General features: G+C 60.2%; 56 protein-coding genes and 2 tRNA genes (2 of these 58 only partly in view). 33 read left to right on the top strand and 25 right to left on the bottom strand.

Translation table 11 applies throughout. From position 1 onward, the window contains the following. Window positions 1–220, top strand: partial view of a COG3650 family protein gene (locus KGB29_RS02830; RefSeq protein ID WP_102669884.1) — the final stretch only. 449 nt of this gene lie to the left of the window's left edge; the window shows 220 of its 669 coding nt (coding positions 450–669); its start codon lies beyond the left edge, outside the window; its stop codon occupies window positions 218–220. A 95-nt stretch (window positions 221–315) separates the two neighbouring features. Further along, a complete protein-coding gene (locus tag KGB29_RS02825) occupies window positions 316–1,929 on the top strand; it encodes an NAD(P)/FAD-dependent oxidoreductase (protein ID WP_150812946.1) in 1,614 nt (537 codons plus the stop codon). A 117-nt stretch (window positions 1,930–2,046) separates the two neighbouring features. Here KGB29_RS02825 and KGB29_RS02820 read toward each other — a convergent pair whose 3' ends face one another. Further along, window positions 2,047–3,144 (bottom strand): PLP-dependent cysteine synthase family protein, encoded by a 1,098-nt coding sequence (locus tag KGB29_RS02820; protein WP_173677912.1) that lies wholly within the window; start codon window positions 3,142–3,144, stop codon window positions 2,047–2,049. Window positions 3,145–3,391: 247 nt separating this feature from the next. Between KGB29_RS02820 and nhaA the strand changes: the two genes are divergently transcribed. Continuing rightward, on the top strand, window positions 3,392–4,579 hold the full coding sequence (nhaA, locus tag KGB29_RS02815; RefSeq protein WP_150812945.1) for a Na+/H+ antiporter NhaA: 1,188 nt from the start codon (window positions 3,392–3,394) through the stop codon (window positions 4,577–4,579). A gap of 103 nt (window positions 4,580–4,682) precedes the next feature. Here the strand turns inward: nhaA and KGB29_RS02810 are convergent, their stop codons facing one another. After that, complete coding sequence (locus KGB29_RS02810; RefSeq protein ID WP_057716111.1) at window positions 4,683–5,147, bottom strand: glycine zipper 2TM domain-containing protein; 465 nt, start codon at window positions 5,145–5,147, stop codon at window positions 4,683–4,685. Window positions 5,148–5,312: 165 nt separating this feature from the next. Between KGB29_RS02810 and KGB29_RS02805 the strand changes: the two genes are divergently transcribed. Continuing rightward, the gene (locus tag KGB29_RS02805; protein ID WP_046041257.1) at window positions 5,313–5,549 is read left to right on the top strand and encodes a hypothetical protein; all 237 of its coding nucleotides are present in this window, start codon (window positions 5,313–5,315) and stop codon (window positions 5,547–5,549) included. Window positions 5,550–5,554: 5 nt separating this feature from the next. On the opposite strand, the gene pdxH is transcribed toward KGB29_RS02805, so the two are convergent. The 5 genes from pdxH to dinG all read right to left on the bottom strand — a co-directional run bounded on the left by pdxH (window position 5,555) and on the right by dinG (window position 13,446). Then, window positions 5,555–6,202 (bottom strand): pyridoxamine 5'-phosphate oxidase, encoded by a 648-nt coding sequence (gene pdxH / locus KGB29_RS02800; protein WP_150812944.1) that lies wholly within the window; start codon window positions 6,200–6,202, stop codon window positions 5,555–5,557. A gap of 24 nt (window positions 6,203–6,226) precedes the next feature. Further along, window positions 6,227–7,234 (bottom strand): OmpA family protein, encoded by a 1,008-nt coding sequence (locus KGB29_RS02795; RefSeq protein ID WP_150812943.1) that lies wholly within the window; start codon window positions 7,232–7,234, stop codon window positions 6,227–6,229. Between the two features lie 113 nt (window positions 7,235–7,347). After that, on the bottom strand, window positions 7,348–8,493 hold the full coding sequence (locus tag KGB29_RS02790; RefSeq protein WP_150812942.1) for a serine hydrolase domain-containing protein: 1,146 nt from the start codon (window positions 8,491–8,493) through the stop codon (window positions 7,348–7,350). 219 nt (window positions 8,494–8,712) lie between these two features. After that, window positions 8,713–11,205, bottom strand: a complete 2,493-nt coding sequence (locus tag KGB29_RS02785; RefSeq protein ID WP_154946613.1) for a beta-galactosidase — start codon at window positions 11,203–11,205, stop codon at window positions 8,713–8,715. Between the two features lie 96 nt (window positions 11,206–11,301). Beyond that, window positions 11,302–13,446, bottom strand: a complete 2,145-nt coding sequence (gene dinG, locus KGB29_RS02780) for an ATP-dependent DNA helicase DinG (RefSeq protein WP_007992389.1) — start codon at window positions 13,444–13,446, stop codon at window positions 11,302–11,304. Window positions 13,447–13,545: 99 nt separating this feature from the next. Here dinG and KGB29_RS02775 point away from each other — a divergent pair, with 99 nt between their 5' ends. Next, complete coding sequence (locus KGB29_RS02775; RefSeq protein ID WP_154946614.1) at window positions 13,546–14,010, top strand: CopD family protein; 465 nt, start codon at window positions 13,546–13,548, stop codon at window positions 14,008–14,010. A 191-nt stretch (window positions 14,011–14,201) separates the two neighbouring features. On the opposite strand, the gene KGB29_RS02770 is transcribed toward KGB29_RS02775, so the two are convergent. The 4 genes from KGB29_RS02770 to KGB29_RS02755 all read right to left on the bottom strand — a co-directional run bounded on the left by KGB29_RS02770 (window position 14,202) and on the right by KGB29_RS02755 (window position 16,868). Then, complete coding sequence (locus KGB29_RS02770; RefSeq protein ID WP_090453531.1) at window positions 14,202–14,960, bottom strand: hypothetical protein; 759 nt, start codon at window positions 14,958–14,960, stop codon at window positions 14,202–14,204. Further along, entirely contained in the window at window positions 14,953–15,231 is a 279-nt protein-coding gene (locus KGB29_RS02765; protein WP_150812938.1) for a DUF1145 domain-containing protein, read from the bottom strand. Before KGB29_RS02765 ends, KGB29_RS02770 begins: the two co-directional genes overlap by 8 nt. Window positions 15,232–15,379: 148 nt before the next feature. After that, a complete protein-coding gene (locus KGB29_RS02760; protein ID WP_150812937.1) occupies window positions 15,380–16,087 on the bottom strand; it encodes an OmpA family protein in 708 nt (235 codons plus the stop codon). Window positions 16,088–16,178: 91 nt separating this feature from the next. Next, a complete protein-coding gene (locus tag KGB29_RS02755; protein WP_090453529.1) occupies window positions 16,179–16,868 on the bottom strand; it encodes an OmpA family protein in 690 nt (229 codons plus the stop codon). Window positions 16,869–17,057: 189 nt separating this feature from the next. Here KGB29_RS02755 and KGB29_RS02750 point away from each other — a divergent pair, with 189 nt between their 5' ends. The 4 genes from KGB29_RS02750 (at window position 17,058) to KGB29_RS02735 (ending at window position 18,827) form a co-directional block, all read left to right on the top strand. Then, window positions 17,058–17,555: a DUF6231 family protein gene (locus KGB29_RS02750; protein WP_090453527.1), complete on the top strand. Its 498-nt coding sequence runs from the start codon at window positions 17,058–17,060 to the stop codon at window positions 17,553–17,555. A gap of 4 nt (window positions 17,556–17,559) precedes the next feature. Further along, a complete protein-coding gene (locus tag KGB29_RS02745; protein ID WP_057716123.1) occupies window positions 17,560–18,036 on the top strand; it encodes a YchJ family protein in 477 nt (158 codons plus the stop codon). An 87-nt stretch (window positions 18,037–18,123) separates the two neighbouring features. After that, a complete protein-coding gene (locus tag KGB29_RS02740; RefSeq protein ID WP_150812935.1) occupies window positions 18,124–18,618 on the top strand; it encodes an LEA type 2 family protein in 495 nt (164 codons plus the stop codon). Further along, entirely contained in the window at window positions 18,615–18,827 is a 213-nt protein-coding gene (locus tag KGB29_RS02735) for an SEC-C metal-binding domain-containing protein (RefSeq protein ID WP_015093814.1), read from the top strand. The genes KGB29_RS02740 and KGB29_RS02735 overlap by 4 nt, the downstream gene beginning before the upstream one ends. Before the next feature lie 156 nt (window positions 18,828–18,983). Here the strand turns inward: KGB29_RS02735 and KGB29_RS02730 are convergent, their stop codons facing one another. Beyond that, complete coding sequence (locus KGB29_RS02730) at window positions 18,984–19,541, bottom strand: cysteine hydrolase family protein (protein WP_154946641.1); 558 nt, start codon at window positions 19,539–19,541, stop codon at window positions 18,984–18,986. Window positions 19,542–19,735: 194 nt separating this feature from the next. On the opposite strand from KGB29_RS02730, the gene KGB29_RS02725 reads away from it, so the two are divergent. From KGB29_RS02725 to KGB29_RS02700, 6 genes are all read left to right on the top strand, one after another. Next, window positions 19,736–22,186, top strand: coding sequence for a penicillin acylase family protein (locus tag KGB29_RS02725; protein ID WP_154946642.1), 2,451 nt, complete (start codon window positions 19,736–19,738; stop codon window positions 22,184–22,186). 352 nt (window positions 22,187–22,538) lie between these two features. Beyond that, complete coding sequence (locus KGB29_RS02720) at window positions 22,539–23,321, top strand: transporter substrate-binding domain-containing protein (RefSeq protein ID WP_150812932.1); 783 nt, start codon at window positions 22,539–22,541, stop codon at window positions 23,319–23,321. A 56-nt stretch (window positions 23,322–23,377) separates the two neighbouring features. Then, window positions 23,378–24,106, top strand: a complete 729-nt coding sequence (locus KGB29_RS02715; protein WP_057716128.1) for an ABC transporter permease — start codon at window positions 23,378–23,380, stop codon at window positions 24,104–24,106. Further along, on the top strand, window positions 24,103–24,813 hold the full coding sequence (locus tag KGB29_RS02710; protein ID WP_057716129.1) for an ABC transporter permease: 711 nt from the start codon (window positions 24,103–24,105) through the stop codon (window positions 24,811–24,813). Before KGB29_RS02715 ends, KGB29_RS02710 begins: the two co-directional genes overlap by 4 nt. A gap of 26 nt (window positions 24,814–24,839) precedes the next feature. Next, a complete protein-coding gene (locus KGB29_RS02705; RefSeq protein WP_150812930.1) occupies window positions 24,840–25,958 on the top strand; it encodes a succinylglutamate desuccinylase/aspartoacylase family protein in 1,119 nt (372 codons plus the stop codon). Window positions 25,959–25,971: 13 nt separating this feature from the next. Continuing rightward, a complete protein-coding gene (locus KGB29_RS02700) occupies window positions 25,972–26,736 on the top strand; it encodes an ABC transporter ATP-binding protein (protein ID WP_102669862.1) in 765 nt (254 codons plus the stop codon). A gap of 55 nt (window positions 26,737–26,791) precedes the next feature. Here KGB29_RS02700 and KGB29_RS02695 read toward each other — a convergent pair whose 3' ends face one another. From KGB29_RS02695 to dcd, 3 genes are all read right to left on the bottom strand, one after another. Continuing rightward, entirely contained in the window at window positions 26,792–27,172 is a 381-nt protein-coding gene (locus KGB29_RS02695) for a hypothetical protein (RefSeq protein ID WP_223473831.1), read from the bottom strand. Between the two features lie 246 nt (window positions 27,173–27,418). After that, a complete protein-coding gene (locus KGB29_RS02690) occupies window positions 27,419–27,628 on the bottom strand; it encodes a hypothetical protein (RefSeq protein WP_008052149.1) in 210 nt (69 codons plus the stop codon). A gap of 107 nt (window positions 27,629–27,735) precedes the next feature. After that, on the bottom strand, window positions 27,736–28,302 hold the full coding sequence (gene dcd / locus KGB29_RS02685) for a dCTP deaminase (protein WP_007940589.1): 567 nt from the start codon (window positions 28,300–28,302) through the stop codon (window positions 27,736–27,738). Between the two features lie 353 nt (window positions 28,303–28,655). On the opposite strand from dcd, the gene KGB29_RS02680 reads away from it, so the two are divergent. After that, the gene (locus KGB29_RS02680) at window positions 28,656–28,865 is read left to right on the top strand and encodes a cold-shock protein (RefSeq protein ID WP_002554837.1); all 210 of its coding nucleotides are present in this window, start codon (window positions 28,656–28,658) and stop codon (window positions 28,863–28,865) included. A 149-nt stretch (window positions 28,866–29,014) separates the two neighbouring features. Here KGB29_RS02680 and KGB29_RS02675 read toward each other — a convergent pair whose 3' ends face one another. Then, window positions 29,015–30,022, bottom strand: a complete 1,008-nt coding sequence (locus KGB29_RS02675; RefSeq protein ID WP_090453513.1) for a DUF481 domain-containing protein — start codon at window positions 30,020–30,022, stop codon at window positions 29,015–29,017. Between the two features lie 130 nt (window positions 30,023–30,152). Between KGB29_RS02675 and KGB29_RS02670 the strand changes: the two genes are divergently transcribed. The 4 genes from KGB29_RS02670 to KGB29_RS02655 all read left to right on the top strand — a co-directional run bounded on the left by KGB29_RS02670 (window position 30,153) and on the right by KGB29_RS02655 (window position 34,975). Beyond that, window positions 30,153–30,539 (top strand): MGMT family protein, encoded by a 387-nt coding sequence (locus tag KGB29_RS02670; protein WP_223473832.1) that lies wholly within the window; start codon window positions 30,153–30,155, stop codon window positions 30,537–30,539. 44 nt (window positions 30,540–30,583) lie between these two features. Next, window positions 30,584–32,143 carry an AmpG family muropeptide MFS transporter gene (locus tag KGB29_RS02665; protein WP_057716135.1) on the top strand — a complete coding sequence of 520 codons (1,560 nt, stop codon included), beginning with the start codon at window positions 30,584–30,586 and terminating at the stop codon, window positions 32,141–32,143. A gap of 143 nt (window positions 32,144–32,286) precedes the next feature. Next, window positions 32,287–34,002, top strand: coding sequence for a proline--tRNA ligase (locus KGB29_RS02660; protein ID WP_057716136.1), 1,716 nt, complete (start codon window positions 32,287–32,289; stop codon window positions 34,000–34,002). Window positions 34,003–34,021: 19 nt separating this feature from the next. Next, window positions 34,022–34,975: a hypothetical protein gene (locus KGB29_RS02655; RefSeq protein ID WP_057716137.1), complete on the top strand. Its 954-nt coding sequence runs from the start codon at window positions 34,022–34,024 to the stop codon at window positions 34,973–34,975. A 98-nt stretch (window positions 34,976–35,073) separates the two neighbouring features. Here the strand turns inward: KGB29_RS02655 and dinB are convergent, their stop codons facing one another. Then, a complete protein-coding gene (dinB, locus tag KGB29_RS02650; protein ID WP_150812927.1) occupies window positions 35,074–36,135 on the bottom strand; it encodes a DNA polymerase IV in 1,062 nt (353 codons plus the stop codon). 300 nt (window positions 36,136–36,435) lie between these two features. On the opposite strand from dinB, the gene KGB29_RS02645 reads away from it, so the two are divergent. The 4 genes from KGB29_RS02645 to KGB29_RS02630 all read left to right on the top strand — a co-directional run bounded on the left by KGB29_RS02645 (window position 36,436) and on the right by KGB29_RS02630 (window position 41,038). Next, a tRNA-Met gene (locus KGB29_RS02645) sits at window positions 36,436–36,512 on the top strand. Between the two features lie 232 nt (window positions 36,513–36,744). Continuing rightward, a tRNA-Met gene (locus KGB29_RS02640) sits at window positions 36,745–36,821 on the top strand. A gap of 279 nt (window positions 36,822–37,100) precedes the next feature. Then, on the top strand, window positions 37,101–39,743 hold the full coding sequence (gene mprF, locus KGB29_RS02635) for a bifunctional lysylphosphatidylglycerol flippase/synthetase MprF (protein WP_150812926.1): 2,643 nt from the start codon (window positions 37,101–37,103) through the stop codon (window positions 39,741–39,743). Continuing rightward, on the top strand, window positions 39,743–41,038 hold the full coding sequence (locus KGB29_RS02630; RefSeq protein ID WP_150812925.1) for a virulence factor family protein: 1,296 nt from the start codon (window positions 39,743–39,745) through the stop codon (window positions 41,036–41,038). Before mprF ends, KGB29_RS02630 begins: the two co-directional genes overlap by 1 nt. A 183-nt stretch (window positions 41,039–41,221) precedes the next feature. Here the strand turns inward: KGB29_RS02630 and KGB29_RS02625 are convergent, their stop codons facing one another. After that, window positions 41,222–43,123 carry a potassium transporter Kup gene (locus tag KGB29_RS02625; RefSeq protein WP_057716141.1) on the bottom strand — a complete coding sequence of 634 codons (1,902 nt, stop codon included), beginning with the start codon at window positions 43,121–43,123 and terminating at the stop codon, window positions 41,222–41,224. 292 nt (window positions 43,124–43,415) lie between these two features. Between KGB29_RS02625 and rimO the strand changes: the two genes are divergently transcribed. The 6 genes from rimO to tsaA all read left to right on the top strand — a co-directional run bounded on the left by rimO (window position 43,416) and on the right by tsaA (window position 48,660). After that, window positions 43,416–44,753 carry a 30S ribosomal protein S12 methylthiotransferase RimO gene (rimO, locus tag KGB29_RS02620; protein ID WP_057716142.1) on the top strand — a complete coding sequence of 446 codons (1,338 nt, stop codon included), beginning with the start codon at window positions 43,416–43,418 and terminating at the stop codon, window positions 44,751–44,753. 112 nt (window positions 44,754–44,865) lie between these two features. Next, a complete protein-coding gene (locus tag KGB29_RS02615; RefSeq protein ID WP_150812923.1) occupies window positions 44,866–45,339 on the top strand; it encodes a GNAT family N-acetyltransferase in 474 nt (157 codons plus the stop codon). A gap of 190 nt (window positions 45,340–45,529) precedes the next feature. Beyond that, the gene (locus KGB29_RS02610) at window positions 45,530–46,240 is read left to right on the top strand and encodes an rRNA pseudouridine synthase (protein ID WP_154861802.1); all 711 of its coding nucleotides are present in this window, start codon (window positions 45,530–45,532) and stop codon (window positions 46,238–46,240) included. A gap of 75 nt (window positions 46,241–46,315) precedes the next feature. Further along, on the top strand, window positions 46,316–46,786 hold the full coding sequence (locus KGB29_RS02605; RefSeq protein WP_046041186.1) for a DUF1456 family protein: 471 nt from the start codon (window positions 46,316–46,318) through the stop codon (window positions 46,784–46,786). A gap of 219 nt (window positions 46,787–47,005) precedes the next feature. After that, window positions 47,006–47,776 carry an SDR family oxidoreductase gene (locus KGB29_RS02600; RefSeq protein ID WP_154861803.1) on the top strand — a complete coding sequence of 257 codons (771 nt, stop codon included), beginning with the start codon at window positions 47,006–47,008 and terminating at the stop codon, window positions 47,774–47,776. Window positions 47,777–47,961: 185 nt separating this feature from the next. Further along, on the top strand, window positions 47,962–48,660 hold the full coding sequence (tsaA, locus tag KGB29_RS02595; RefSeq protein ID WP_090453501.1) for a tRNA (N6-threonylcarbamoyladenosine(37)-N6)-methyltransferase TrmO: 699 nt from the start codon (window positions 47,962–47,964) through the stop codon (window positions 48,658–48,660). A gap of 183 nt (window positions 48,661–48,843) precedes the next feature. Here the strand turns inward: tsaA and fpr are convergent, their stop codons facing one another. Next, entirely contained in the window at window positions 48,844–49,623 is a 780-nt protein-coding gene (fpr, locus tag KGB29_RS02590) for a ferredoxin-NADP reductase (RefSeq protein ID WP_008054100.1), read from the bottom strand. Between the two features lie 147 nt (window positions 49,624–49,770). Between fpr and KGB29_RS02585 the strand changes: the two genes are divergently transcribed. Next, the gene (locus KGB29_RS02585; protein WP_043302480.1) at window positions 49,771–50,697 is read left to right on the top strand and encodes a LysR family transcriptional regulator; all 927 of its coding nucleotides are present in this window, start codon (window positions 49,771–49,773) and stop codon (window positions 50,695–50,697) included. Here the strand turns inward: KGB29_RS02585 and KGB29_RS02580 are convergent. From KGB29_RS02580 to KGB29_RS02570, 3 genes are all read right to left on the bottom strand, one after another. Further along, complete coding sequence (locus KGB29_RS02580) at window positions 50,694–51,056, bottom strand: diacylglycerol kinase (RefSeq protein ID WP_057716147.1); 363 nt, start codon at window positions 51,054–51,056, stop codon at window positions 50,694–50,696. The genes KGB29_RS02585 and KGB29_RS02580 overlap by 4 nt on opposite strands. A 75-nt stretch (window positions 51,057–51,131) precedes the next feature. Then, window positions 51,132–51,782, bottom strand: a complete 651-nt coding sequence (gene erdR / locus KGB29_RS02575; RefSeq protein WP_150812921.1) for a response regulator transcription factor ErdR — start codon at window positions 51,780–51,782, stop codon at window positions 51,132–51,134. 218 nt (window positions 51,783–52,000) lie between these two features. Continuing rightward, on the bottom strand, window positions 52,001–52,759 hold the full coding sequence (locus KGB29_RS02570; protein ID WP_154861805.1) for a tRNA-uridine aminocarboxypropyltransferase: 759 nt from the start codon (window positions 52,757–52,759) through the stop codon (window positions 52,001–52,003). Window positions 52,760–52,948: 189 nt separating this feature from the next. Here KGB29_RS02570 and KGB29_RS02565 point away from each other — a divergent pair, with 189 nt between their 5' ends. Continuing rightward, complete coding sequence (locus KGB29_RS02565; RefSeq protein WP_057716150.1) at window positions 52,949–53,371, top strand: PA3611 family quorum-sensing-regulated virulence factor; 423 nt, start codon at window positions 52,949–52,951, stop codon at window positions 53,369–53,371. Here the strand turns inward: KGB29_RS02565 and KGB29_RS02560 are convergent, their stop codons facing one another. Next, entirely contained in the window at window positions 53,372–53,566 is a 195-nt protein-coding gene (locus tag KGB29_RS02560) for a hypothetical protein (protein WP_057716151.1), read from the bottom strand. 482 nt (window positions 53,567–54,048) lie between these two features. Here KGB29_RS02560 and KGB29_RS02555 point away from each other — a divergent pair, with 482 nt between their 5' ends. Then, complete coding sequence (locus tag KGB29_RS02555; protein WP_057716152.1) at window positions 54,049–55,167, top strand: TIGR00730 family Rossman fold protein; 1,119 nt, start codon at window positions 54,049–54,051, stop codon at window positions 55,165–55,167. 45 nt (window positions 55,168–55,212) lie between these two features. Here KGB29_RS02555 and recX read toward each other — a convergent pair whose 3' ends face one another. Both recX and recA read right to left on the bottom strand, forming a co-directional pair. After that, window positions 55,213–55,680 carry a recombination regulator RecX gene (gene recX / locus KGB29_RS02550; RefSeq protein WP_056720921.1) on the bottom strand — a complete coding sequence of 156 codons (468 nt, stop codon included), beginning with the start codon at window positions 55,678–55,680 and terminating at the stop codon, window positions 55,213–55,215. A gap of 8 nt (window positions 55,681–55,688) precedes the next feature. Continuing rightward, window positions 55,689–56,116 carry the end of a recombinase RecA gene (recA, locus tag KGB29_RS02545; protein ID WP_007996915.1) on the bottom strand. It continues 631 nt past the right edge of the window, so the window shows 428 of its 1,059 coding nt (coding positions 632–1,059); the start codon falls outside the window, past its right edge — the gene reads right to left on this strand; it ends in the stop codon at window positions 55,689–55,691.

Below are 56,116 nucleotides of genomic sequence, written 5' to 3'. Positions count from 1 at the left end.
CCAGCCGCCGTTGGCCGTGCCTTACGTCGAGGAGCAATTGGGCGATGGCCGTTTCAACCTCAGCACCGAAGCCAACAACCAGCACATCGAACTGTGGGTTGCACCGCAACGTTGCGTCGACAGCAGCACCGGCAGCATCCAGCACATGAGTGCCGAGCTGCGCATCGACGGTCAGGTACAGCGCGGCTGCGGGTATTTCGGCGGATCGCGCGACGACTGATCGTTTAAGCCTCACGGGCCTGCGCCTTTGAGGCTTATAATCGCGGGTTTCAAACGCCCTGGCGCAGTTGTGCGCCCCGCGAACCGGATCCCGCCATGTTACGAATCACCGAACTCAAGTTGCCGATCGACCATCCCGAAGAAGACCTGCGCCCTGCCATCGTGCAGCGCTTAGGGCTTGCCAGCGATGACCTGCTCGATTTCACCTTGTTCAAGCGCAGCTACGATGCGCGCAAAAAGTCCTCCGAACTGTGCTTCATCTACACCATCGACCTTGAAGTTCGCGATGAGGCGGCGGTACTGCACAAGTTTGCCGATGACCGTAACGTCAACGTGGCACCGGATGTCAGCTACAAAGAAGTCGGCCAGGCGCCAGCCGATCTGAGCGTGCGGCCGATCGTCGTCGGCTTCGGCCCGTGCGGGATTTTCGCCGGGCTGCTGCTGGCGCAAATGGGCTTCAAGCCGATCATCCTCGAGCGCGGCACCGAAGTACGCCAGCGCACCAAGGACACCTGGGGCCTGTGGCGCAAAAGCGTGCTCAACCCGGAATCCAACGTGCAGTTCGGTGAAGGCGGCGCGGGGACGTTCTCCGATGGCAAGCTCTACAGCCAGATCAAGGACCCGAAATTCCTCGGCCGTAAAGTCCTGCACGAATTCGTCAAGGCCGGTGCTCCGGAAGAAATCCTCTACGTCAGCAAACCGCACATCGGTACGTTCCGTCTGACCGGCGTGGTGGAAAACATGCGTGAGCAGATTCGCGCCCTGGGCGGTGAAGTGCGCTTCCAGCAGCGCGTCACCGACGTGTTGATCGAAGGCGACCAACTGGTCGGCGTCGAACTCAATGGCGGCGAACAGATCCACTCCAAACACGTGATCCTGGCCCTCGGCCACAGCGCCCGCGACACCTTCCGCATGCTTCACGGCCGTGGCGTGTTCATGGAAGCCAAGCCGTTCTCGGTGGGTTTCCGCATCGAGCACCCGCAGTCGCTGATCGACCGTGCGCGGCTGGGCAAATACGCTGGCCACCCGAAACTGGGCGCCGCCGACTACAAGCTGGTGCACCACGCCAAGAACGGCCGTTCGGTCTACAGCTTCTGCATGTGCCCGGGCGGCACCGTGGTGGCGGCGACTTCCGAGCCAAACCGCGTGGTCACCAATGGCATGAGCCAGTACTCGCGTAACGAACGCAATGCCAACTCCGGCATCGTCGTCGGCATCACGCCGGAAGTCGATTATCCGGGCGGCCCGCTGGCCGGTATCGAGCTGCAGGAACGCCTGGAGTCCCACGCATTCGTGCTGGGCGGCAGCAACTACGAAGCCCCGGCGCAACTGGTCGGCGATTTTATCGCGGGCAAACCGTCTACCGAACTGGGCAGCGTCGAGCCATCCTACAAGCCGGGCGTTGCCCTGGGTGATCTGGCGCTGGCACTACCGGCATTCGCCATCGAAGCAATTCGCGAAGCCTTGCCGGCATTCGAGAAGCAGATTCGTGGTTACTCGCTGCACGACGCAGTGCTGACCGGGATCGAGACCCGCACCTCGTCGCCGCTGCGCATTACCCGTAACGAGTCGTTGCAGAGCCTGAACGTGAAGGGCTTGTTCCCGGCCGGTGAAGGGGCCGGTTATGCGGGCGGGATCCTGTCGGCGGGTGTTGACGGGATTCGCATTGCTGAAGCGGTGGCCCGGGACATCCTCGGTCTCGAGGCCTGATACCACTCTAATGTGGGAGCGGGCTTGCTCGCGAAAGCGGTGGATCAGCCAATGCATATGTTGGATGTGAAACCGTCTTCGCGAGCAAGCCCGCTCCCACATTTGATCTTCGGTGTGTCAGATATTGGCGCGCAAAACCGAGTCCGGCAACGGCTCACCCCGCTCCACCGTCGCTGCCACCGCAGCCATCAAACCGCTCAGTTCATACCCCTGAGCCTTGAGCCAGCCCTGATCGTAATAGGTCGTGGCATAGCGCTCGCCGCCGTCACACAGAATCGCCACCATCGACCCCGTCTCCCCTGCCGCCTTCATGTGCTGGGCGGCCATCAATGCGCCGATCAGGTTGGTCCCGCTCGACCCGCCCACATGCCGTCCCAGACGCTCCGCCAAGTAGTGCATGGCCGCCAGCGACAAGGCATCCGGCACCTTGACCATCGCGTCGATCACCTTGGGCAGAAACGACGCTTCCACGCGCGGCCGGCCGATGCCCTCGATACGCGAGCCGTGGTCCAGTCGCAGACTGGCATCGCCGGTCTGGTAGTAATCGAAGAACACCGAACGCTCGGCATCGGCACACAGCACGCGGGTGCCATGCTGGCGATAACGCACATATCGGCCCAGAGTGGCCGTGGTACCGCCGGTACCGGGGCTGGAAATCAGCCAGCTCGGTTCGGGGTGCTGCTCGAAACGCATCTGCTGAAAGATCGACTCGGCAATGTTGTTGTTCGCCCGCCAGTCGGTGGCGCGCTCGGCGTAGGTGAACTGGTCGATGAAGTGCCCGTCGTGCTCACGGGCCAGGCGCTCGGACTCGGCGTAGATCTGGGTCGGATCGTCCACCAGGTGGCTTTGACCACCGTAGAAGGCGATCTGCGCAATCTTCTCCTTGGACGTAGTCGCCGGCATCACCGCAATGAACGGCAAGCCCAGCATGCGCGCGAAGTACGCTTCGGAAATCGCCGTCGAACCGCTGGATGCCTCAATCACCGGCGCACCGGGCTTGAGCCAGCCGTTACACAGCGCATACAGGAACAGCGAACGGGCCAGACGGTGCTTGAGGCTGCCCGTGGGGTGGCTGGACTCATCCTTGAAATACAACTCGATGCCTGGAAAACCCGGCAGCGGCAAGGGGATCAAGTGGGTGTCGGCGCTGCGCTGGAAATCGGCTTCGATGATCCGGATCGCTTCGCGGGACCACTGTCGATTGTCGCTCATGATGGTTTTCTCGTTGTATCGGGCAGGAGTCGGCCTTTTGACAAGGCTCAGCCAACAAGCTTAGGAAAAATCCTGCATCCAGCACAGGTACAGATGAAATCCAATACGCCGGGCAACTGCTAGGCTCAGGTCGGTGCCGAGGGATCACTCTGTAACGGCATATAACAAAAAAGAATATAACTTTTGTTTTAACAACTAACGGTACTTGTTAGGGTGTAACACCTTTTGAATTCATGGATGGAGAGCGACCTTGCCTCTGCGTAGCACTTTCACGCGTTTCTTTCAGTTGGAAGCTGCCAGCGGTCTGTTACTGATCGCCGCTGCCGTTCTGGCTCTGATCATCAACAACTCGCCGCTGTCGTGGCTGTACAACGGCCTGTTGGACACCCCCGTGGTGGCCCAGATCGGCGCACTGAAAATCGCCAAGCCCTTGCTGCTGTGGATCAACGACGGCCTGATGGCGCTGTTCTTCCTGCTCATCGGCCTGGAAGTGAAGCGCGAAGTACTCGACGGCCAGTTGTCCAAACCGTCGCAAATCGTGCTGCCCGGTGCAGCCGCCATTGGTGGCATGGTGGTGCCGGCGCTGATCTACTGGTACCTCAATCGCGACACGCCAGCCGCCCTGAACGGCTGGGCAATCCCGACCGCCACCGATATCGCCTTCGCCCTTGGCGTACTGGCACTGCTGGGCAAACGGGTTCCGGTATCGCTGAAACTGTTCCTGATGACCCTGGCGATCATCGACGACCTTGGCGCGATCATCATCATTGCGATCTTCTATTCCGGCGCGCTGTCGACCCTGTCTCTGGCGCTGGCCGCGACCTGTATTGCGGCGCTGATCGGGATGAACCGGCTTGGCGTGGTCAAGCTCGGGCCCTACATGATCATTGGACTGATCCTCTGGGTCTGCGTGCTCAAGAGCGGTGTCCACGCCACCCTGGCCGGCGTGACCCTGGCATTCTGCATTCCGTTGCGCACGAAAAATGCCGAACCTTCGCCACTGCTTGCCCTGGAGCATGCCCTGCACCCGTGGGTTGCCTACGGCATCCTGCCATTGTTCGCCTTTGCCAACGCCGGCCTGTCCCTGAGCGGTGTCACCGTCGAGAGCTTCACTCACCACGTCCCCATGGGCATCGCCATCGGGCTGCTGCTGGGCAAGACCGTCGGTGTCTTCGGCCTGACCTGGCTGGCCGTGAAAACCGGTATCGCCGCCCTGCCCCAAGGTGCCAATTGGGGCCAGATACTGGGCGTGGCGATTCTCTGCGGCATCGGTTTCACGATGAGCCTGTTTGTCGGCTCGCTGGCCTTCGAGCCAGGCGTGAGTGATTTCGCCGGGATGGACCGCATGGGGATCTTGACCGGTTCGATTCTGGCTGCACTGATCGGTTATGTGGTGACGGCGATGGCGAGCCGCAAGAACAACGCGCTGGCTTCCTGATAAACCGCCATAACGGCCAGCATCAATCAGGACTCACCTGAGCTGAAAAACAAAAAACCCGATCAGTCACCTGATCGGGTTTTTGTTTAGCCGGTGTTTGCGCTTAGTGCGAAACGCGGCTGGTGCCATTCACACTGGCGATGCGCACACGTTCGCCGACACGGAACACTTCGTTCGGCTGAACTTCCTGAACGTAGGCGCGCATGCTGCCATCGTCTTCGCGCACGGTGATTTCCACGCCCTGGGTGCGGGTCAGGCCTTCTTCAGCGGCTGAACCGAGCAGGCCACCGGCCACGGCACCGATAACCGCTGCAACGACGCTGCCTTTACCGCCACCGATAGCACTGCCGCCAACGCCGCCGACCACTGCACCTGCAGCGCCGCCGATCGGGGTTTTGGTGCCTTCGATTTTCACCGGGCGCAATGCTTCGATGGTGCCCATGCGAACGGTCTGCACACGACGCGCCTCGTCACGGGAGTAGGAGTCACCGGTCAGGCTCGATTGGCAACCAGTGAGCAACATCGCCATCGTGGAAAAGGAAGCAACCAGCAGAACAGACTTACGCATAGCATCAACTCCAAAAAAACAGTTGTTCATTAAACTCCGCTACTTGACGCCTGTCACGGCATCGCCCGGGTAAAATTGGTTTGATTCAGGCTCCGTTAAGGCGCCTCCACGAACCCACACAGTAGCGGCAAATTCGCAAAGCTGCCCCACTGGCCAAGGATTCCCATGGATTACTTTATCATCGTCGTCACGACTGTTGCCGGTTTGTACTTCCATTGGTGGCTGTACGTGCGGATCAAACGCTGGATGGACCGCGATCTGGCGCTAGCGCTGGCGGGCAAGGACGAGCAGAAAAAAGCCTTCATGCTCGAACGATTGGCGAGTGCTCAGGCGCAGAAGATCAAGCGTCGAGACCTGCCGAAGTGGCTGGAGGCCGCTGCGGCAGGCTATCCCGATCGGTAGACTGCTCAGGGTGCCAGACGTTCAAGAATCCAGTCGGCGCCCTGCTGGCGGTAATTGAGGCGGTCGTGCAGGCGGCTTGGGCGACCCTGCCAGAATTCGATGCGTTCCGGCAGCAGGCGATAACCACCCCAGTGTTCCGGGCAATGGGGCTGGGTGTCGCTGAAACGTTGCTCGGTGTCCTTGAGCAGCGCTTCGAGCTCGCTACGATCGGCGATCACCCGGCTCTGCGGCGACGCCCAGGCTCCCAGGCGACTGCCCAGTGGACGGACCTGATAGTAAGCGTCGGACTCTTCAGGCGTCACCTTCACCACCCGCCCTTCGATGCGCACCTGGCGCTCCAGCGCCGGCCAGAAAAACGTCATGGCCGCATACGGATTCGCGGCCAGTTGCTGGCCCTTGGCGCTGTCGTAGTTGGTGAAAAAGGTGAAGCCCTGCTCGTCCAGGCCCTTGAGCAACAGAATGCGACAGTGCGGTCGACCGTCCTGGTCAACGGTGGCCAGGGTCATGGCGTTGGCTTCCACCGGCACCTGTTCGGTTTTCACCGCGTCGGCGAACCATTGGTGGAACAACGCAAACGGCTCGGCCGGGGCTTGTGCCTCGGTCAAGCCATCACGGGTGTAGTCACGACGCATATCAGCCAGGCCCTGGGTCATGGCGCATTCCTTTTGGTTAACGAATCACTGCTTTGCAGTATCGGTGGCTGCGCCTTTCTTGTCAGCCGCGGAGGCTTTGGCTGGCGTGGTCTTTTTCGCCGGCGTTGCGGTTTTCGCAGGTGTTTTCTTGGCCGGTGCTTTTTTCGCGGGGGCTTTTTTCGCCGCTGGAACAGCAGCTTTTTTAGCCGCCGGGGCCGGTGTCACAGGCTTGGCGACCGGCTTGACCTCAGCAGCAGTGACCTTGGTCACAGGGGCCGGCGCCGGCATATTGTACTTGCTCAGCAGTGCGGCCATGGTGTTTTGCGGGGTCACCAGCAGCTCCACGCGGCGGTTCAACGCACGCCCTTCCACGCTGTCGTTGGCGGCGCGCGGCGCATCACCGCCCAGACCACGCAGCATCAGGCGATCACGCTGCAAACCACTGAGACGGAAAATCGCCGCAACGGCCTGGGCACGCTCCTGGCTCAGTTTGACGTTGGCAGGTGCAGCGCCGGACGTATCGCTGTGGCCGAGGATCAACACAGCGGACTTTGGATCGGCTTCAAGGATTTTGGCAACGCGGGTCAACGGACCGAGTGTGACCGGCAGCAGCATGGCCGGACGGTCAGGGTTGAACGAGCCTTCGACCGGCGCAGTCACCACCAGCACGTTTTCGCGGCGCTCGAGTTGCAGGTTACTGCCCTTGACCGCCTCCCGCAGGCGCGGTTCATAGTCGTCAAGCCAGGCCTGGGTGACTTTCGGGTCGGGCATCGGCACAGCCTTGGCGGCGCTCTGCTTGCTGCCGCCGAACGGCCACCACCACTTGCTGCCGCTATCGGTTTCGGCCTTGGCCACCGCAACGGGTTTGACTTCAGGTTTCACCTCCGGCTTGGCCGCAGGCTTACCGGCGCTCTCGTCGGAACCGAATGGCCAGTACCAATGGCTGCCACTTTCAGTCTTGGCAACGGGGGCTGTCGCATCTCTCTGTGGAGTCTGTGCGCAACCGGTAATAGCAAAGCACAGGGCCAAGGCGAGGGTTTTATTGGATGACATTGGATATCCACAAGAATGAAGTCAAAAAAATCTGGCCACAGCGGCCCGCACAAACTGACGCTTTGAAACTGAAAAGGCTATCGGGTTCCAGCCCTGGAACCCGATAACCGCTTTTACAGACAAGTGGCCAGAACCCGCACCAGCTTTTGCGCACGCGGGTCCATCAAGACGTACGGCCCCAGGGTATTTGTCACAAATCCGAAAGCCACGTCGTGCTCCGGGTCGGCAAAACCGATGGAGCCGCCGGCACCCGGATGACCGAACGCCCGCGGGCCAAGGCCGAAGGTGGCATTGGCAACGTCCGGTTGATCGAGCATGCAACCCAGACCGAAACGGGTCCGAGTCAGTAAGGTCTTGTCCTCGCCGAGGCTGTGCTCGCGGGTCAGCTCATTGAGCATTTCGCTTTCCAGCAGGCTGCCGTCGAGCAGGCCGGCGTAGAACCCGGCCAGGCTGCGGGCATTTCCATGGCCATTGGCGGCTGGCTGTTGCATGCGTCGCCACTCGGGCTTGTTGGTGCTGGTCATGATCGACGGAGGGTTGGTGAACGCCCGGGTCGTCATGGCCGCTGGCTCACGCATGGTCACTTGCAGCAGGCGCTGGGCGGCGGCATCGCCGACATTGCCCTTGCCCCGCGCAATGTGGGCCACGCGATGGAACTCTTCGTCGGCCAGGCCCACATGGAAGTCCAGCCCCAACGGCTTGGCGACCCGCGCGACGATGGATTCACCCGGCCCACGACCGTCGGCACGGCGCAGCAATTCGCCGATCAGCCAGCCATAGGTGATCGCCGCGTAACCGTGGCCTTCGCCCGGCGTCCACCACGGCGTTTCGGCGGCCAGGGCGTCGACCATGGTTTGCCAGTCGTAAAGGGCTTCGGGGGCCAGTAACTCGCGCAATGCCGGAAGGCCGGCCTGATGGCAGAGCAGTTGGCGCAAGGTGACGGACTCTTTGCCGGCAGCGGCAAATTCGGGCCAGTAGCGCGCGACCGGGGCATCCAGTTGCAGCTTGCCTTCGGCCACCAATTGCAGCGCGGTGACGGCGGTAAAGGTCTTGGTGCAGGAGAACAGATTGGCGATGGTGTCGCTGTGCCAGGCCTCGGTCCCGTCCTTGTCGGCAGTGCCGGCCCACAGATCGAGGACGGTTTCGCCGCCGACCTGAATGCACAACGCTGCGCCACGTTCCTGGGGATCGTCGAACAGCGCCGCGAACGCCTCTCGCACCGCCTCGAACTTAAGCTCGTAATGACCCTGAATCTGCACCCGCAACTCCCCGGATTAACGCTCTACAAAGTGGCGGGCATTGTTCCAGCCCTTGAGGGTTTTGGGAACAGGGTTGGGCCGGGCGGTCGCTCTGCCATCAACCTGAAATGCAGTGGAGATGCTGATGACGCCTTCGCGAGCAAGCCCGCTCCCACATTGGAATGCATCCTCCTGTGGGAGCGGGCTTGCTCGCGAAGAACGATAACGCGGTGTCAGGACTCAGTGGCCATTCCCGGTGTGCCCGCCCGCGCCCTTCCCCGGCCCCTTGCCGGCGTCGGCCTTGCGGCCGCCCTCGGCGTCGTGGCTGGCTTTGTCGGCGGCGGCCGCAGCCTTCTCTGCCTCTTTGCCCAATTGCTCGACTGTCGCCAGGTTGCTCTTGCGCACGCTGTCGACAAACCCCTGGAACGGCAGATCAGTGATGCCCACCAACCCGAAGTGACCGTTTTCACCGTCAAGCAGGCGCCCGGTGACCGGTTGATCGAGGTACTGGAACCAATGCACGCCAACAATCGACGGCTCGCTCAATGCCTGCTTGAGGAAGTTGGCGTACGCCGGACCGCGGTCTTCCTCCTTCACCAACGGCGTAACGCCGCCCCAGAACGGGCCACGATCAGCCGAGCCGAAATTGAACTCGGTGATCAGCACCGGTTTGTCGAGACTGCGCAGCCTGGCGAAGTCGTAACCATCCTGGGGTTGCAAGGTGTACATGTTGAAGCTCAACACGTCGCAATACTGGGCGCAGGACTCCACTGCCTCCGGCGTGCTGATGGCGAAACGGCCGCCGAGCAATAGCTGGTTCGGTACGTGCCACTTGAGCGAGTCGGAGATGGTCTTGAAGTAAGTGTCGGCAAAGACCTTCTGGAAGTATTTGAAGTCGGCTTCGATTTCCGGGTGCTCGGCGCTTGGCAACGGCGGCACGAATCCCGGATCTTCCATCAGTTCCCAGGCCGCCAGATCGATGCCCCAGGCTTTCGACAAGCCAGCCTGATTGCGGTACTTGTCACGCAGTTGCTTGAGGAATGCGCGCTTGGCCGGCACGTCGGTGGTCATTTTCAAGGTGCCGTAGGCCAGGGCATATCGGGCTTTCGGGTCATCCCCTGGACCGGCCCAGGCCAGTTCGTTGTCGGCGTAGTAACCGATCAGCCACGGATCGTCACGATGATCGCGGGCGGCAATGGCCACGGCACGTTCGGTGGCCATGGCGAAACGCGGGTCGAAGGGGTCGGGCATGCCGCCCCACCAGTCGGTACCGGTGCTGATGCTGGCGTAGTCGCCGACGATCGACAGCGGCAAGGTATAGGGCACGCGATCAGCGTCGCCCAATACGGGTGCGCTCCAGTTGCCAATGGTGTTGAAGCCCCAGGCCTGCAAGCGATCAAGGGTGTGACTGGCCCAACGCTGCTCGTCGAACAGCGGCTTGCACGGTTCGGCGGTTTTTTGCTCGGCGGCTTTCGCTACCGTCGCTTCAGTCCTGGCCGCTTCGGCGACACCAGACTCGGCAGTTGCAGGCACTACAGGTTGCTCCGCCGCCTTGGCCGTCGTCGCCTCGACTGCATCCGCCTTGGCCGCCGCGGCGACGCCCGCCTTGGTATCGCTGCCCTTCACACACGGGTCGCCATACAGGCGCTGCAGGTTGGCACCGTAGAAGTCGTACCAGCGACCGGCATTGTAGCCACGCCCTTGATCGGCACCGTTGCCGCCACGGTTGTCGCCTTCGCCGTAATGGCTGGCGAGTGCGTCATCTGTTTTGGGCAGGGATTCGAACATCCACTCACGACCGGCAACGTAGGTCGGGTTGACGTCTGCAGCGACGGTGTTAACCCCGAGCGAATAAAACGGATGGCCTTGCGGCGTCACCAGATACCAGCGTCCATCGCGTTTCTCGGTGCGGAAAAAGCCGCTGGCCTTGAAGGACGGGCCTTTGGTCAAACCACCGAACTTGTCCAGGGAGGACTTCTCGCGCTCGGCCAGCCAGGTTTTCAGTTGCTGCTGCTCCTTGCTGGCGGCGCTTTTCAGTTGTTCGTCACTGCTGATTTTTTCCGGCCATTTGTTTCGGTTCGACTGGCCGTAGGCATCCACCAACCCGCCATACACGGCTTGGGTTATCGACTCACCGCCCTGCACACCAAAGCGCTCCAGCAGGATGCTTTGCGCGGCTTTGGGCTGGTCCATCGACAGGCTCACCGACACCACCCGGCTGCGATCCAGCTCACCGGCGCTGCTGGCCAGCAACACTCGCTGCCCCTCAACGGTCATCGGCATCGGCGGGCCAGCCTTCATGCCCTGGCTCAGCGGTGATGTCGCCTGCAAAGGCACCAACAGGGTTTGCGCAGGCCCCGCCGGCAGATCGACGCGGCTGACCAGTGTCTTGCCATCGTTGCTCTGGATGGTCACGTACAGGGTCAAGGCCCAGTTCATGGCGCTCTGGATCCGCAGGCTCATGACGCCCGACTGCGACCAGTCCCAGGCGCCGGTTTGCGGGGTCAGGCGCAACGTCGGCCGGGCGACCGGGTTGAACGTCACCCGGCGCAGCACTTCGCCCTCGGGGGTTTGCTCGGCGTTGGATTGCGGCAGGCTGGCGTCCTGAGTCGCCACCTGGACCACGTCGGCGGGGCGCACAAAGTTGAACAGCGTCTGCTGGCTGGCCGGGGCGGCCAACAGCGGTGTTGCGAACAGCATGGCAAAAACAGCAGGCAACGAACGGCAAATCATGAGAACGAAATTCTCCCTAACGACCTTCAATGGGCCAGTGGAAAAGCGATGGCAGAGAGATAGACAACGCGGCGGGCAAAACTGCCCACCGGTGATTCAGGAAATTTCTCGACGGAACGGCGGCAACGCATTGAGGATGGCTTTGCCATAGCGCTGGGTCACCAGGCGCCGGTCGAGCAAGGTGATGGTGCCGCGGTCTTCTTCGGTGCGCAGCAAGCGACCGCAGGCCTGGACCAGTTTCAGCGAGGCGTCCGGCACGGAGATTTCCATGAACGGATTACCGCCCCTGGCTTCGATCCATTCGGCCAGCGCCGCTTCGACCGGATCATCGGGTACCGAGAAAGGAATCTTGGCAATGACCACGTGCTCGCAATAAGCGCCGGGCAAGTCGACCCCTTCGGCGAAGCTCGCCAGGCCGAACAACACGCTGGAATCGCCGCCATCTACCCGCGCCTTGTGCTTGTTCAGGGTTTCCTGTTTCGACAGGTTGCCCTGGATGAACACTTGCTTGCGCCAGTCGCGGTCCAGGCCGTCGAACACGTCCTGCATCTGTTTGCGCGAGGAAAACAGCACCAGCGTGCCCCGCGAGCCTTCGACCAGCTCAGGCAAATCACGAATGATCGCGGCGGTATGCGCCGCTGCATCACGGGGATCGGCGTTCAGGTTCGGCACCCGTAACACACCGGCGTCGGCATGATGAAAGGGGCTTGGGACCACGGCGGTCACGGCTTTTTTCGGCAGGCCAGCGCGCATGCGAAAGCGATCGAAGGTGCCGAGGGCCGTCAAGGTCGCCGACGTCACCAGGCAGCCATACGCCACGTTCCAAAGGTTGCGCCGGAGCATTTCCGCCGCGAGGATGGGGCTTGCATTGACCTCGATATCGAACAGCGAGCCGCTTTCGGCCAGGGTCAGCCAGCGCGCCATGGGCGGGTTGTCTTCCGGGTCTTCGACGGTGAAGGCGGTCCACAACTCCCAGTTACCGGAAGAACGCGACAACAAGCTGCCGAACAGTGGATACCACTCCTCGGCCTGGTTGCTGGCGATGCCAATGTTGACCTCGCCGTCCATGCCCTCCTTGAGCAACTCGGTCAGGCGGGTGAACAGATCGGTCAGCCGTGCGAAGCCTTTCTTCAGTTCGATGCCCATTTCACGCATGTGCTCGGGAATCACCCCGCCGACGAATCGGTGACGCGGGCGCTCGCGGCCTTCGACGTCTTCGCCGGGCTTGAAATCGGCAATCTGCTCGCACGCGGTGAACATGAACTGCTGCTGGGTCTTGATCTCCCGCGCCAGTTCCGGCACCTGCTCGATCAACTTGCCCAGATCTCCCGGCAATGGGTGCTGGGCCAGAAGTTTGGTGAGGTTCTTGGCGGTGGTTTCCAGCCAGTCGGCGGTGGAGCGCAGGCGCGTGTAATGGGCGAAGTGGCCGATGGCCTTGTCCGGCAGGTGATGGCCTTCGTCGAACACGTAGATGGTGTCGCGCGGGTCCGGCAGCACGGCGCCGCCGCCCAGGGCCAGGTCGGCCAGTACCATGTCGTGGTTAGTGACGATCACGTCGACCTTGCCCATGCCTTCGCGGGCCTTGTAGAAGGCGCACTGGCCGAAGTTCGGGCAATGACGGTTGGTGCACTGGCTGTGATCGGTGGTCAGGCGCGCCCAGTCGGCGTCTTCCAGGGCGGTGGACCAACTGTCGCGGTCGCCGTCCCACTTATTGCCGGCGAGTTTTTCGATCATGCTGGTGAAGAGCTTCTGACTGGCCTCGTCGACCTCGATCTTGAAACCTTCTTCTTCGAACAACTGAGCGGTGGCGGTCTGCGCGTGGCCTTCCTGGAGCAACATGTCGAGCTTGGACAGGCACATGTAGCGCCCGCGTCCCTTGGCCAGGGCGAAGCTGAAATTCAGCCCGCTGTTGCGCATCAGGTCAGGCAAGTCCTTGTAGACGATCTGCTCTTGCAGGGCCACGGTGGCCGTGGCGATCACCAGGCGCTTGCCGGCGGCTTTCGCCGTGGGAATCGCCGCCAGGCTGTAGGCCACGGTCTTGCCGGTACCGGTGCCGGCTTCCACCGCGACAATCGCGGGGTCGCCACTGCGCCGGCCTTCGTCGTCGGTGTCGATGTCACCCAGGACCTTGGCGACTTCGGCGATCATCAGGCGTTGGCCGTAGCGCGGCTTGAGGCTCTTGGCTTCGAGAAAACGCGAGTAGGCGCCCTGGATCGTGGTTTTGAGTTCAGTGCTGATCATGGATTGTCGGGCGCAAAAAACGCTGGATAAATTTTCAGTAGTTCGGTTCGGTCGCTATCATACCCCGCTAATGAATCCCGCGCAGAACGGAGTAACCCAATGACACCTTTTAGCCTCATTTATAGCCTGCACGTACTGGCGGCCCTGGTCTGGGTCGGCGGCATGTTTTTCGCCTGGATGGTCCTGCGCCCCGCCGCAATCAAGGCACTTGAAGGCCCTGCCCGGCTGAAGCTGTGGGTAGAAGTGTTTCAAGGCTTTTTTCGCTGGGTCTGGGTGGCGGTGATGCTATTGCCGGTCAGCGGTGTGGGCATGCTGCACATGCAGTTCAATGGTTTTGAAGCCGCGCCGCGTTATGTGCAGGTGATGATGGGCTTGTATGTGGTAATGACCGCGCTGTTCATCCGCATTCAGGCGCTGATGCTGCCGGAACTGCGCACCGCCGTGGCCGAGCAGGATTGGCCAGCCGGTGCAGCGGTGCTGGGACGGATCCGCAAGTTGGTGGGGATCAATCTGCTGGTAGGGTTGGCTTTGGTGGTGATTGCCGCGGCCCGGCCGATGTTTTGATTCTGCCGAACTTTTGTGGCGAGGGGGCTCGCCCCCGTTCGGCTGCGAAGCAGTCGTAAACCAGACACCACTAACCTTCGCGATTGCCGGAAATGGGGCCGCTTCGCGGCCCAACGGGGGCAAGCCCCCTCGCCACAGGCAAGCCCCCTCGCCACAGACAAGCCCCCTCGCCACAGGGCTTTCGGCGCTTCTTACAACCGCTGCACCGTCACCGAACCAGCGGCACCTTCTGGCCCAGGCTGACCATCAGCCCCGGGTTTACCGCTCTTGCCACCATCGGCCTTGTAAATCAGGCAGCCCTTGGCCTTGCCACCCGCGCCCGGTTTGCCGCCCGGGCCGGCCAGGCCACCGGCACCGCCAGCCACCTGAACCTTGATCCGGTCTGCCGGGAAGTCGTGCGGCACTGCCAGTTTGACCAGCGCCCCCGGTGCTCCCGGCTGACCGTTGCTGCCATCACTGCCATCAGCACCGCGACCGGCCTGACCCCATGTGCAGCCCGGTTCCTGGCCGTTACCCCCATCAAGACCAACGAACCCCGGTGCACCCGCACCACCGCGAGCATCAACGGTCAATTGCGCTGCGTTCAGTGTCTTGATCTGCAAATCAAGGCTGCGCCCGGATCGAGCGGCCTTCTGGTAGGTCCCGGGTGAGCCACGGGAGGTGATCTGGCTGCCTTCGGACAAATCAGCGCGACGGACCTTCAGCGCCAGCGCCTGTTCCCCCGGCACGATGGCAATGCGCGCTTCACGCCCCAGATGCAATTCACCCACGGTGACTTCGGTGACGTTCGAAGGAATCAGCAAGGTGCCGTAATCGGCCACTTCCAGGCGTTCCAGTTGCAAGGCGCTGGCGGTGTTGGGCAAGCGCATCAGCGAGTTGGGTTCGACACTCACCACCTGTGCGCAGGCCAATGGGCTGATGAGTGCGGCGAGCAGACAGAGTTTACGCATGGGAAGCCTTCGAAGCGGTGGGGGCTGGAATGGTTTGCAGGTGGAATACGCCGAAAATGACGATCTTCAGGCGGTCAAGCCAGGGATGGGCGCGACCTCGAAGGCTGCGATAGCACAGCAACGCTTCCAGAAGATGGATGAACCCCAACAGGCCGCCGGCCAGGTTGACCAACGGGTGCAGCGGAAAGACAAACGGTGTGAGCAGATTGACCAGCACTACCGCCCAGAACAGCAAGGTCAGTAATCGCCCCAGTCCCCATATGACTTTCATACGCGCCCCCGATGAGAATTATTGTTTGCGCGCACAGTAACGGCTTCCACGCGGGATAAGCCAGAGGGCAACGGAAAATTCTTCATGGAGGCCGCCGAACGGCCGTCGCAGCGATCACACCAGTCGCTCGACGGCTCTATCTCTTGGCTCAGCGGTTTATATGCAGTTCCACGCGACGGTTTTTCGCACGGCCTTCTTCTGTTTCGTTGTCGGCAATCGGTTGGCTCTCGCCCCTGCCTTCGCTGGTGATTTTGTTCGGCGCCACACCCTGGCTCAACAGGTATTCCGCCACGCTGCTGGCACGCCGCTCCGACAAGGCCTGGTTATAGGCATCCGAACCGACACTGTCGGTGTGGCCGACCACCTTGATGCTGACCACATCGGCATCCTCGAACTTGCTCATCAACGCATCCAGTTGACTCTTCGCCGTCGGGGTCAGCTCGGATTGATTGAAGACAAACAGTACATCGCTCAGAGTAATGACTTCGGATTGCGCAGGCTCGACCTGGACGCTGTCCGGGTACTGCGGCACCACGCAACCGCGATGGTCGACCGGGGTATTGGCAGGGGTATCAGCGCAACGGTCGCGTCGGTCGAAAACGCCGTCGCCATCTTCGTCGCCATCCTGGGCATAGCAGATCAAGCCGCCGGACAAGATACCCAGCGCCGCCCCACCCCCGGCCCAGGCACTACTCTCGATTGCGCCCAGACCACCACCGACCAGACCGCCGATGAGGCTGCAAATTGGCCAGGTGCGTTGATTGAGGGGGGCGGTGCCATCGCTGTGGGTCGCGCAGCCGGTCAAGAGGCTGCCAAGTAGCAGAACCGGCAAGACGGTCCTTGTGAGAACGATCATGTTGAAAGCTCCTGTGTCCCCGGCCAATACCGGTTACACAGGAGTAAAGACCCGCATCCGCGACTGCACAAGGCGCGGATGCGAGGGGGGCCTAACGCTGGATTTTGATTTCGGTACGGCGGTTCTGTGCACGACCGTCAGCGGTTTTGTTGTCTGCAACCGGCTGGCTTTCACCGGCACCGACAACCGACACGAAGTTGCTGCGAGGTACGCCTTGATCGATGAGGTATTCAACCACCGAGTGGGCGCGTTTATCCGACAGTTTCTGGTTGTAGGCGTCGCTACCCACGCTGTCGGTATGGCCGGTTACGGTCAGTTGAGCAGTCGGGGCTTCGGCTTTCAGGCGAGTGGCAATCTTGTCGAGTACCAGTTTGTCGGACGAGGTAAGCGTGGCTTTATCAAACTGGAAGTGGACATCGCGAATGACGATGGTTTCTTCCTGGACCACAACCGCTTCTTCGACCACAGGCGCAGGTGGTGGGCAACCGTTGGCATCGACTTGAACGCCTTTAGGCGTGCCTGGGCACTTGTCGCGACTATCCGGCACACCGTCGCCGTCTTCGTCGCCATCACCGTGCACCCAGCAATAAGCCGCTGCCGTACCGCCGACGAGCAGAGCACCATACCCTGCCCATGCCGAGCTTTCGGTCGCTCCGAGGCCCGCACCCACGACACCACCAACAGCCGCACAGGTCGGCCAGTCGGTTTTCTGCAAACCTGCGCAACCAGTCAAGACACTGGTTAGCAGAACCAAGGGTAATACTGTCCGAACTATGCTCATCTAGTTTTCTCCTGAAGGATCGGCTTAGAACCGATTCAGGTAGTAAAGACCCGAGTTTTAAACTCCGCCAGCAATAGGCCATGCTGTTTATTCGCGTATTAACGGCAGCTTGGCGCTTTTGTCGCCAAGGCGCTCTAGGCCCGAACGTAAGGGCAGGCTAGTCTTGGCGGATCTGATTGAGGATCTTCGATGACTGCAGGTATTTCTTCACGCACGCCACAACAGGCACTGGCCGCGTTACTCGACCGATATGCCCCCGCACGTCTGTTGTTGATCGGCGCCAGCGAGTTCCCGGCACTGGAGGCTTTCAAACTCGCTCACCCGGACAGCTGCGTCGCATTCGCCGCCCCCGGGCCGTTGCCCGACGAGTTGGCGGCCCGCCGTTTCGACCTGGCCCTGGTGGTCGATTGCCTGGAGCATCTGCCCAAGCGCGACGGCCTGAACCTGCTGGGCGGCATTCGCAACCTCAACGCCAGCCGCATCGCGGTGCTGGCGGATCTGCCGGCCTGTGGCTGGCAGGAAACCGACTTTTTCTCCCTGGCCCTGCAAGCCAGTGAGCGCTTCCAACGGGACGAACAGGTCCTGACCCTGTTTACCTACGATCTGCTTGAATACAAACAAGTCCCCGACTGGCTCAATTCGCGCTTCTGGGCCAATCCGGAAAACTTCGGGAAATACTGGTGGTAATGCAATGAGTACATCCATTTGCCCTTGCGGCAGCGGCACCCTGCTCGACGCCTGCTGCGGTCACTACCATGCCGGACACCCGGCGCCGTGCGCGCAAACCTTGATGCGCTCACGCTACAGCGCCTATGTGCTGGGGTTGGTCGACTATCTGGTGGCCACCACCCTGCCCGCCCAACAGGCCGGCCTGGACCGTCAATCGATCAGCGACTGGAGCGCGCAAAGTACGTGGCTGGGCCTTGAGGTGGAAAGCTCCGAAGTGCTGGGCGGCCAGCCTGAACACGCTTTCGTGACCTTCACCGCGCGCTGGCACGACAGCAATGGCGAGCACAGTCATCGAGAGCGCTCATCCTTCGTACAGAACGCCGGGCGCTGGTACTTCATCGACCCGACCGTGCAACTCAAACTCGGGCGCAATGACCCTTGCCCGTGTGCGAGTGGGCAGAAGTTCAAGAAGTGTTGTGCGGGGTACTTCAGCAGCTAGTACATGGAATGACTATCCACCAAGCAGGAGCTGTCGAAGGCTGCGATCCTTTGGGTCTAGACTGGGGCTCAAGGGAGAAACACCACGATGATCATCCGTCGCTGCGCACTCTGTCTGCTCACCTTGTTCCTGACACTGGGACTCGGTGGCTGTGCGTCGTGGTTCGACGACGACTTGCCGGACCCCGAGGTCCATCTGGTGAAGATCGAGGTGGTCAACGCCAAACTGCTGGAACAGAAATTCCTCCTGCATTTTCGCATCGACAACCCCAACGACAGCGACCTGACGGTGCGCGGTCTGGAGTACCGCGTTCACTTGGGCGACATACTGCTGGCCGACGGCGAGTACGAACACTGGTTCACCATCAGCCCCAGGCACAGCGCTTACTTCAAGGTACCGATCCGCACCAACCTGTGGTCCAAGGTCCGTGATCTGGCCAAACTGCTGAAAAAATCCGATCAACCCATTCCCTATCGTCTGGAAGGTGAACTGGAAACCGGTATATTCATCACCCACTACGTGCACCTGACGCGCAATGGCGTGATAATCGCCGCCGATTTAATTCCGGAGCAACACCGATGACCCAGCAACCCCATGTCCACGGCCCTGACTGCAATCACGATCATGATCATGACCATCACCACCATGATCACGACCACGGCCATGTCCACGGTCCGAACTGCGGCCACGCTCACCAGGAACCGGTGCGCAACGCCCTGAAAGACGTCGGCCGCAACGATCCGTGCCCATGCGGCAACGGCAAGAAATTCAAGAAGTGCCACGGCGCTTGATGCTTCGGGCGAAGACTTGCTTCGCCTGTTGAATCGCCATCCTCTCCTGTGGGAGCGAGCTTGCTCGCGATGACGGCAGCACATCAACTATCAATGTGTCAGTCAGACCGCTATCGTCGGAACGCCGCCCGGAGCAAGCTCGCTCCTACAGGTTTTTCAGTCAGCCTTTAATACACATGCGGTGCTGACCACCGTCGCATACTCACCGTGCAAATTCCCCAGCGACATCGCATGCACCACTTCGGCGCTATGGGTTTGGCCAAAGAAATCAGCCTTATCGAAGGTAAAACACGCATCCTCGGCCACCCACGTATCAAACCCCAGGTTGCCCGCGGTACGCGCCGTGGACTCCACCGAGTTGTGGGTCGCGACACCGACGATGATCAACTGCCCGATCCCCGCCTCGCGCAACTGCGCCTCCAGCCCCGTCGAACAAAACGCATCCGGCACCTGCTTCTGGATCAAGCGTTCACCGGCCATTGGCTCAAACCGTTCCTGAAACTCCACCCCCGACTGCTGCGGCCAGAATACCGAGTCCTCAGAGCGGGACAGGTGTTGCACATGGATCACTGGCCTAGCGGTGCATCGCCAATGGTCAAGCAAGTCCAGCATGCGCGCTTCGGCCTCTGGATTATTCCTGCGGCCGAGCCTGGGATGCAGGATGCCTTTTTGTTGATCGATGATGATCAATGCCGCGTTTGCCTTGAGCTCCATGCCGACTGTTCTCCTGGATTGTTGAGCGTTTCGCACTTCAACATCCCCCATTGCGACTGACAAGACTGCGATCTTTCCGGTTTATCAGACAAATCCTGAAATAACCTTGTACCCCGCTTGCGCGGCCACCTCCCGCTCACTAACGTAGCGCCTTTATTGCGCGCCGCCGCCTCTACCCCCGCAGGAGCTTTGCCATGGCCTCGCCAGCCCTTACTCATTTTCTACCCCGGTTCGGCGTTGCCGCAGCAGTGGCCGGTGTGTTGAGCCTGACCGGTTGTCAGAACTTCAACGCCCAGGACACCCTACCGCCGACCTCCGGCGTACAACCACTCAAGGGCCTGGCGCAGAGCGTTTCGGTGCGCCGCAATGCCATGGGCATGCCGCTGATCGAAAGCAACAGCTTCCACGACGCGCTGTTCACCCTCGGTTACGTGCATGCCAGCGACCGCATCACCCAGATGGTTACCCTGCGCCTGCTGGCCCAGGGCCGTCTGGCCGAGATGCACGGTGCGGACCTGCTGGATGCCGACCGTTACATGCGGGCGGTCAACCTGAAGAAAAGTGCTGGCGAGCTGTACAAGGCTTCTTCACCACGCCTCAAGCGTTTCTTCGAAGTCTATGCGCGCGGGGTCAACGCCTACCTGTTCCGCTACCGCGACAAACTGCCGGCGGATCTGGCAGCCACCGGCTACAAGCCTGAGTACTGGCAGCCGGAGGATTCGGCGCTGATTTTCTGCCTCCTGAACTTCAGCCAGTCGACCAACCTGCCGGAAGAAATTTCCTCGCTGGTACTGGCCCAGACCGTTACCACCGACAAACTTGCATGGCTGACGCCGTCGGCTCCCGACGAAAAACTGCCGGTCGCCGAAAGCGAAAAACTGCAAGGCCTCAAGCTCAACGGGCAAGTACCGGGGCTGGCCGAACTCAGCAAAGCCACGGGCCAACTGTCGGACCTGAACCTGCTGGGCGCCACTTCGTCGAACAACTGGGCCATCGCCCCACAACGCAGCCGCAGCGGCAAGAGCCTGCTGGCCAGTGACAGTCATGGCCCGCTGGGCGTGCCTTCGTTGTTCAGTTACGTGCAGATTCGCACGCCGAAGTATCAGGCATCCGGCGTGACCATCGCGGGTCTGCCGATGGTGCTTGGAGGTTTCAACGGCAAGGTGGCGTGGAGCATGACGTCCGTGATGGGCGACAACCAGGACCTGTTCCTGGAGAAGATCAAGCGCCAGAGCAACGGGCTTACCTACGAAAACGCCGGGAAGTGGCAGCCGGCGATCGTGCGCAACGAAACCTATTTCGTCAAAGGCCAGCGGCCGATTCGCGAAGCGGTGTACGAAACCCGCCATGGCCCGCTGCTCAACAGCGCCCAGGGCACCACGCTGGCCAATGGTTTCGGCCTGGCCTTGCAGACGCCGAACTTCACCGACGACAAGACCCTGGACGCGCTCTTCGACCTGTCCCGCGCCCAGAGTGTCGAGAAAACCTCGGATGCCAGCCGCGAAATCCGCGCCATTGCGATGAACCTGGTATTCGCCGACGCGAATCACATCGGCTGGCAAGTCACCGGCCGCTACCCGAACCGTCGCGAAGGCGAAGGCTTGCTGCCCTCGCCGGGCTGGGAAGGTCGATACGATTGGGACGGTTACGCCGACCCGATGCTGCACCCGTACGATCAGGACCCGGCTCAGGGCTGGCTCGGCACCGCCAACCAACGGGTCATTCCCCATGGCTACGGCATGCAGCTGTCCAATTCCTGGGCCGCTCCGGAGCGCGGCGAGCGCCTGGCCGAACTGGCCGGTGCAGGCAAACACGACAGCCGCAGCCTGATCGCCATGCAATACGACCAGACCACCACCTTCGCTGCCAAGCTGAAGAAAATGTTCGAAGCGCCGGGTATGGCCCAGCCACTCAAACAAGCCATGGACGCCTTGCCGGCGGCCGATCGCGCCAAGGCACACGAAGCCTACAGCCGCTTGATGGCGTTCGACGGCAAGCTCGGCCCGACCTCCACCGATGCGGCCATCTACGAACTGTTCCTGCAGGAAAGCACGCGGCAGATCTTCCTCGATGAACTGGGCCCGGAAAGCAGCCCGACGTGGAAAGCTTTTGTCGCCGACGGCAAGTTGTCCTACGCGGCCCAGGCCGATCACTTGCTCGGGCGTGAGGACAGCCCGTTCTGGGATGACGTGCGTACCGCACAGAAAGAGGACAAACCGGCCATCCTCGCCCGCAGCCTCGCCGCCGCGATCAGCGCCGGCGACAGCCAGTTGGGCGGCGATCACAAAGCCTGGCAATGGGGCAAACTGCATCGCTATGAATGGAAAAACAGCAGCGGCCAGACCGTACGCGGACCGCTGCCGGCCGGTGGCGATCACACCACTCTCAACACCGCCGCCTTCGCCTGGGGCCAGGACTTCAACACCACGCTGGCGCCAGCCATGCGCTTTATCGTCGACTTCGGCCAGTCCGAACCGCTGATGGCGCAGAACGGCACCGGCCAGTCCGGCAACCCGGCCAGCCCGAACTACCTCAACAGCATCGAGCCGTGGTTCAAGGGCCAGTACATGAGCCTGCCGATGCAGCCGCAGAACTTCGACAACGCCTATGGCAAGGCGCGGTTGACGCTGACACCCGGTAAATAACCCAGCCCTTTACTTGCCCGCGATAGCGGTCTGACATTCAAAATAGAGGTTGAATGTTGAATCGTAATCGCGGTTGCGCTGACTCAAGGACAAGTCGTGTCACGAGGTGGAGTGCCCGGCCCTGCGAAACCTGCTCAGTCAATCCGTTCTTTTGTGGTGAGTTGATTTGGTGCACCCATTTCCCTGCGCACGTTTTCGTGCATAAATCTGTCTCCGGCCATTTCCAAGCACCTAAATAAAACGCTTGTTCGGCACTCTGGTTCGGAAATTGCTACTTTCAACAGGTCTTACGCTTTCCAGTAACAATAATTCTGCGCCACAAGCGCTCATATTGGTTTTTAGGGATTGAATAATGAAAAAAGCATTGCTGACCCTTTCTGCACTGGCGTTGTGCATGGCGGCTGGTTCCGCCATGGCGAAGGAGTACAAAGAACTGCGTTTCGGCGTTGACCCTTCCTACGCACCGTTCGAATCGAAAGCGGCCGATGGCAGCCTGGTAGGCTTTGACATCGATCTGGGGAACGCGATCTGCGCCGAACTGAAGGTCAAGTGCAAGTGGGTCGAGAGTGACTTCGACGGCATGATTCCGGGCCTGAAAGCCAATAAATTCGACGGTGTGATCTCGTCGATGACCGTTACCCCGGCCCGTGAAAAAGTCATCGACTTCTCCAGCGAGTTGTTCTCCGGCCCAACCGCCTACGTGTTCAAGAAAGGCTCCGGCCTGACCGAGGACGTCGCTTCGCTGAAGGGCAAAACCGTAGGCTACGAGCAAGGCACCATCCAGGAAGCCTACGCCAAAGCCGTTCTCGACAAGGCCGGCGTGAAAACCCAGGCCTATCAGAATCAGGATCAGGTGTATTCCGACCTGACTTCCGGCCGTCTCGACGCAGCGATCCAGGACATGCTGCAAGCCGAACTGGGCTTCTTGAAGTCACCAAAAGGTGAAGGCTACGAAATCAGCAAGCCAGTCGACAGCGAACTGCTGCCTGCCAAAACCGCGGTCGGTATTAAGAAAGGTAACACCGAGCTGAAAGCACTTTTGGATAAAGGTATCAAAGCGTTACACGATGATGGCACCTACGCCACCATTCAGAAGAAACACTTTGGCGATCTGAATCTGTACAGCGGCAAATAATGCCCGGCGCCCATCTCTCGATGGGCGCTTTTTTCATCCGATCAGGTTGCTGATTTATGTTCGAAACCTTATTAGAAAATCTGGGGCTCTCTGCCTTCAGCCTCAAGGGCTTCGGTCCGCTGCTGATGCAAGGCACCTGGATGACGATCAAGCTGTCGGCGTTGTCGCTGTTGCTGGCCGTGCTGCTCGGGCTGCTCGGCGCCAGTGCCAAGCTGTCAAAAGTCAAACTGATGCGCGTGCCTGCCCAGCTCTACACCACACTCATTCGCGGCGTTCCGGACCTGGTCCTGATGCTGCTGATCTTCTACAGCCTGCAAACCTGGCTGACCTCGTTTACCGATTACATGGAATGGGAATACATCGAGATCAACCCGTTCAGCGCCGGGGTCATCACCCTGGGCTTCATCTATGGTGCGTATTTCACTGAAACCTTCCGTGGCGCGATTCTCGCCGTCCCACGGGGTCAGGTCGAAGCGGCCACCGCCTATGGTCTCAAGCGCGGCCAACGTTTCTGGATCGTGGTGTTCCCGCAGATGATGCGTTATGCCCTGCCGGGTATCGGCAACAACTGGATGGTGATGCTCAAGGCCACGGCCCTGGTGTCGATCATCGGCCTCGCCGACCTGGTCAAGGCTGCCCAGGACGCGGGTAAAAGTACCTATCAGCTGTTTTATTTCCTGGTGCTTGCCGCGCTGATCTACCTGGTGATCACCAGCGCGTCCAACGTCATCCTGCGCTGGCTCGAACGTCGTTACTCCGCCGGGACCCGGGAGGCCGTACGATGATCGAACTCCTGCAGGAATACTGGAAACCCTTCCTCTATAGCGACGGCAACAACATCACCGGCCTGGCCATGACGATGTGGCTGCTCAGCGCTTCGATCTTCATCGGTTTTATCGTGTCGATCCCGCTGTCCATCGCCCGTGTATCGCCGCACTTCTACATCCGTTGGCCGGTGCAGTTCTATACCTACCTGTTCCGTGGCACGCCGCTCTATATCCAGCTATTGATCTGTTACACGGGGATCTACAGCCTGGCCGCCATTCGGGCCCAGCCCGTACTGGACGCGTTCTTTCGCGATGCGATGAACTGCACGATCCTGGCCTTCGCCCTGAACACCTGCGCCTACACCACGGAGATCTTCGCCGGAGCCATCCGCAGCATGAACCACGGCGAAGTCGAAGCGGCCAAGGCTTACGGCCTGACCGGCTGGAAACTGTATGCCTACGTGATCATGCCATCGGCCCTGCGTCGCTCGTTGCCGTACTACAGCAACGAAGTGATCCTGATGCTGCACTCGACCACCGTGGCTTTCACCGCGACTATCCCGGACGTGCTCAAAGTTGCTCGGGACGCCAACTCGGCGACCTTCCTGACCTTCCAGTCGTTCGGCATCGCCGCGCTGATCTACCTGACCGTCACTTTTGCGCTGGTCGGCCTGTTCCGCCTTGCCGAACGCCGATGGCTGGCCTTCCTCGGGCCGACCCACTAGGTCTCAACCTGCTTCAGGAACAACAGATGCGCCACCAGAAACATGACCTGCTGGCCCCACTGCCGGGGACCGCGAGACAGATCCACAGCTTTCACTTCGGCCCTCAATCGGCCAACGGCAAGATCTACATCCAGGCCTCCCTGCACGCCGACGAAATGCCCGGCATGCTGGTGGCCTGGCACCTCAAGCAACGCCTGGCGGAGCTGGAAGCCGCCGGGCGCCTGCGCAGCGAAATCGTGCTGGTGCCCATCGCCAACCCCGTGGGCCTGGAACAGGTGCTGATGGATGTGCCGCTGGGTCGCTACGAGCTGGAAAGCGGCCAGAACTTCAACCGCTGGTTCGTCGACCTCAGCGAGGAAGTCGGCAACGCGATCGAAGGCAAGCTCGGTGACGATCCGCAGCACAACCTGCAATTGATCCGCAGCAACCTGCGCGACGCGCTGGCCCGGCAGACCGCCGGCACCCAATTGCAATCCCAGCGCCTGACCCTGCAGCGACTGGCCTGCGACGCCGACATGGTGCTCGACCTGCATTGCGATTTCGAAGCGGTCGCGCACCTCTACACCACACCTGAAGCCTGGTCGCAGGTCGAGCCGCTGGCCCGTTACATCGGCGCCCAAGCCAGCCTGCTTGCAACCGATTCCGGTGGCCAGTCGTTCGACGAATGCTTCACCCTGCTCTGGTGGCAATTGAAGGATCGCTTCGGCGAGGACTTCGACATTCCGCCGGGCAGTTTTTCGGTGACCGTCGAACTGCGCGGTCAAGGCGACGTCAATCACCCGCTGGCCAGCCTCGATTGCCAGGCACTGATCGATTACCTGATCCATTTCGGCGCGATCGCCGGCGAACCCGCGCCCCTCCCCGACCTGCCCTATCCGGCGACACCGCTGGCGGGTGTTGAGCCGGTGGCCACGCCCGTCGGCGGCCTGCTGGTGTTCACCGCGCGGCCGGGCCAGTACCTGGAAGCCGGGCAACTGATCGCCGAGATCATTGATCCGGTCAACGATCTGGTCACTCCCGTTCATTGCGCCACAGCCGGGCTGATGTACGCCCGCTCGCTGCGCCGCATGGCCACTGCCGGCATGGTGATCGCCCACGTCGCGGGCACCGAAGCCTATCGCAGCGGCTATCTACTTTCGCCTTGAGGATGCACGCCCCATGTACAAATTGACCATCGAAGGCCTGCATAAAAGCTACGGCGACCATGAAGTCCTCAAAGGTGTTTCGCTCAAGGCCAAAACCGGCGACGTCATCAGTCTGATCGGCGCCAGCGGCTCGGGTAAAAGTACCTTTCTGCGCTGCATCAACTTCCTGGAACAACCCAACGATGGCGCCATGAGCCTCGACGGGCAGAACATCCGCATGATCAAGGATCGTCACGGCATGCACGTGGCCGACGCCGATGAGCTTCAACGGATTCGCACCCGCCTGGCCATGGTGTTCCAGCATTTCAACCTGTGGAGCCACATGACGGTGCTGGAAAACATCACCATGGCCCCACGCCGGGTGTTGGGCTGTGACAGGAAAGAAGCCGAGGATCGCGCCCGGCGCTACCTGGACAAGGTGGGGCTGGCCCCCCGTGTGGCTGACCAATACCCGGCATTCCTGTCCGGCGGTCAGCAACAACGGGTAGCGATTGCCCGCGCACTGGCCATGGAGCCGGAAGTCATGCTGTTCGACGAACCGACCTCGGCGCTGGACCCGGAACTGGTGGGTGAAGTGCTCAAGGTGATCCAGGGCCTGGCCGAAGAAGGCCGGACCATGATCATGGTGACCCACGAAATGAGCTTCGCCCGCAAAGTGTCGAGTCAGGTGTTGTTTCTGCACCAGGGCCTGGTGGAGGAAGAAGGCGCACCGGAAGAGGTGTTGGGCAATCCGAAAAGCGAGCGGTTGAAGCAGTTCCTCAGCGGCAACCTGAAATAGCCGCCGGGAGTAGAAGTGGAAGCCGGCTTGTCCGGCTTCCACCATCAATCAACCGTTATGCCCCCGCTTCGTTTTCCAGCCTGAAACTGCCATTTGTTATCTGTAGACCATTAGCGTCCGTCCCACTGAAGCGCCCGGCAAACTGCGCGTCACCTCCCACCGTTAACTCAAGCGTTCCTGGATAAAGCTCTGCCTCCGAGTTGCCGCTCACATGGATGACCATGGGAGCTGCCTCGTCGAGCCTGAGGCTGTAGCTGCCACTCTGGATGTCCAACGGCAAGTACACGTAAAACGCAGTCCCCTGACCGTTATCCGCTTCAATGCAATGGATGTCTGGGCGCCGATAAAAATCGACCCCATCCGTTACGCGAAACTGCATGGAGCCGCCCGTCGTGATTACATCGGCACTCAAATTCCCCGATCGATTTGCACTCATCTGAATGTTCCTTTTCATATTCGAAGTTAACTGCCTGACGCCCTTTGCTTCCGGCCCAAGGGCACGCAGCTCCTGAATGGAACCACAGCCGTGCCCGTCGATTGGTTTCCACGACAGACACAGTTACTTCCGAATATTTTCAGGCTGATTCAGACGCCACGGTCGTCAACAGCAACAACAGGCACAGGCCTGCTTGCTGAAGACGACAGCGGCAGTTCACCGGCCATGAGTAGCGGGAATCGAAAGTCAGACAACAGGCGCTGGTGGCGGCTCATCCGGCAGCGTAGGCTCGCCCGGTTCATTAGGCTGCTCGTTCGGGGTATCAGGATCAGGCTGGCCGGGAATACCCCCTGCCATGCTGACGGGCGGGTGTGCCAACAAGGACCAGGCCAGAACGCCAACCTGATTGGGTTCAAGCCTTGCCAGTTCGGCACTGATTCGCGGATCGATCTTCATTCGGCACTCCTGAGCGATGACCCGACCCACCTTGCGCGGATCGGAACAGTACACCCCATAGAGTGTACGCCCGCTCAGGAATTCCCGGCATTTGCCGGACGGTTGACTCAGGTGCGAGGCAGGGTCACGCCACGCTGGCCCTGATACTTGCCGCCACGGTCCTTGTAGGACACTTCACACTCTTCGTCAGACTCAAGGAACAGCATCTGTGCCACGCCCTCGTTCGCGTAGATTTTCGCCGGCAGATTGGTGGTGTTGGAGAACTCGAGGGTCACGTGACCTTCCCACTCAGGCTCGAGTGGTGTGACGTTGACGATGATGCCGCAGCGCGCATAGGTGCTTTTACCCAGGCAAATGGTCAAAACATTACGCGGAATGCGGAAATATTCGACGGTGCTGGCCAGGGCGAAGGAGTTCGGCGGAATGATGCACACGTCGCTGTGGATGTCGACGAAGCTGCCGGCATCGAAGTTCTTCGGGTCGACGATGGCCGAATTGATGTTGGTGAACACCTTGAAATGATTGGTGCAACGCACATCGTAGCCGTAGCTCGACACGCCGTAGGAGATCACACGGCTATCGTCGCTGCCGCGCATCTGGCGCTCGACGAATGGCTCGATCATGCCGTGTTCCTGCGCCATGCGGCGAATCCACTTGTCCGATTTGATGCTCATGGCGGGTGTCCTGAATAGCGAGGTCGAAAAATTCTGTCCGGCATCTTACCGGGCGCGCCGCCGGGTTCAAAGTCCGCGGTGCAATTCTCGCCGAACAGGCGGGAATTACCTGCGCTGGCGACGAACCGTCACACCGCCGATCCTTAAAACAGAGAAACCTGTGCAAGAAGCATTGGCACGTTCCGGAAAAAGGGTTAAGGTGGCGTCACTGTGCTGCTTGTGTCACTGAGAATCTCTACACGATATGTTGAATTTCGATCCAACCATCTACAAGAATTTTTCCTGCTCTTTGCACTCAGTCTCGGCCAGGGTTCTTCCTGAGTCGCAGTTATCTTTGTTCAAGGAGTTACACCATGTCTAATCGCCAAACCGGTACCGTTAAGTGGTTCAACGATGAAAAAGGCTTCGGCTTCATCACTCCACAATCCGGTGACGACCTGTTCGTTCACTTCAAAGCTATCCAGTCCGACGGCTTCAAAAGCCTGAAAGAAGGCCAACAGGTTTCTTTCATCGCTACCCGCGGTCAGAAAGGCATGCAAGCTGAAGAAGTTCAAGTTATCTAACTTGTACTTGCTTTAGTAAAAAGCCCCGCCCTCAACAGCGGGGCTTTTTTGTGGGCGGATGTTTTGTCCACACAAAAAAGATCGCCGCCTTCGACAGCTCCCGGGTTGCCCCTGCAGGCGCTGTCGAAGGCGGCGATTTTTTGATGCTCTTACCAGGTCACGCCAAACCCTGCGGTGTAGCGTGTCTTGTCCAGATCCGCATCGTCGGCGCCGCTGATGATATCGCGCTCTGCCTTCAGGTTCAGCGAAGCCCAGTCAGTCACCTTGTATCGCAACCCCATCTCGGCATCGAGCGCGTAGTCGGCCACGCCCGACAGCGGCTTGCCGACCTCACCATTGGTGAAGAACTCGACACGTTTGCCGATCAGGTAGCGGTTGTAGTCCCACTTCATGGCCAAGGCGTAGAAATTTTCCTCGCTGCCATCGGAGAATTCATAGTCCGTGCGGTTGACCAGCGAGCCCAGGGAGAACGCCCCGAGTTCGTTATCCCAGAACTGATAGCCGGGACCGGTACCGACGGTGCGTTGACGGGAAAGGTCTTCGACCTTGTCGCGTTTGTAGACCAGGCGCCCCTGCCAGAACCATTGCTCGGTCAGGAATCGGTCGATGGAGTACTCCGCCCGCCAGTTGTCCGTGGTCACCACGTCGTCCTGGAACTCACGGTTGTACTCACCTTCAGCGGTGTGCCGCCAGCGCCCGTGTCGCGCACTGGTCTTGAAGTCGATGTCGTAGTCATCGGTGTCGTTTTCCGCCCGCTGATAATCCAGCGCGACATCGACGTTGCCTTTCCACACCAGATCCTCGACCACCGGTTTTGGCTTGAGAATCTGCTGGATGCTCGCCAGTTCGACCGTCTTCGGTCCCTCGCCGTTGGCCAGCGTGACCTTGCCGTCGTCCGCCGCTTTCAACGATTTGGCTTTCTCACCACTGTAGGCATCCTGCTTGACCAGCAACTCCTGATCGCTGTCCAGGGTCTTGACCTGTTTCCAGTCGATCGTCACCGCACCGGCGTACTCGGTCTGGATCAGCAGCTTTCCGCCATCGAACAGCGTGATCTTGCCGCTCAGCTTGTCACCGTTCTTCAACCACACGGTATCGGCCAGCAAGGGAGAGGATGCGCCAAGGACGGCGAGACACAGCAGGGATCTGGACAACATAAGCAAAATACAGGCTCAGGCTTGCGAGAAAAGTCGGCATTATCCGTAGGAACAAGGCCCTGACAAGGACTGACCCGACTATTTCTGTTGAGTTCATTTCTCAACTTCCTGCGCAGGAATTACTCTACAGATGGTAAGGCAAACTTCTTCAGGACTGACGGACGTGAGCGATCCAACCGAAGACCCCGAGAGTGCCGCGCAAATCCGACGCACGGCGCTGTATTTGACGCTGGCACAAGTACCCGAGGGCAAAGTCGTCAGCTACGGCCAGTTGGCCGAGCTCGCAGGACTGGGTCGCGCCGCCCGCTGGGTCGGGCGCACACTCAGTCAACTGCCCGGCGACAGCAAGTTACCCTGGCACCGTGTTCTGGGCGCGAACGGGCGTATCAGCCTGCCGGTCGGCAGCCCTTCGGGCGATGAGCAGCGCGCACGATTACGCATGGAGGGCATCAGTGTCCTGAACAATCGTGTTGATATTCAGCGCCATGGCTGGCGTCCGGTAGAGCACAGCGGTTAGAGTGCGCGCTTTGTTTCCGTATTTCTTGAGGCAGACTCCAGCCCATGCCCCGTAAAACCTGGCGCGCCGCGCTCGCCGCTTATGCCAGCCCCTCGACACTCGTGCTGTTGCTGCTTGGTTTCGCCGCCGGCCTGCCCTACATGCTGGTGTTTTCGACGCTTTCAGTCTGGCTGCGTGAAGCCGGCGTGGCGCGTGAAACCATTGGCTATGCAAGCCTGATCGGCCTGGCGTATGCCTTCAAATGGGTCTGGTCACCCCTGCTCGACCAATGGCGACTGCCATTGCTCGGCAAACTCGGTCGACGAAGGTCCTGGCTCGTGCTGTCCCAGGCACTGGTTATCCTTGGCCTGATCGGGATGGGTTTCTGCGACCCGCAAAAGCATTTGTCCTGGCTGATCGCCATTGCCGTCGTCGTCGCTTTCGCATCAGCGACGCAGGACATCGCGGTCGATGCCTACCGTCTGGAAATCGCCGAAGACAACCGCCAGGCCGCACTGGCCGCCAGTTACATGTCCGGTTACCGGGTCGCCGCGCTGCTGGCTACCGCAGGCGCGCTGTACTTCGCCGAAGGTTTTGGCTCCACCGGCTTCAACTACAAGCATTCGGCCTGGGCCGGCACTTACATCCTGTTCGGTGCCCTGATGGTCCCGGCACTGCTGACATCCCTGTTCATGCGCGAGCCGCCAGTACCATTGCGCACGCAACTGCAGGCCGGGCGCTACAGCTTCGTGCATCAACTGGCCTCGGTGTTCGTGCTGATCGTATTGCTGGTGTCCGTGCCGGCCATGTTCACCCAGCTCTACAACACCGACTTCGCCAGCGTACTGTTCGAAGGCGAGAGCCTGCTCGACCTGCTGCTGGAGGACCGCGCCTTCCTGCGCGCGATTCTCTATACCACCCTCACCGCCCTGTGCCTCTCGGCCATGGGCCGCCGTGGCCTGGCGCCAGTGCTGACACCCGTCAACGACTTCATCCTGCGATACCGCTGGCAAGCGCTGCTGCTGCTCGGCTTGATCGCCACCTATCGGATGTCCGATACGGTCATGGGCGTGATGGCCAACGTGTTCTACATCGACCAGGGCTTCACCAAGGACCAGATCGCCAGCGTCAGCAAAATCTTCGGCCTGATCATGACCCTGGTCGGCGCTGGCATGGGCGGCCTGCTGATCGTGCGTTTCGGCATCCTGCCGATCCTGTTCATCGGCGGTGTCGCCTCCGCGGCGACCAACATCCTGTTCCTGATGCTCGCCGACATGGGCCCCAACCTGAACATGCTGGTGCTGACCATCTCCCTGGACAACTTCAGCTCGGGCCTGGCGACCTCGGCGTTCGTCGCCTACCTGTCGAGCCTGACCAACCTCAAATTCTCCGCCACCCAATACGCCCTGCTCAGCTCGATCATGCTGCTACTGCCACGCCTGATCGGCGGCTACTCAGGGGTCATGGTGGAGAAGTTCGGTTATCACGACTTCTTCCTGATTACCGCCCTGCTGGGCGTCCCGACCCTGCTGTTGATCGCCTTGCACTGGTTCCAGGAGAACCGCCGTGAAGGTCCGACACCTACACCGGAACCGGTGCACACCCCGGTCGCCGAAGAATCGTAGGTTCTTTACGCAGGAAGAATCGCGGAGGGCCGAGTGAATCGCGCCCTCCTGCCACACCACCGACCGCACGCCTGTACGCCAGCGGATCTCGCCCGTACAATGCTCCGTCATATCTCGTCATCAGCAATCGATAACGGCCAACCATGCGCACCAGTCAATTTTTGCTCGCCACACAAAAAGAAACGCCTTCCGACGCGGTCGTGATCAGCCACCAGCTGATGCTGCGCGCCGGCATGATCCGCAAACTCGCCTCAGGCCTGTACACCTGGCTGCCGATGGGCTTGCGGGTAATGCGCAAGGTCGAAGCCGTCGTTCGTGAAGAAATGAACGCTGCCGGCTCTCTCGAAGTGTTGATGCCAAGCACGCAACCGGCTGAGCTGTGGCAGGAATCCGGGCGCTGGGAAGAGTACGGCCCTGAATTGCTGCGCTTCAAGGATCGCCACGGTCGCGACTTCTGCGCCGGCCCGACCCACGAAGAAGTCATCACCGATCTGATGCGCAACGAATTGAGCAGCTACAAGCAGCTGCCGATCAACCTGTACCAGATCCAGACCAAATTCCGTGACGAAATCCGCCCACGCTTCGGTTTGATGCGCGGCCGCGAATTCATCATGAAGGACGCCTACTCCTTCCACGCCGACCAGCCTTCGCTGCAGGTCACCTACGACCGCATGCACCAGGCCTACTGCAACGTGTTCACCCGTCTGGGCCTGAAGTTCCGCCCTGTAGAAGCCGACAACGGCTCCATCGGCGGTGCCGGCTCCCACGAGTTCCACGTACTGGCCGAGTCCGGTGAAGACGACATCGTGTTCAGCAACGGCTCCGACTACGCCGCCAACATCGAAAAAGCCGAAGCCGTGCCTCGCGAAACCTCGCGTGCCGCTGCGACAGAAGAGCTGCGCCTGGTCGACACACCGAACGCCAAGACCATTGCGCAACTGGTCGAAGGGTTCAACCTGCCGATCGAGAAAACCATCAAGACCCTCGTGGTGCATGCTGAAGAGAAAGGCAAGCTGATTGCCCTGATCATCCGTGGCGACCATGAGCTGAACGAAATCAAGGCCGCCAACCAGCCAGGCGTTGCCAGCCCGCTGGTCATGGCCTCGGAAGGCGAACTGCGCGAGGCCATTGGCGCCGGTGCCGGCTCCCTCGGCCCGTTGAACCTGCCGCTGCCGATCATCATCGACCGTTCGGTCGAGCTGATGAGCGACTTCGGCATCGGTGCCAACATCGATGATAAACACTACTTCGGCGTGAACTGGGAACGCGACCTGCCTGTTCCGACCGTTGCCGACCTGCGCAACGTCGTGGCCGGCGACCCGAGCCCGGACGGCAAGGGCACCCTGGAGATCAAGCGCGGCATCGAAGTCGGGCACATCTTCCAGCTGGGCAACAAGTACAGCAAAGCGATGAAATGCGAAGTGCTGGGCGAGAACGGCAAGCCGGTCACCCTGGAAATGGGCTGCTACGGCATCGGTGTGTCTCGCGTGGTGGCGGCTGCCATCGAGCAGAACAACGACGAAAACGGGATCATCTGGAGCGACACCCTCGCGCCGTTCCAGATTGCCCTGGTGCCGCTGCGCTACGAAACCGAGCAGGTTCGCGAAGCCACCGACAAACTGTACGCGCAACTTACCGCTGCCGGCTTCGAAGTGCTGCTGGATGACCGTGACAAGAAAACCAGCCCGGGCATCAAGTTCGCGGACATGGAGCTGATCGGCATTCCACACCGGATCGTGGTCAGCGACCGCGGCCTGGCCGAAGGCAACCTGGAATACAAGAGCCGTACCGAGGCCGACGCACAAGCGCTGCCGGTCGCCGACGTACTGTCCTTCCTTCAGGCCCGCATCCGCCGCTGATAGCAGATATAGAGACGTCATGTTCAAGCGAAACACCTTAGGCCTCGGTGGTGCCGCCTTGTGCGGCGCCCTGCTGGTCAGCGGCTGTGCCAATCAAATGTCACAACGCAGCGAGCACGAGGAACGTGTCGAGCGCAAATTGCTCGATCACAGCCTGCAGATCGATGTCGGTGAGCCCAAGGTGCTTGAGCTTCCGCAACGGCGGGTGAAAATCCACGAGCAGAAGACTTTCGAAGTCACCGAATACGAAGTCACGCGTCACTACGACCGCTATACGCCGTACCAACCCTGGCGGGAGATTTACGAAATCCCGCTGGGCGCGGTGGCCGTGGTAGCGGGTGTCGGTGCCAACGTGGTCAATGTGTTCGCCCTCGGCAATTTGCCGGACAGCGTGACCAAGGACTGGCTGAGCTACGGTTTCGCCGGGCTCAACCCGTTCATGAACGTGCAGTCCCACGGTCGCGCGCAGCAGAACCTGGCCGGTATCGATGAAGTCCAGCGCGACAAGCGCACGGAGTACTCAAGCCTGCCCTGGAGCGAGCGCCCGGTCGAGGTCAAGGCCGGCAAGGAAACCTTCGAACTGACCACCGACAAAAACGGCGTGTTGCGCCTGAATCTGTTGGACAACCCGTTCGCTGAACATGACATCAATCACCTGAGCCGGTTGCTGATTCGTGTCGAGGATGCCAAGGACGACGTACACACCGACTCCTCGCTAGCCGTCAGCAGCACCTTGCGCAGCAAGCTCTATGAGGCCCACGGGCTGATTTATGACGATCTCGAGGGCGACGAAGTCAATCAGTGGGTCCACCGGGTCAAGCGCCTGTCGGAGCTGGGTCTTGAAGAGGAAGCCAGTGAACTGGAACAGAGCCTGATCGAACTGACACGCAATGATCCCGAATTGCAGACCGAATTCCTCAAGTCACTGGCCCGCAATGGCGAGCGACTGGTAGCGAATCCGGGGCTGAACTAAACGCGAGCAGGCTCGCTCCCACATAGGATTTCAGGTGTTCACAAATCCAATGTGGGAGCGGGCTTGCTCGCGAAGGGGCCCGCACATTCACCACAAAACTACCGCTCAAACAACTCCATCTGCTCGAACCCACCCCGCAAGTCCTCCAGCCGCACCCCGACACCCAACAACCGCACCGGCTTACCGCCGCGATTGAAGGCCTGGGTCAGCATCAACTGATAACTGCCCAGATCCCGCCCTGCCCCGGCCTGCTCCAATGTAGTCTGGGTGAAGTCGTGGAACTTCACTTTGACGAATGGCTTGCCCGGACGATAGCTGCTGTCGATCCGCGCCATGCGACCGGCCAGGGTCTCCAGCAGCTCGGGCAACTTGTCCAGGCAGCTCTTCAGGTCCGGCAGGTCAACATCGTAGGTGTTTTCAACGCTGATCGACTGACGACGACTGTCGTTGTGCACCACACGGTCGTCGATCCCACGGGCCAGGCTCCAGAGTCGCTCGCCAAAGCTGCCGAACTCACGCACCAGCGCCAACTTGTCCCACTCGCGCAATTGCAGGCAATCGCTGATACCCAGCTTGCCGAGCTTGTCGGCGGTGACTTTGCCGACCCCGTGCAATTTGCTCACAGGCAAACCACTGACAAAGTCCTCGACCTGGTCCGGTGTGATGACAAACAGGCCGTTGGGCTTTTTCCAGTCACTGGCAATCTTGGCCAGAAACTTGTTCGGCGCCACACCCGCCGACACGGTGATATGCAACTGGTTGGAGACCCGGCGCCGGATGTCCTGGGCGATTCGCGTTGCACTGCCTGCGAAATGCGCGCTGTCCGACACATCAAGGTACGCCTCATCGAGCGAGAGCGGCTCGATGATCTCGGTGTAATCGCGAAAGATCGCATGAATTTCCCTGGACGCTTCTCTATAGGCATCCATGCGTGGCTTGACGATGGTCAGGTCCGGGCACAGCTTCAAGGCATGCCCGGAGGACATCGCCGAACGCACCCCGTACGCTCGCGCCTCATAATTGCAGGTGGCGATCACCCCGCGCCGGTCCGCCGCCCCACCTACCGCCAGTGGTTTACCGGCCAGGCGTGGGTCGTCGCGCATCTCGATGGCTGCATAGAAGCAGTCACAATCGACGTGGATGATCTTGCGTTGGGTCATAGCAAAGCTGTGTTCATGGCAAGGAAAAGGCGTCATGGCGTGCCGGACAAACAGTATCTCACCGACACCTGTATATAGCACCAGTAGTCTGAATGTTCTTTTCCAATTGTGGGAAGAGTCGATTGTGAATTTATTTTTTCAATCGAAAAAATACTTTCAATAGACTCGCAGGCCTTGTCCTGCCTGCCTCACAGACCGGTCGACCTCCCCTTTTGAACGCTAAGCGATTGAACGGGAAGAGGTTTTATCGGAATTGGAGGTTGACACCCGAGCGCATCTCTATAGAATGAGCCACACAGACGCGGGATGGAGCAGTCTGGTAGCTCGTCGGGCTCATAACCCGAAGGTCGTCGGTTCAAATCCGGCTCCCGCAACCAAACATCAAAAAAGGCTACTCGAAAGAGTGGCCTTTTTTGTGCGTGCTCGTTTTATAGCACCGAACGCAGGAACAAGGCCTGGACGCTCAACGAGAGCGAAACCGGAAATCGTTCTGATTCCGAAACTTAGGCCATCCCTGCGACCGTTTGCCGCGATTCAGCATTTATTTGACCTGCTTCAGGATTAACGGTTGACACCCCGGCGCATCTCTATAGAATGCCGCCACACAGACGCGGGATGGAGCAGTCTGGTAGCTCGTCGGGCTCATAACCCGAAGGTCGTCGGTTCAAATCCGGCTCCCGCAACCAAACATCAAAAAAGGCTACTCGAAAGAGTGGCCTTTTTTGTGTCTGTTGAAAAAGTCCTTTCGCAACAATGACCTGTCACTGTGTAGCAAGCCGCTTGGGGGTCACCCATGTGCCGGGTTCAGACTATGCTCTATCACAGGCTGAAGCCTCCGCGACTGATACCGCGCCATCCCTGTTGCCGGGTGATAGGCGTTAATATTTGTGATTATTTTTTTCTACAGGGATTGGTAACTTGGCTGGATACCTCCATCCTGTCGCGCACGATCCAAGAGGTGATTGATGCGCGCCAACTCGTCTGATTCACAAGACACTGTCACAGCGACACAACCGATCAATGCCGAGCGCCTGCGCCTGCTTGATCGATTGAGCAAATACCGTCAACCCATTGGCCTGGCGGTCACCCTGCTGCTGTTCGCGATCGCGCTGATTGCCTGTCGCCACCTGTTGAGCGAACTCGACCTTAACGCCCTGCACGACTCGATCCTCGACGTTCCGAAACCTGCCTTGATGGGCGCACTGGCTGCAACTGTAGTGGGCTTCATCATTCTGCTCGGCTACGAATGGTCAGCCAGCCGCTATGCCGGGGCGAGCCTGGCACCGCGCACGCTGGCTCTGGGCGGTTTCACGGCCTTTGCCATCGGCAACGCCATCGGTCTTTCAATGTTGTCGGGAGGCTCGGTTCGCTATCGCCTCTATGCCCGTCATGGCCTGGGAGCGGCAGAAGTCGCCCGCATGACTTTGTTCGCCAGCCTCTCGCTGGGTTGCGCCCTGCCACCACTGGCGGCCCTGGCGACGCTCAGCGACCTGCCAGCGGCGTCCTCCGCCCTGGGACTCTCCGAGACGTTGCTCGGCGTGGTGGCGACTGCCGTGCTCGTGCTGTTTTCGGTGCTGGCCATCGGTATCTACCGTCGTCGGCTGCCGGAACAGCCTTACCCGGACAGCCTGCTGGTCAGGATCGGGCGCCGCACCTTGCGCCTGCCCGGGCGTCGCCTGACCTTCCTGCAATTGGTCATCACCGCCCTGGACGTAGCCGCTGCCGCGACCGTGCTCTATCTGCTGCTGCCGGAAACACCGCCCTTCGGTGCGTTCCTTCTGGTTTACCTGCTGGCGCTGGCTGCCGGCGTGCTCAGCCATGTGCCGGGCGGTGTCGGGGTGTTCGAGGCCATTTTGCTGGCGGCGTTTTCCGACACCCTGGGTGCTGCGCCACTGGCGGCCGCCCTGCTGCTCTATCGCTTGATCTACGTGGTCCTGCCCTTGCTGGTGGCCTGCCTGTTGCTGCTGATCAACGAAGGCCAGCGCCTGTTCCAGACACGCCAGACGTTGCGCGCTGCCTCGGGTCTGGCGGCTCCGATACTGGCGGTGCTGGTGTTCCTGTCCGGTGTTGTCCTGCTGTTCTCCGGCGTCACTCCGGAAATCGATACGCGCCTGGAACACATCGGTTTTCTGATCCCCCATCGACTGGTCGATGCTTCGCACTTTGGCGCCAGCCTGGTCGGCGTACTTTGCCTGTTGCTGGCCCAGGGGCTGCGTCGCCGGCTGTCGGCCGCGTGGATGCTGACCACCATTCTGTTACTGGTCGGCGCCCTGCTCTCACTGCTCAAAGGCTTCGACTGGGAAGAAGCCAGCCTGATGGTGCTGACGGCGAGCCTGCTCGGGGTATTCCGCCGCTCGTTCTATCGCCCCAGCCGCCTGACCGAAGTACCGTTCTCGCCGCTGTACCTGGTGGCCAGCCTGTGCGTGCTCGGTGCGTCGATCTGGTTGCTGCTGTTCGCCTATCAGGACGTTCCGTACAGCCACCAGCTCTGGTGGCAGTTCACTCTGGACGCCGATGCCCCTCGCGGCCTGCGCTCGCTGCTCGGGGCTGCCGTGCTGCTGGTGGTGGTGTCCCTGACCTGGCTGCTGCGCACCGCGCGCCCGGTCATTCACCTGCCCACACCCGACGAACTGGAGCGCGCCAGCAAGATCCTCATGGCATCGGCCCAACCGGATGGCGGCCTGGCCCTGACCGGCGACAAGGCGCTGCTGTTCCACCCCAACGACGAGGCGTTCCTGATGTACGCCCGCCGTGGTCGCAGCCTGGTGGCGTTGTATGACCCGATCGGCCCGGGCCAGCAACGGGCGGAAATGATCTGGCAGTTCCGCGACCTTTGCGACATCCACCACGCCCGCCCCGTGTTCTATCAAGTGCGTGCAGAGAACCTGCCGTACTACATGGACATCGGCCTGACCGCGATCAAGCTCGGCGAAGAAGCCCGGGTCGACCTCAAGCGTTTTGATCTCGAAGCCAAGGGCAAAGAGATGAAGGACCTGCGCTACACCTGGAACCGTGGCACCCGCGACGGCCTTTCCCTGGAAATCCATGAACCCGGCCAGGCGCCGATGGATGAGCTCAAGGTAATTTCCGATGCCTGGCTGACCGGCAAGAATGTCCGGGAGAAAGGTTTTTCACTGGGTCGCTTCAGCGATGACTACCTCAAGCATTTCCGCATCGCGGTGATTCGTTTCGAAGGGCGCCCGGTGGCGTTCGCCAACCTGCTCGAGACCTACGGCCATGACCTAGCCAGCCTCGACCTGATGCGCGCGCACCCGGATGCTCCGAAGCTGACCATGGAGTTCATGATGGTCGGCCTGATTCAACATTATAAAAATCATGGATACGCGCGTTTCAGCCTGGGCATGGTGCCGTTGTCGGGGTTGCAACCCCGTCGAGGCGCACCCTTGACCCAGCGCCTTGGCTCGATGGTATTCCGCCGTGGTGAGCAGCTGTACAACTTCCAAGGCTTGCGCCGTTTCAAAGACAAGTTCCAGCCTGATTGGGAACCCCGTTATATGGCCGTGCCCGCCGGACTCGATCCGCTGGTTGCGCTGGCCGACACTGCTGCCCTGATCGCGGGTGGCTTGACCGGATTGGTGAAACGCTGATGATTCAACGCTCCTTGCGGTATGTATTGGGCACGCTGGTGATAGTGGCCCTGATTCTCGGTGGCGGTTTCTGGTACCTGAAACGCCCGGCACCGGAGCCGACCCTCGAATTGCTGACCCCGGCCGATGGTGCGGCGATGACCCGTGTCATCCCCGGCACAACGCCACGCGCCCAGGTGCTGGTGGCGGTCAACGAAGACCAGAAACTCAGCGACAAGCAATTGATGACCCTGAGCCGCAGTGGTTCGGCGCAAATTGTCCAGGTGATCCTGCCCAAGGATTGCCTGCTGCAAAGCCGCGCCCTGCAATCGGGCCTGCGCGAACTCAAAGGCCCGGCGACCCTGGTCAGCGGCATCGGCCCTGGCGCCGTGCTGGCCTGGCGCTGGTTGTCCGAGCAAAAGGACGACAAGGCCCAGGCCGTCTCGGTCGACCTGGCCCTGGAAAAGGGCGGCTGCACTCACCTGCTGCCCAAAAGCGCGGCCCACGGTCACTGGCTGGTCGCGTGGAACGACAACCCGGACGACACCAGTGCCGGTTTCGTGCGTGATCAACCGAACGCCGAAACCAGCATCAGCGACTACGACATCAACCTGCCACAAGTGCTGAACAACGAACTGCGCAAGATCCTCGTCGGTGGCGATAAAGCCGCTGGCGGCCTGCAGATCCCGGTGGTCGAAGTGCCAGCGGGCCAGGCCAGTGACACCGTGACCCTGTTCCTGTCCGGCGACGGCGGCTGGCGCGACCTCGACCGCGACGTGGCGGGCGAGATGGCCAAGATCGGCTACCCGGTGGTCGGCATCGATACCCTGCGCTACTACTGGCAGCACAAGAGCCCGGAGCAAAGCGCGCTGGACCTGGCTGAACTGATGCAACACTACCGGCAGAAATGGGGCACCAAGCGCTTCATCCTGACCGGCTATTCGTTCGGCGCCGACGTACTGCCGGCGATCTACAACCGCCTGGCCGAATCGGAACAGCAACGCGTCGACGCGATCATCCTGCTGGCCTTCGCCCGTACCGGCAGCTTCGAGATCGAAGTCGAAGGCTGGCTCGGCAATGCCGGCAAAGAAGCCGCCACCGGCCCGGAAATGGCCCGGCTGCCAGCCGCCAAAGTGGTGTGCATCTACGGCGAAGAAGAAACCGACGAGAGTGGCTGCACCGACAAGACGGCAGTAGGCGAAGCCATCAAGCTGCCTGGCGGCCACCACTTCGACGAGAACTACCCAGCGCTGGCCAAGCGTTTGGTGGATGTGATCGAGAAGCGTCAAGCCAAAGAAGCAGAAGCTCAAGAGTGATCTGAGCCTCGCTGAAGAAAAGCCCCCGCCATCTCACGATAGCGGGGGCTTTTTCATTCAACACCACAAATCCCTGTAGGAGCGAGCCTGCTCGCGATGGACGTCAACGATAACGCTGGCTACCTGAATGCCCGCGGTGAACTCAGGTTTTTCGCGAGCAGGCTCGCTCCTACAGGATCAGGTTTACATTTCGACCTGCGTCCCCAACTCAATCACCCGGTTCAGCGGCAGATTGAAGAAACGCAAATTGCCGTTGGCGTTCTGCAACATGAACGCGAACAGCGCTTCACGCCAGCGCGACATGCCTTCGAGCTTGGAGGCGATGACCGTTTCGCGGCTGAGGAAGTACGTGGTGCGCATGGGGCTGAAATCCAGCTCATCGAGATGACACAGCTTCAGCGCCTGCGGTACGTCCGGCTCATCGGTGAAGCCGAAATGCAGGATGACCCGGAAGAACCCTTCGCCATAGGAGTCGACCTCGAAGCGCCGATTCGGCGGCACCCGCGGGATGTCTTCGTACACTACCGTCAGCAGCACCACTTGCTCGTGCAGTACCTGGTTATGCAGCAGGTTGTGCAACAGCGCGTGGGGTACGGCATCCGGCCGTGCCGTCAGGAACACGGCGGTGCCCTGAACACGATGGGGTGGTTGTACGGCAATGCTGCTGATGAAGATCGGCAGCGGCAATCCACCCTCATCGATACGCTCGACCAGCAACTGCTTGCCGCGCTTCCAGGTGGTCATCAGCACAAACAGCGCGAAACCCGCGATCACCGGGAATGCACCGCCCTGAACGATTTTCGGCACGTTGGCGGCGAAGTACAGACCATCGACCAACATGAAGCCGAACAATATCGGAACCGCGAAGATTGGTGGCCACTTCCACAGCAGCAGCATCACCGCCGACACCAGGATGGTGGTCATCAGCATGGTGCCCGTTACTGCCACGCCATAGGCCGAAGCCAAGGCGCCGGAGGACTCGAAACCGATCACCAGCAGGATCACGCCGACCATCAACGCCCAGTTCACCGCACCGATGTAGATCTGGCCCTGTTCGGCACTGGAAGTGTGTCGGATGTGCATGCGCGGAATGTAACCGAGCTGGATCGCCTGGCGGGTCAGGGAGAACGCACCGGAAATCACCGCTTGCGAGGCAATCACCGTGGCCAGGGTCGACAGGCCGACCAGCGGGATCAACGCCCAGCTCGGCGCCAGCAGGTAGAAGGGGTTACGGGCCGCCTCCGGATCACCTAGCAGCAGCGCGCCCTGGCCGAAGTAGTTCAGCACCAGCGCCGGCAGTACTAGGATGAACCACGCACGTGCAATAGGCTTGCGGCCGAAGTGGCCCATGTCCGCGTACAGCGCTTCGGCACCGGTCAATGCCAGCACCACGGCGCCGAGAATCGTCACGCCCATGCCCGGATGGACCATGAAGAAACGTACGCCCCACATCGGGTTCATCGCTTCCAGGACTTCCGGATGCTGGCTGATGCCATAGACGCCCAATGCACCCAGCACGAGGAACCATGTGACCATGATCGGCCCGAACAGAATGCCGATGCGCGCCGTGCCGTGACGCTGGATCAGAAACAGCGCGACCAGCACCACCAGCGACAGCGGCACGACCCAATGGTCGATACCTTCGAACGCCAGCCCCAGGCCTTCAATCGCCGACAGTACGGAGATCGCCGGGGTGATCATGCTGTCGCCATAGAACAATGCCGCGCCGATCAGTCCGCAGACCACCAGCAACATGCGCAATTTGGCATGCCCCGCCGCCGCCCGCCGGGCCAGTGCGGTCAAGGCCATGATCCCGCCTTCGCCCTGGTTGTCGGCGCGCAGCACGAACATCATGTACTTGATCGAGACGACCCAGATCAGCGACCAGAAAATGAGCGCAAGAATCCCCAGCACCCCGTCATGGTTGACCGGCACGCCATAGCCTCCGGAAAACACTTCTTTGAGGGTGTACAACGGACTGGTGCCGATATCGCCATAAACCACCCCGACTGCCGCGACCAGCATGCCGATCGGCTTCACCGCCGAATGCTCGGCATCGGTAGCCTGACTACTTGCCTGACCCATCCACCACTCCTACTTCTCAGACCCGGGCTTCTTTGAAAGAAGCACTATGCTTTGTCGTGCAGCATGCGCTGTTTTACTTCACGTTACAGACGTTTTGTTGACAGTAAAAAATCTGTAAAGCCTAACGGCGCGAAGCATAGCGCAGCACTCGTCGTATTTCCCCGCATAAAGCTGGTCAAGTGAACGACTCATCGCTAGAATTGCGCACTTTTTGATCAGAGGCGCAGTTCAAGCGCCCGTCCGTCGGTTTTGCCTGCCCGGCAAGCGGCGTCACAAAATACCGAGGTTAGACATGTCCACCACTCCTGCGCCGGCCAACCCAAAGGTTGGCTTCGTATCCCTGGGTTGCCCCAAAGCACTGGTCGACTCCGAGCGCATCCTTACCCAGCTGCGCATGGAAGGCTATGACGTGGTGTCCACCTACCAGGACGCCGATGTCGTGGTAGTCAACACTTGCGGCTTCATCGATTCGGCCAAGGCCGAGTCCCTGGAAGTGATTGGCGAAGCCATCAAGGAAAACGGCAAGGTCATCGTGACCGGCTGCATGGGCGTCGAAGAAGGCAACATTCGCAACGTACACCCGAGCGTGCTGGCGGTGACCGGCCCGCAGCAGTACGAGCAAGTGGTCAATGCCGTGCACGAAGTCGTGCCGCCGCGCCAGGACCACAACCCGCTGATCGACCTGGTGCCGCCACAAGGCATCAAGCTGACCCCGCGCCACTACGCCTACCTGAAGATTTCCGAAGGCTGCAACCACAGCTGCAGCTTCTGCATCATCCCGTCGATGCGCGGCAAACTGGTCAGCCGCCCGGTGGGTGATGTGCTCGACGAGGCCCAGCGTCTGGTCAAGTCCGGCGTCAAAGAGCTGTTGGTAATCTCCCAGGACACCAGCGCCTACGGCGTCGACGTGAAATACCGCACCGGTTTCTGGAACGGCGCGCCGGTGAAAACCCGCATGACCGAACTCTGCGAAGCCCTGAGCACCCTCGGCGTCTGGGTTCGCCTGCACTACGTTTACCCGTACCCGCACGTTGACGAGCTGATCCCGCTGATGGCCGCCGGCAAGATCCTGCCGTACCTGGACATCCCGTTCCAGCACGCCAGCCCGAAAGTGCTCAAGTCGATGAAACGCCCGGCCTTCGAAGACAAGACCCTGGCGCGGATCAAGAACTGGCGCGAAATCTGCCCGGACCTGATCATCCGTTCGACCTTCATCGTCGGCTTCCCGGGCGAGACCGAAGAAGACTTCCAGTACCTGCTGAACTGGCTGACCGAAGCCCAGCTCGACCGCGTCGGCTGCTTCCAGTACTCGCCGGTTGAAGGCGCACCGGCCAATGACCTGGACCTGGAAGTCGTCCCGGACGACATCAAGCAGGACCGCTGGGAGCGCTTCATGGCGCACCAGCAGGCCATCAGCTCGGCGCGCCTGCAAATGCGCATCGGCCGTGAGATCGAAGTGCTGGTCGATGAAGTCGACGAGCAAGGCGCGGTCGGCCGCTGCTTCTTCGATGCCCCGGAAATCGACGGCAACGTTTTCATCGACAACGGCAGCAACCTCAAGCCGGGCGACAAGGTCTGGTGCAAAGTGACCGACGCCGACGAATACGATCTGTGGGCTGAACAGATCTAAACGCAAAAAATGCGCAAAGCCCCGCTCTCTTGACGAGATGCGGGGCTTTTTTACGGCTATCGTTTGCACATGGAAGGATTCCTATCAACCACTGCATAAGAGGCAGACGGGCATGCGTCAGCATTCGGTCATCCACACGCCGAAACTCGGCGACTACGAAGAATTGACCCGGGTCTGGGAGGCCTCGGTACGCGCCACCCACGACTTTCTGCCAGACAGCTACATCGAACTGCTGAAGAACCTGGTGCTGACCCGCTACCTCGATGCGGTGATGCTGATCTGCACCAAGGATTCGAACCAGCGCATCACCGGGTTCGCCGGCGTCGCGGCCGGCAAGATCGAAATGCTCTTCATCGACCCCGACCATCGCGGCCAGGGCCTGGGCAAGAAATTGTTGCACTATGCCCTGGAACACCTGAACGCCGACGAACTGGACGTCAACGAACAGAACCCGCAAGCCCTCGGCTTTTACTTCAAGCAAGGCTTCGAGGTCATCGGTCGCTCGGAGGTCGATGGCATGGGGCAGCCGTATCCGTTGTTGCACATGCGTTTGCGTCAGGACCAGCAAAAATCACGGCATGGATGACACGACACAGATCAAATGTGGGAGCGGGCTTGCTCGCGAAGGCGGTGTGTCAGCCAACATACATGTTGAGGCTGATGGCCCTTTCGCGAGCAAGCCCGCTCCCACAAAAAGCCTCACTGCGTAAATGGAACCGGGATTAACCGGCGCCAGGCAGGTACAATGCCCACCCCCTTTTTGTTACGGCCCTGACATGACTGACCCGATTCGTCTCTCCAAACGCCTCATCGAACTCGTCGGCTGTTCCCGTCGGGAGGCTGAGCTGTTCATCGAGGGCGGCTGGGTCACCGTCGACGGTGTGGTCATCGACGAGCCGCAATTCAAGGTCGACACCCAGAAAGTCGAGCTTGATCCAGAAGCCAAGGCCACCGCACCGGAACCGGTGACCCTGCTGCTCAATGTGCCCGCAGGCATGGACGCAGACACTGCCATGGCCACCCTCGGCGCCGAGACCCTGAGCGAAGAGCACCGCTACGGCAAGCGCCCGTTGCGCGGACACTTCCTGCGCCTGACCGCCAGCACCGACCTGCAGGCCAACGCCAGCGGGCTGCTGGTGTTCACCCAGGACTGGAAAATCCTGCGCAAACTCACCGCCGACTCCAGCAAGATCGAGCAAGAGTATGTGGTCGAGGTTGAAGGCGAGATGGTGGCCCACGGCCTGAACCGCCTGAACCACGGCCTGACCTACAAGGGCAAGGAGTTGCCGGCGGTCAAGGCCAGCTGGCAGAACGAGAACCGTCTGCGCTTTGCCATGAAGAACCCGCAGCCGGGCATCATCGCCCTGCTCTGCCAGGCGGTCGGCCTCAAGGTCGTCGGTATCCGCCGTATTCGCATCGGTGGCGTGTCCATCGGCAAAGTGCCGGTGGGGCAATGGCGCTATCTGTCCGGCAAAGAGAAGTTCTAAGGCTTTTCTCGCCGCCATCCATTTCGGCGCCGCGCCTGGCCGCGACGCCCACAGCTGAATATCAGGACTGCACACATGATTCATAACGACGTACTGCGCAGCGTGCGCTACATGCTCGACATCAGCGACAAGAAAGTCATCGAGATCATCAAGCTCGGCGGCCTGGACGTGACCCTGCCGGACCTGTTGACCTACCTCGACAAGAAAGAGGAAGACGAGGAAGGTTTCGTACGCTGCCCGGACGAAGTCATGGCGCACTTCCTCGACGGCCTGGTGATCTTCAAGCGCGGCAAGGACGAAAGCCGCCCCCCGCAGCCGATCGAAGTACCGGTAACCAATAACATCATCCTGAAAAAGCTGCGGGTGGCGTTCGAGCTCAAAGAAGACGACATGCACGCGATCCTCAAGGCTGCCGAGTTCCCGGTGTCCAAGCCTGAGCTGAGCGCACTGTTCCGCAAGTTCGGTCACACCAACTATCGCCCATGCGGCGACCAGCTGCTGCGCAATTTCCTCAAGGGCCTGACCCTGCGAGTGCGTCCGCAGTAAACCGTTTCCTGTGTAGGAGCGAGCTTGCTCCGGGCGGCGTTCCGACGATGGATTCGAAAACGCTGCGATTATCCAGCAAGCACGCGTTATCGTTATCGACCATCGCGAGCAAGCTCGCTCCTACAAGGCCGAATGGCCCCTCATTCCGCGCAAAAATAGTGGCTCCGCTTCTGGCGGCTGACGACTAGGGTGTAAAGACCTCAGTTCTCAGGATTCGCCATGCATCCCTACTTTTCCCTGCAAGGCCGCACCGCCCTGGTGACCGGCGGCACCCGTGGTATCGGCAAGATGATCGCCAAGGCCTACGTCGAGGCGGGCGCCACCGTATACGTCTGCGCCCGCGACGTCGAAGCCTGCCAGCAAACCGCTGACGAACTCGGTGCACTTGGCCGCTGCCGCGCCATCGCGGCGAACCTCGCCACCGAAGAGGGCGTCCTGCAACTGGCCACGCGCCTGGGCGAGCAGATCACTCATCTGGACATCCTGGTGAACAATGCCGGCACCACCTGGGGCGCACCGTTGGAGAGCTACCCGATCAAGGGCTGGGAAAAAGTCATGCAGCTCAACGTGACGTCGGTGTTCAACTGCATCCAGCAGTTCCTGCCCCTGCTGCGCAAGGCCGGTTCCGAAGCGAATCCGGCGAGGATCATCAACATAGGATCGGTGGCAGGGATTTCCTCCTTCGGCGAGCAGGCGTATGCCTACGGGCCGAGCAAGGCTGCGTTGCACCAACTGTCGAGGATTCTGGCGCGCGAACTGGTGAGCCAGCACATCAACGTCAACGTGATCGCCCCGGGGCGGTTTCCGAGCAAGATGACCCAGCACATCGGCAATGATGACCAGGCGCTGGCGCAGGATACGGCGTTGATCCCGATGAAGCGTTGGGGCCGCGAGGAAGAGATGGCGGCGCTGGCGATCAGTCTGGCAAGTACTGCCGGAGCCTATATGACCGGAAACATTATTCCTTTGGATGGCGGGTTCAGCCTGTAGCTCGGCGGTGCGGCCTTCGCGAGCAAGCCCGCTCCCACCTTGGTCCTGAGTTGTTCACATATTTGTGTTTCAACCCGTTCAAATGTGGGAGCGGGCTTGCTCGCGAAAGGGCCGGCACTGCCACCACTGAACACAGGTCGATCGGGTTATCATGCCCGCCTCTTCCCCCGTCTCGACCTCAAACCATGACCTACAGCGTTTCCCCCATCGGCTTCGTGCGCTCCTGCTTCAAGGAAAAATTCGCCATTCCGCGCCAGCCGCAACTGGCCCCGGCTGCTCGTGGCGTGCTGGAACTGGTGGCTCCGTTCGATCAAGGGGACGCGGTTCAAGGCCTGGAGCAGGTCAGCCACGTGTGGCTTCTGTTCCTGTTCCACCAGGCCCTGGAAGAAAAACCTCGCTTGAAGGTCCGCCCACCGCGCCTCGGCGGCAATAAGTCCATGGGCGTGTTCGCCACCCGCGCCACCCACCGCCCCAATGGCATCGGTCAATCCGTGGTCAAGCTGGACAAGATCGAAGCCAATCGCCTGTGGATATCCGGTATTGACTTGCTGGACGGCACGCCGATTCTCGACATAAAACCCTACGTGCCTTACGCCGACATCATCGATACAGCCACCAACAGCATCGCCAGCGCTGCGCCGCTATTGATTCCCGTGCAGTGGACTGACGCAGCGCTGCAACAGGCTCACGAGCACGCTCAGCGCCTTGAGGAGCCTTTGGTTGAGTTGATCGAGCAATGCCTGGCGCAGGATCCACGCCCGGCCTATCAAATACCTGCACCCGAGCGGGAATACGGCGCGCAGTTCTGGGATCTGGATGTGCGTTGGCATTACCCGACACCGGAGCTGATCCGCGTCCTGGAAGTCATTCCCGCGCGGGTCTGAACTCCGGAAACGAAAAAGCCCGCATGACCTTCTCAGGTCATGCGGGCTTTTTAGATGTGCTGCAAATCTTCTGTAGGAGCGAGCATGCTCGCGAAAAACCTGAGGACGCCGCGGGATATCAAGCTTCCCGCGTTATCGTTAACGACCATCGCGAGCCAGCTCGCTCCTACAGGTGACCTGCGGTCACTTCTCGACGAACGCTCGCTCGATCAGGTAATCACCCGGCTCACGCATCCGCGGCGAAACCTTCAGGCCGAAGCTGTTCAGCACTTCACTGGTCTCGTCGAGCATGCTCGGGCTGCCGCACAACATGGCACGGTCGTCCTGCGGGTTGATCGGTGGCAGACCGATGTCGCTGAACAGCTTGCCGCTGCGCATCAGGTCGGTCAGGCGACCTTCGTTCTCGAACGGCTCACGGGTCACGGTCGGGTAGTAGATCAACTTGTCACGCAGCGCGTCACCGAAGAACTCGTTCTGCGGCAGGTGCTCGGTGATGAACTCGCGGTAAGCGACTTCGTTGACGTAACGAACGCCGTGGCACAGGATCACTTTTTCGAAACGCTCGTAGGTTTCCGGGTCCTGGATGACGCTCATGAACGGCGCCAGACCGGTGCCGGTGCTGAGCAGGTACAAATGTTTGCCAGGCTTGAGGTCATCCAGTACCAGCGTGCCGGTAGGCTTCTTGCTGATGATGATCTCGTCGCCTTCCTTCAGATGCTGCAACTGCGAAGTCAGCGGACCATCAGGCACTTTGATGCTGAAGAACTCGAGATGCTCTTCCCAGTTCGGGCTGGCAATCGAGTAAGCGCGCATAAGCGGGCGGCCGTTGGGCTGTTGCAGGCCGATCATCACGAACTGACCGTTCTCGAAGCGCAGGCCCGGATCACGGGTGCACTTGAAGCTGAACAGAGTGTCGTTCCAGTGGTGAACACTGAGGACACGCTCGTGGTTCATGTTGCTCATGTACGTGGGACTCCTGGAGATTGGTCTGCGCGTGTTCGGCGCCTGCTCTGCAAAAAAGCCGGCTCTGCGCAATTGCATCGCATTCTAAAGGCAGAGACAATATCTGTTAAATGGATTATTAAGATAAGGGTTATCGGTTATATCGATATGCGATTTACTCTCCGTCAACTTCAAGTATTCGTCGCCGTCGCCCAGCAGGAAAGTGTGTCCCGTGCCGCGGGTCTGCTCAACCTCTCGCAATCGGCGGCGAGCACCTCGATCACCGAACTGGAGCGCCAGTGCAGCTGCCAGTTGTTCGACCGTGCCGGCAAACGGTTGAGCCTGAACGCCCTTGGTAAACAACTGTTGCCACAAGCGGTGGCGCTGCTGGACCAGGCCAAGGAAATCGAGGACCTGCTCAATGGCAAATCCGGTTTCGGCTCGCTGGCCGTGGGTGCGACCCTGACCATCGGCAATTACCTGGCCACATTGTTGATCGGCAGCTTCATGCAGCGCCACCCGGAAAGCCAGGTGAAGCTGCATGTGCAGAACACTGCCAATATCGTGCAGCAAGTGGCCCACTATGAAATTGATCTGGGTCTGATCGAAGGCGACTGCAGTCATCCGGACATCGAAGTACAAAGCTGGGTCGAGGACGAACTGGTGGTGTTTTGCGCCCCTCAGCATCCGTTGGCCAAGCGTGGCACGGCCACCATGGAGGAGTTGAGCCACGAAGCCTGGATCCTGCGCGAACAGGGCTCGGGTACGCGGTTGACCTTCGATCAAGCCATGCGCCATCACCGCACTTCGTTAAACATCCGGCTCGAGCTTGAACACACCGAAGCGATCAAACGCGCGGTGGAGTCTGGTTTGGGGATTGGCTGCATTTCCAGGCTGGCTTTGCGCGACGCATTTCGCCGCGGCAGCCTGGTGCCTGTCGAGACGCCGGATCTGGATCTGGCGCGACAGTTTTATTTCATCTGGCATAAACAGAAATATCAGACCTCGGCGATGCGCGAGTTTCTCGATCTGTGCCGCGCCTTCACCGCCGGGGTTCAGCGCAGCGACGAGATCGTGCTGCCGACGATCGCCTAGAGCAGAATCACCGCCCACACCAGGGCAATCATGCTCAATGCCACGGCCTGGGCTGCACTGCCCATGTCCTTGGCATTCTTGGACAGCGGGTGCCGCTCAAGGGAAATGCGGTCGATGGCCGCTTCCACGGCCGAGTTGAGCAACTCGACGATCAACGCCAACAGGCATACCGCGATCAACAACGCCTGTTCGACCCGGCTGACATTCAGGAAGAACGACAAAGGAATCAGGATGACGTTGAGCAATACCAATTGCCGAAAGGCGGCTTCACCGGTGAAGGCTGCGCGCAGGCCGTCCAGCGAATAACCGGAAGCATTGAGAATACGTTTCAGGCCGGTCTGGCCTTTGAAAGGTGACATAGAGTGGGCAACTGGCAAAAAAGAAGTGGGAAAGCTAGTTCAACCAAAGTCAAAAAAGCGTGAATTTGCCAGCCTTTAATGGCTGGAAATTGACTCAAGTTGTTGCAAGAGCAGCGCGGCCTGGGTCCGGGTCCGCACATTCAGTTTACGGAAAATCGCGGTCACGTGCGCCTTGATAGTCGCCTCGGAAACACTCAGCTCGTAGGCGATCTGCTTGTTCAGCAAGCCTTCGCAGACCATGGTCAGCACCCGGAATTGTTGCGGGGTGAGGCTGGCAAGCCCTTCGCTGGCCGCCTTGGCTTCATCCGAGACGCTGACCGCTTCGAACGCCTGTGGCGGCCAGTACACGTCGCCATCGAGGACCGCCCGCACGGCTTTCTGGATCACACTCAAGTCGCTGGATTTGGGAATGAAGCCACTGGCGCCGAATTCACGAGACTTGACCATGATGGTCGCCTCTTCCTGGGCCGAGACCATGACCACCGGAATCTGCGGGTACTGCCCCCGCAGCAGGACCAGCCCGGAAAAACCGTAGGCCCCCGGCATGTTCAGGTCCAGCAGCACCAGATCCCAGTCGGACTTTTCCGTCAGGCGGGCTTCCAGTTCGGCGATGCTCGCCACTTCCACCAGACGGACATCCGGGCCAAGGCCCAGGGTCAGCGCTTGATGCAAGGCACTACGAAAAAGTGGGTGGTCATCGGCAATCAGGATTTCGTATGTGGCCATTTTTCAAATGATCCTGTTTTTCATGGGACGCCCGATGCATTCGGACCACGCCAAAGCACCTCAAGGCACAGCCACGCAGCTGCACTGACAAGGCACGCTCAGCGCAAAAAACGGCGCCGAAAACTCCGGCCGCACCCTAATCGGCGCCAAGCATGCCCAGCGAAACCGGGGTGGTCAAGCAGCATGGCCGGTACACTTTATTGCAGTATGCGCGACAATCAGTCCATCAATGGGGCAGCCACCTGAACATAGGGCATCAATTCGGCGTGCGCAGGGGTCGAAACGTTCATGTCCAACTGATGTTTGGCATCGAGGTAATGCTGGCTGAACACATCGAAGTAGGCATCCAGCGCCGATGCCGCCGCGACATCACCTGCAAGGTCGAGGCATAGCGCCGCCACTTCCGCCGTGCACAGATGCTCGCTGCGGGTCGAGCGGCGCAACCGGTAGCGGGAGAGTTTCTCTGGCAACAGACTGAGGATCGGCAGTCGGTCGAAATAGGGGCTCTTGCGAAAGATCTTTCGCGCTTCAGTCCAGGTCGCATCCAACAGAATGAAAAGCGGGCGCTTCGTGCCATCGACGTCCACGGTGTTTGTCACGCGCTCAGGTTCGACGTACTCACCCGGAAACACCAGGTAAGGCTGCCATTGCGGGTCGGACAACAGCGCCAGCAACTTCGGATCAACCTCGGTACGGGACCAGATGAATGCATGGTTGTCAGGCACCACGTCGGCAATCAGCCAACCGGTGTTGCTCGGTTTGAACACCTCCTTGTTGGTCATGATCAGGCACACGCCGGAACGGGTAGCGACCTGCGGACGCCATGCACACAGACAGTGACTCTCGATCACCCGGCAGTCACGGCAGCGCGGCGCACGCCAGCCGCGGGCCTGAATCGGCTTGATGCCCTCCTCTTCGCGCTGATCGCGCAAGCGGGCCACGGCATTCAAGGCAAAGCGCGCGGGGGTATGACTCATCGCGGGCAACGCCCACAGAGAAGGGAAATCGACACGAAAAACACTCGACAGGGTAAAAAGTGCCAGCAGTTTACCAGACCGCCCGGCGCAAGCCTGTACCGTCCAGCTAGCCTCCCCTATAATTCGCCGCCACTGAACGCACAGTCACGTGACGGGTCAAACCCCGCATCACTGAACCAGGAGAGTTTCATGCTGCGCCTTATCGTTCCTACCGCGGCCATTTTGCTGGCGTCGTCCTTCAACGCCCAGGCTGCGTCCTTGAAAGACACGGAACTGAACAAAATGCTGCAAAACGTCGCCACCCAAAGCAGCGTCGGCACTCCTCGAGCGATCAACGAAGACATTCTCGATCAAGGCTACACCGTTGACGGCAAACAGCTGATCAACCATCTGAGCGTGCAGAGCAGCCACGCCGACAAGATGCGCGCAGATCCAAAAGCGGTTTACTTCCAGTTGGGGGCCTCAGTCTGCCGAAACGAAGGGTTTCGCAAGCTGATGGCCAAGGGCGCGATCATGCGTTACGACTTCACTGAGGTGAAGACCAACCGCCCGGTCGGTTCCGCAAGCTTCCAGGAATCGGACTGCCTGCAACCTGCCAAGAAGAAAAAGTAATCACCTGGAGTTGGCGCGCCGCTGTTCATCTTCGGCGCGCAGTTCCGCCAGCAGCGCCTGCAAGTAATGCGAACGACGCTCGCCACCGCGCAAACGTCGGCAGCACTCCTCTTCGAGACTCAAATGATGGGTCTCGGCCGATGACTTCAGCAATCGATACAGTTGCGTATCGATCTCCAGAACGACTCTGGCCATGGTTTCCCGCCTCCTTGCACTTCACTCATGTTTGAGCAAAAAAATCCTTGAACCGCTTGTATTGCGCGCCTTGCCGTTGACGCAAAGTTGTCGTGTCGCACCTGTAACTTAGTAAATCAGAGTGCAGCACACGCGACGTGCGTTCAGACGAGCGGTGAAAGCACCTTGCAAATCGTCAATAAGCGGTTGCCAGGAAAGACTTTGAGGCGCAATGATCAAGGCAGCGTAAATCACTGTGAAGGTCTAGATTTCAGGGTATCCACTTTCACTTTTTCAGGCCTGGAAAGGGGCTGGCCGTCGCTTGTCGTGTTATGCGAACGTTTCTTTCATCCAAGGGAAAACAGAACCTGTTTGGATGATCCGATGCCTTTCGGGTCAAGTAGGTCGCCCAGGCATGGGCCTGGGCAGACAGCGACACATGAAGTGTCGTGGCACCGACGTACATTGTCGGGCCGAGGGTTCTGTGCAGAAGGAGAAGTTGAATGCCTTACCAACCGAACGATCTCCTGAGCCGTCATTTTGAAGAAAGCGGCCACGACCTTATCAGCAAGGTCGAAGAACAACTCAAGCTGATTTCACCCAACAGCCCGAACATCCCGATCTACCGCGACATGATCCTGACCGTGCTGCGCATGGCCCAGGAAGACCACAACCGCTGGAATGCCAAAATCACCCTGCAAGCCCTGCGCGAACTGGAGCAGGCTTTCCGTGTGCTCGAACAATTCAAGGGGCGACGCAAGGTCACTGTATTCGGCTCGGCCCGTACCCCCATGGAACACCCGCTCTACAGCATGGCCCGGGAACTCGGTGCCGCGCTGGCGCGCTCGGACATGATGGTCATCACTGGCGCCGGTGGCGGCATCATGGCCGCCGCCCATGAGGGTGCCGGACTGGCAAACAGCCTGGGGTTCAACATTACCCTGCCCTTCGAACAGCATGCCAACCCCACTGTCGACGGCACGACCAGCCTGCTGCCCTTCCACTTCTTCTTCACCCGCAAGCTGTTCTTCGTCAAGGAAGCCGATGCCCTCGTGCTGTGCCCGGGTGGCTTCGGTACCCTGGATGAAGCGCTGGAAGTACTGACACTGATCCAGACCGGCAAAAGCCCATTGGTACCAGTGGTGCTGCTCGACACGCCGGACGGCAAATTCTGGCAAGGCGCACTGGACTTCATTCACCAGCAACTGGAGGAAAACCACTACATCCTGCCCACTGACATGAAGCTGATGAAACTGGTCTACAACGTCGAAGAAGCGGTAGAGCACATCAACCAGTTCTACAGCAACTTCCACTCCAGTCGCTGGCTCAAGCATCAGTTCCTGATTCGCATGAATCACACACTCAGCGACCACGCACTCGAACACATGCAGGAGGCATTCGCCGACCTGTGCCTGAGCGATCATTTCCATCAGCACGCTTACAGCGGTGAAGAACACAACGAAGCCGAATTCAGCCATCTGGCGCGGCTGGTCTTCAACTTCAATGCCCGCAATCATGGTCGCCTGCGCGAGCTTGTGGACTACATCAACCTGCCGGAAAACTGGGCACAATCAAAACCCCAGGTACAACAACGCACGCGGGAGCCGTCAAAGGTTTCGTGAGGCATAAAAAAACGGCCCGCTATCTAAATAGCGGGCCGTTTCAGTTCAATCGTCCATCCCTCGACCGCTGAACAGGCGGTTGATCATTTCCATGGAGTATCCCCGATACGCCAGGAACCTGCCTTGTTTGGCTCGCTCCCGGGCGTCTGCCGGCAATTGCCCGGAGAACTTGCGTCGCCAGGTATCGATCAATTGCTCCTGCCAATCGATACCGCTCTCACGCAGGGCGAGTTCAATATCGGTGCGCTGCAGGCCACGCTGGCCCAACTCTTCACGAATGCGTAAAGGGCCATAACCGGAGCGGGCGCGGTAGGAAACGAAACTTTCCAGGTAACGGGTTTCGGACAACAACCCCTCTTCCGTCAACCGGTCGAGTGCTGTTTCGATCATTTCAGGGAGGGCGCCGCGCTGACGCAGTTTACGCGTCAGCTCGACACGACCGTGCTCGCGTCGTGCGAGCAGGTCCATTGCGGTTCGCCGCACCGCGACGAGTGTATCGAGTACGGCGGTCATCGCTTCGATCAGATATCAGCGTCAGCCAGGTCGTCTTCGGTCTCTTTGACCGCAGAAGCTTTGGCGTCCGCAACCGATGCAGGCGACAGCAGCTTGTCACGCAGTTGCTTCTCCAGCTTTGCCGCGACTTCCGGATTGTCTGCCAGGAACTTGGCCGAGTTGGCCTTGCCTTGACCGATCTTGGTGCCTTCATAGGCATACCAGGCGCCGGATTTCTCGACGAAACCGTGCAGAACACCCAGGTCGATCATCTCACCGTTGAGGTAGATGCCCTTGCCGTAAAGAATCTGGAACTCGGCCTGACGGAACGGCGAAGCCACCTTGTTCTTCACAACCTTGACGCGGGTTTCGCTACCGACGACCTCATCACCTTCTTTCACCGCACCCGTACGACGGATGTCCAGACGAACCGATGCGTAGAACTTCAGTGCGTTAC

Origin of the sequence: Pseudomonas sp. BF-B-30 (genome assembly GCF_019956305.1) — a bacterium.
Taxonomy (GTDB): Bacteria; Pseudomonadota; Gammaproteobacteria; order Pseudomonadales; family Pseudomonadaceae; genus Aquipseudomonas; species Aquipseudomonas jessenii.
This window is presented reverse-complemented; position numbering and strand designations above follow the sequence as displayed.

Coding starts and splice junctions, on each gene's coding strand:
- recX (WP_056720921.1), bottom strand. CDS start 55,680: ATGACCGCCGTACTCGATACACTCGTCGCGGTGCGGCGAACCGCAATG.
- KGB29_RS02555 (WP_057716152.1), top strand. CDS start 54,049: ATGCCTTACCAACCGAACGATCTCCTGAGCCGTCATTTTGAAGAAAGC.
- KGB29_RS02795 (WP_150812943.1), bottom strand. CDS start 7,234: ATGTCATCCAATAAAACCCTCGCCTTGGCCCTGTGCTTTGCTATTACC.
- KGB29_RS02630 (WP_150812925.1), top strand. CDS start 39,743: ATGATTCAACGCTCCTTGCGGTATGTATTGGGCACGCTGGTGATAGTG.
- KGB29_RS02740 (WP_150812935.1), top strand. CDS start 18,124: ATGATCATCCGTCGCTGCGCACTCTGTCTGCTCACCTTGTTCCTGACA.
- KGB29_RS02560 (WP_057716151.1), bottom strand. CDS start 53,566: ATGGCCAGAGTCGTTCTGGAGATCGATACGCAACTGTATCGATTGCTG.
- erdR (WP_150812921.1), bottom strand. CDS start 51,782: ATGGCCACATACGAAATCCTGATTGCCGATGACCACCCACTTTTTCGT.
- KGB29_RS02810 (WP_057716111.1), bottom strand. CDS start 5,147: ATGCGTAAGTCTGTTCTGCTGGTTGCTTCCTTTTCCACGATGGCGATG.
- KGB29_RS02615 (WP_150812923.1), top strand. CDS start 44,866: ATGCGTCAGCATTCGGTCATCCACACGCCGAAACTCGGCGACTACGAA.
- tsaA (WP_090453501.1), top strand. CDS start 47,962: ATGACCTACAGCGTTTCCCCCATCGGCTTCGTGCGCTCCTGCTTCAAG.
- KGB29_RS02580 (WP_057716147.1), bottom strand. CDS start 51,056: ATGTCACCTTTCAAAGGCCAGACCGGCCTGAAACGTATTCTCAATGCT.
- dcd (WP_007940589.1), bottom strand. CDS start 28,302: ATGAGCATCAAATCGGACAAGTGGATTCGCCGCATGGCGCAGGAACAC.
- KGB29_RS02775 (WP_154946614.1), top strand. CDS start 13,546: ATGACACCTTTTAGCCTCATTTATAGCCTGCACGTACTGGCGGCCCTG.
- KGB29_RS02785 (WP_154946613.1), bottom strand. CDS start 11,205: ATGATTTGCCGTTCGTTGCCTGCTGTTTTTGCCATGCTGTTCGCAACA.
- KGB29_RS02735 (WP_015093814.1), top strand. CDS start 18,615: ATGACCCAGCAACCCCATGTCCACGGCCCTGACTGCAATCACGATCAT.
- KGB29_RS02665 (WP_057716135.1), top strand. CDS start 30,584: ATGCCCCGTAAAACCTGGCGCGCCGCGCTCGCCGCTTATGCCAGCCCC.
- KGB29_RS02625 (WP_057716141.1), bottom strand. CDS start 43,123: ATGGGTCAGGCAAGTAGTCAGGCTACCGATGCCGAGCATTCGGCGGTG.
- KGB29_RS02655 (WP_057716137.1), top strand. CDS start 34,022: ATGTTCAAGCGAAACACCTTAGGCCTCGGTGGTGCCGCCTTGTGCGGC.
- KGB29_RS02680 (WP_002554837.1), top strand. CDS start 28,656: ATGTCTAATCGCCAAACCGGTACCGTTAAGTGGTTCAACGATGAAAAA.
- KGB29_RS02760 (WP_150812937.1), bottom strand. CDS start 16,087: ATGATCGTTCTCACAAGGACCGTCTTGCCGGTTCTGCTACTTGGCAGC.
- dinB (WP_150812927.1), bottom strand. CDS start 36,135: ATGACCCAACGCAAGATCATCCACGTCGATTGTGACTGCTTCTATGCA.
- KGB29_RS02770 (WP_090453531.1), bottom strand. CDS start 14,960: ATGCGTAAACTCTGTCTGCTCGCCGCACTCATCAGCCCATTGGCCTGC.
- KGB29_RS02600 (WP_154861803.1), top strand. CDS start 47,006: ATGCATCCCTACTTTTCCCTGCAAGGCCGCACCGCCCTGGTGACCGGC.
- KGB29_RS02725 (WP_154946642.1), top strand. CDS start 19,736: ATGGCCTCGCCAGCCCTTACTCATTTTCTACCCCGGTTCGGCGTTGCC.
- KGB29_RS02745 (WP_057716123.1), top strand. CDS start 17,560: ATGAGTACATCCATTTGCCCTTGCGGCAGCGGCACCCTGCTCGACGCC.
- KGB29_RS02700 (WP_102669862.1), top strand. CDS start 25,972: ATGTACAAATTGACCATCGAAGGCCTGCATAAAAGCTACGGCGACCAT.
- KGB29_RS02695 (WP_223473831.1), bottom strand. CDS start 27,172: ATGAGTGCAAATCGATCGGGGAATTTGAGTGCCGATGTAATCACGACG.
- rimO (WP_057716142.1), top strand. CDS start 43,416: ATGTCCACCACTCCTGCGCCGGCCAACCCAAAGGTTGGCTTCGTATCC.
- KGB29_RS02825 (WP_150812946.1), top strand. CDS start 316: ATGTTACGAATCACCGAACTCAAGTTGCCGATCGACCATCCCGAAGAA.
- KGB29_RS02610 (WP_154861802.1), top strand. CDS start 45,530: ATGACTGACCCGATTCGTCTCTCCAAACGCCTCATCGAACTCGTCGGC.
- KGB29_RS02570 (WP_154861805.1), bottom strand. CDS start 52,759: ATGAGTCATACCCCCGCGCGCTTTGCCTTGAATGCCGTGGCCCGCTTG.
- KGB29_RS02705 (WP_150812930.1), top strand. CDS start 24,840: ATGCGCCACCAGAAACATGACCTGCTGGCCCCACTGCCGGGGACCGCG.
- KGB29_RS02660 (WP_057716136.1), top strand. CDS start 32,287: ATGCGCACCAGTCAATTTTTGCTCGCCACACAAAAAGAAACGCCTTCC.
- KGB29_RS02565 (WP_057716150.1), top strand. CDS start 52,949: ATGCTGCGCCTTATCGTTCCTACCGCGGCCATTTTGCTGGCGTCGTCC.
- KGB29_RS02720 (WP_150812932.1), top strand. CDS start 22,539: ATGAAAAAAGCATTGCTGACCCTTTCTGCACTGGCGTTGTGCATGGCG.
- KGB29_RS02805 (WP_046041257.1), top strand. CDS start 5,313: ATGGATTACTTTATCATCGTCGTCACGACTGTTGCCGGTTTGTACTTC.
- KGB29_RS02715 (WP_057716128.1), top strand. CDS start 23,378: ATGTTCGAAACCTTATTAGAAAATCTGGGGCTCTCTGCCTTCAGCCTC.
- KGB29_RS02675 (WP_090453513.1), bottom strand. CDS start 30,022: ATGTTGTCCAGATCCCTGCTGTGTCTCGCCGTCCTTGGCGCATCCTCT.
- pdxH (WP_150812944.1), bottom strand. CDS start 6,202: ATGACCCAGGGCCTGGCTGATATGCGTCGTGACTACACCCGTGATGGC.
- KGB29_RS02605 (WP_046041186.1), top strand. CDS start 46,316: ATGATTCATAACGACGTACTGCGCAGCGTGCGCTACATGCTCGACATC.
- KGB29_RS02690 (WP_008052149.1), bottom strand. CDS start 27,628: ATGAAGATCGATCCGCGAATCAGTGCCGAACTGGCAAGGCTTGAACCC.
- KGB29_RS02670 (WP_223473832.1), top strand. CDS start 30,153: ATGGTAAGGCAAACTTCTTCAGGACTGACGGACGTGAGCGATCCAACC.
- KGB29_RS02755 (WP_090453529.1), bottom strand. CDS start 16,868: ATGAGCATAGTTCGGACAGTATTACCCTTGGTTCTGCTAACCAGTGTC.
- KGB29_RS02710 (WP_057716129.1), top strand. CDS start 24,103: ATGATCGAACTCCTGCAGGAATACTGGAAACCCTTCCTCTATAGCGAC.
- mprF (WP_150812926.1), top strand. CDS start 37,101: ATGCGCGCCAACTCGTCTGATTCACAAGACACTGTCACAGCGACACAA.
- KGB29_RS02585 (WP_043302480.1), top strand. CDS start 49,771: ATGCGATTTACTCTCCGTCAACTTCAAGTATTCGTCGCCGTCGCCCAG.
- dinG (WP_007992389.1), bottom strand. CDS start 13,446: ATGATCAGCACTGAACTCAAAACCACGATCCAGGGCGCCTACTCGCGT.
- fpr (WP_008054100.1), bottom strand. CDS start 49,623: ATGAGCAACATGAACCACGAGCGTGTCCTCAGTGTTCACCACTGGAAC.
- KGB29_RS02750 (WP_090453527.1), top strand. CDS start 17,058: ATGACTGCAGGTATTTCTTCACGCACGCCACAACAGGCACTGGCCGCG.
- KGB29_RS02730 (WP_154946641.1), bottom strand. CDS start 19,541: ATGGAGCTCAAGGCAAACGCGGCATTGATCATCATCGATCAACAAAAA.
- KGB29_RS02765 (WP_150812938.1), bottom strand. CDS start 15,231: ATGAAAGTCATATGGGGACTGGGGCGATTACTGACCTTGCTGTTCTGG.